General features: G+C 72.2%; 44 protein-coding genes and 1 tRNA gene. 26 read left to right on the top strand and 19 right to left on the bottom strand.

Going from position 1 to position 51,165, the window contains the following annotated elements:
* The first annotated feature begins 444 nt into the window (after positions 1 to 444).
* The gene (locus tag ACZ7H1_RS34895; RefSeq protein WP_470792254.1) at positions 445 to 783 is read left to right on the top strand and encodes a hypothetical protein; all 339 of its coding nucleotides are present in this window, start codon (positions 445 to 447) and stop codon (positions 781 to 783) included.
* A 149-nt stretch (positions 784 to 932) separates the two neighbouring features.
* Here ACZ7H1_RS34895 and ACZ7H1_RS34890 read toward each other — a convergent pair whose 3' ends face one another.
* Both ACZ7H1_RS34890 and ACZ7H1_RS34885 read right to left on the bottom strand, forming a co-directional pair.
* Positions 933 to 1,172 (bottom strand): chaplin, encoded by a 240-nt coding sequence (locus ACZ7H1_RS34890; RefSeq protein WP_470792253.1) that lies wholly within the window; start codon positions 1,170 to 1,172, stop codon positions 933 to 935.
* 161 nt (positions 1,173 to 1,333) lie between these two features.
* Complete coding sequence (locus ACZ7H1_RS34885) at positions 1,334 to 1,825, bottom strand: hypothetical protein (RefSeq protein ID WP_470792252.1); 492 nt, start codon at positions 1,823 to 1,825, stop codon at positions 1,334 to 1,336.
* A gap of 295 nt (positions 1,826 to 2,120) precedes the next feature.
* On the opposite strand from ACZ7H1_RS34885, the gene ACZ7H1_RS34880 reads away from it, so the two are divergent.
* Positions 2,121 to 2,534 carry a rodlin gene (locus ACZ7H1_RS34880; protein WP_470792250.1) on the top strand — a complete coding sequence of 138 codons (414 nt, stop codon included), beginning with the start codon at positions 2,121 to 2,123 and terminating at the stop codon, positions 2,532 to 2,534.
* A 111-nt stretch (positions 2,535 to 2,645) separates the two neighbouring features.
* Here the strand turns inward: ACZ7H1_RS34880 and ACZ7H1_RS34875 are convergent, their stop codons facing one another.
* Entirely contained in the window at positions 2,646 to 3,293 is a 648-nt protein-coding gene (locus ACZ7H1_RS34875; RefSeq protein ID WP_470792248.1) for a vitamin K epoxide reductase family protein, read from the bottom strand.
* Positions 3,294 to 3,382: 89 nt separating this feature from the next.
* Here ACZ7H1_RS34875 and ACZ7H1_RS34870 point away from each other — a divergent pair, with 89 nt between their 5' ends.
* Both ACZ7H1_RS34870 and ACZ7H1_RS34865 read left to right on the top strand, forming a co-directional pair.
* Entirely contained in the window at positions 3,383 to 4,465 is a 1,083-nt protein-coding gene (locus ACZ7H1_RS34870) for a P1 family peptidase (protein ID WP_470792246.1), read from the top strand.
* Between the two features lie 173 nt (positions 4,466 to 4,638).
* On the top strand, positions 4,639 to 5,421 hold the full coding sequence (locus ACZ7H1_RS34865) for a DUF6227 family protein (RefSeq protein ID WP_470792245.1): 783 nt from the start codon (positions 4,639 to 4,641) through the stop codon (positions 5,419 to 5,421).
* 15 nt (positions 5,422 to 5,436) lie between these two features.
* Here ACZ7H1_RS34865 and pfkB read toward each other — a convergent pair whose 3' ends face one another.
* The 3 genes from pfkB to ACZ7H1_RS34850 all read right to left on the bottom strand — a co-directional run bounded on the left by pfkB (position 5,437) and on the right by ACZ7H1_RS34850 (position 8,852).
* A complete protein-coding gene (gene pfkB, locus ACZ7H1_RS34860; RefSeq protein ID WP_470792243.1) occupies positions 5,437 to 6,387 on the bottom strand; it encodes a 1-phosphofructokinase in 951 nt (316 codons plus the stop codon).
* Positions 6,384 to 7,145 (bottom strand): DeoR/GlpR family DNA-binding transcription regulator, encoded by a 762-nt coding sequence (locus tag ACZ7H1_RS34855; RefSeq protein ID WP_470792241.1) that lies wholly within the window; start codon positions 7,143 to 7,145, stop codon positions 6,384 to 6,386. The genes pfkB and ACZ7H1_RS34855 overlap by 4 nt, the downstream gene beginning before the upstream one ends.
* A gap of 141 nt (positions 7,146 to 7,286) precedes the next feature.
* The gene (locus ACZ7H1_RS34850) at positions 7,287 to 8,852 is read right to left on the bottom strand and encodes an MFS transporter (protein ID WP_470792239.1); all 1,566 of its coding nucleotides are present in this window, start codon (positions 8,850 to 8,852) and stop codon (positions 7,287 to 7,289) included.
* A gap of 63 nt (positions 8,853 to 8,915) precedes the next feature.
* Between ACZ7H1_RS34850 and ACZ7H1_RS34845 the strand changes: the two genes are divergently transcribed.
* Positions 8,916 to 9,872 carry a helix-turn-helix transcriptional regulator gene (locus ACZ7H1_RS34845; protein ID WP_470792237.1) on the top strand — a complete coding sequence of 319 codons (957 nt, stop codon included), beginning with the start codon at positions 8,916 to 8,918 and terminating at the stop codon, positions 9,870 to 9,872.
* A 99-nt stretch (positions 9,873 to 9,971) separates the two neighbouring features.
* On the opposite strand, the gene ACZ7H1_RS34840 is transcribed toward ACZ7H1_RS34845, so the two are convergent.
* From ACZ7H1_RS34840 to ACZ7H1_RS34830, 3 genes are all read right to left on the bottom strand, one after another.
* Complete coding sequence (locus tag ACZ7H1_RS34840; RefSeq protein WP_470792235.1) at positions 9,972 to 10,958, bottom strand: sigma-70 family RNA polymerase sigma factor; 987 nt, start codon at positions 10,956 to 10,958, stop codon at positions 9,972 to 9,974.
* A 402-nt stretch (positions 10,959 to 11,360) separates the two neighbouring features.
* Positions 11,361 to 12,896, bottom strand: coding sequence for an MFS transporter (locus tag ACZ7H1_RS34835; protein WP_470792233.1), 1,536 nt, complete (start codon positions 12,894 to 12,896; stop codon positions 11,361 to 11,363).
* 136 nt (positions 12,897 to 13,032) lie between these two features.
* Positions 13,033 to 13,695 (bottom strand): TetR/AcrR family transcriptional regulator, encoded by a 663-nt coding sequence (locus tag ACZ7H1_RS34830; RefSeq protein WP_470792261.1) that lies wholly within the window; start codon positions 13,693 to 13,695, stop codon positions 13,033 to 13,035.
* 297 nt (positions 13,696 to 13,992) lie between these two features.
* On the opposite strand from ACZ7H1_RS34830, the gene ACZ7H1_RS34825 reads away from it, so the two are divergent.
* Together ACZ7H1_RS34825 and ACZ7H1_RS34820 are read left to right on the top strand one after the other, a co-directional pair.
* Positions 13,993 to 15,267, top strand: a complete 1,275-nt coding sequence (locus tag ACZ7H1_RS34825; RefSeq protein WP_470792232.1) for a M6 family metalloprotease domain-containing protein — start codon at positions 13,993 to 13,995, stop codon at positions 15,265 to 15,267.
* A 181-nt stretch (positions 15,268 to 15,448) separates the two neighbouring features.
* Positions 15,449 to 16,210, top strand: coding sequence for a thioesterase II family protein (locus ACZ7H1_RS34820; protein WP_470792230.1), 762 nt, complete (start codon positions 15,449 to 15,451; stop codon positions 16,208 to 16,210).
* 29 nt (positions 16,211 to 16,239) lie between these two features.
* On the opposite strand, the gene ACZ7H1_RS34815 is transcribed toward ACZ7H1_RS34820, so the two are convergent.
* Complete coding sequence (locus ACZ7H1_RS34815; RefSeq protein WP_470792228.1) at positions 16,240 to 16,992, bottom strand: tyrosine-protein phosphatase; 753 nt, start codon at positions 16,990 to 16,992, stop codon at positions 16,240 to 16,242.
* A gap of 194 nt (positions 16,993 to 17,186) precedes the next feature.
* Between ACZ7H1_RS34815 and ACZ7H1_RS34810 the strand changes: the two genes are divergently transcribed.
* Positions 17,187 to 17,259, top strand: a tRNA-Arg gene (locus ACZ7H1_RS34810).
* A 103-nt stretch (positions 17,260 to 17,362) separates the two neighbouring features.
* Here ACZ7H1_RS34810 and ACZ7H1_RS34805 read toward each other — a convergent pair.
* The 3 genes from ACZ7H1_RS34805 to ACZ7H1_RS34795 all read right to left on the bottom strand — a co-directional run bounded on the left by ACZ7H1_RS34805 (position 17,363) and on the right by ACZ7H1_RS34795 (position 23,020).
* Positions 17,363 to 18,055, bottom strand: coding sequence for a sortase domain-containing protein (locus ACZ7H1_RS34805; RefSeq protein WP_470792227.1), 693 nt, complete (start codon positions 18,053 to 18,055; stop codon positions 17,363 to 17,365).
* A gap of 528 nt (positions 18,056 to 18,583) precedes the next feature.
* Complete coding sequence (locus tag ACZ7H1_RS34800) at positions 18,584 to 20,434, bottom strand: MFS transporter (protein ID WP_470792259.1); 1,851 nt, start codon at positions 20,432 to 20,434, stop codon at positions 18,584 to 18,586.
* A gap of 153 nt (positions 20,435 to 20,587) precedes the next feature.
* Entirely contained in the window at positions 20,588 to 23,020 is a 2,433-nt protein-coding gene (locus ACZ7H1_RS34795; protein ID WP_470792225.1) for a D-alanyl-D-alanine carboxypeptidase family protein, read from the bottom strand.
* Positions 23,021 to 23,030: 10 nt separating this feature from the next.
* Here ACZ7H1_RS34795 and ACZ7H1_RS34790 point away from each other — a divergent pair, with 10 nt between their 5' ends.
* From ACZ7H1_RS34790 to ACZ7H1_RS34775, 4 genes are all read left to right on the top strand, one after another.
* Positions 23,031 to 23,243 carry a hypothetical protein gene (locus ACZ7H1_RS34790; RefSeq protein ID WP_470792224.1) on the top strand — a complete coding sequence of 71 codons (213 nt, stop codon included), beginning with the start codon at positions 23,031 to 23,033 and terminating at the stop codon, positions 23,241 to 23,243.
* 768 nt (positions 23,244 to 24,011) lie between these two features.
* Complete coding sequence (locus tag ACZ7H1_RS34785; RefSeq protein ID WP_470792222.1) at positions 24,012 to 24,764, top strand: GOLPH3/VPS74 family protein; 753 nt, start codon at positions 24,012 to 24,014, stop codon at positions 24,762 to 24,764.
* A gap of 337 nt (positions 24,765 to 25,101) precedes the next feature.
* Complete coding sequence (locus tag ACZ7H1_RS34780; protein ID WP_470792221.1) at positions 25,102 to 25,983, top strand: helix-turn-helix domain-containing protein; 882 nt, start codon at positions 25,102 to 25,104, stop codon at positions 25,981 to 25,983.
* Positions 25,984 to 26,204: 221 nt separating this feature from the next.
* On the top strand, positions 26,205 to 26,417 hold the full coding sequence (locus ACZ7H1_RS34775; RefSeq protein ID WP_470792219.1) for a DUF397 domain-containing protein: 213 nt from the start codon (positions 26,205 to 26,207) through the stop codon (positions 26,415 to 26,417).
* A 132-nt stretch (positions 26,418 to 26,549) separates the two neighbouring features.
* Here ACZ7H1_RS34775 and ACZ7H1_RS34770 read toward each other — a convergent pair whose 3' ends face one another.
* Positions 26,550 to 27,398 carry a hypothetical protein gene (locus ACZ7H1_RS34770; protein WP_470792218.1) on the bottom strand — a complete coding sequence of 283 codons (849 nt, stop codon included), beginning with the start codon at positions 27,396 to 27,398 and terminating at the stop codon, positions 26,550 to 26,552.
* 109 nt (positions 27,399 to 27,507) lie between these two features.
* On the opposite strand from ACZ7H1_RS34770, the gene ACZ7H1_RS34765 reads away from it, so the two are divergent.
* The 5 genes from ACZ7H1_RS34765 to ACZ7H1_RS34745 all read left to right on the top strand — a co-directional run bounded on the left by ACZ7H1_RS34765 (position 27,508) and on the right by ACZ7H1_RS34745 (position 33,046).
* Positions 27,508 to 28,725 carry an FG-GAP-like repeat-containing protein gene (locus tag ACZ7H1_RS34765; RefSeq protein WP_470792217.1) on the top strand — a complete coding sequence of 406 codons (1,218 nt, stop codon included), beginning with the start codon at positions 27,508 to 27,510 and terminating at the stop codon, positions 28,723 to 28,725.
* A 129-nt stretch (positions 28,726 to 28,854) separates the two neighbouring features.
* Entirely contained in the window at positions 28,855 to 30,060 is a 1,206-nt protein-coding gene (locus ACZ7H1_RS34760) for an FG-GAP-like repeat-containing protein (RefSeq protein WP_470792216.1), read from the top strand.
* 96 nt (positions 30,061 to 30,156) lie between these two features.
* The gene (locus ACZ7H1_RS34755; RefSeq protein ID WP_470792214.1) at positions 30,157 to 31,338 is read left to right on the top strand and encodes an aminotransferase-like domain-containing protein; all 1,182 of its coding nucleotides are present in this window, start codon (positions 30,157 to 30,159) and stop codon (positions 31,336 to 31,338) included.
* A 146-nt stretch (positions 31,339 to 31,484) separates the two neighbouring features.
* Positions 31,485 to 32,561 (top strand): NAD(P)H-dependent amine dehydrogenase family protein, encoded by a 1,077-nt coding sequence (locus ACZ7H1_RS34750; protein WP_470792213.1) that lies wholly within the window; start codon positions 31,485 to 31,487, stop codon positions 32,559 to 32,561.
* 5 nt (positions 32,562 to 32,566) lie between these two features.
* Complete coding sequence (locus ACZ7H1_RS34745; protein WP_470792257.1) at positions 32,567 to 33,046, top strand: carboxymuconolactone decarboxylase family protein; 480 nt, start codon at positions 32,567 to 32,569, stop codon at positions 33,044 to 33,046.
* 13 nt (positions 33,047 to 33,059) lie between these two features.
* Here the strand turns inward: ACZ7H1_RS34745 and ACZ7H1_RS34740 are convergent, their stop codons facing one another.
* Positions 33,060 to 34,703 (bottom strand): GMC oxidoreductase, encoded by a 1,644-nt coding sequence (locus ACZ7H1_RS34740; protein WP_470792211.1) that lies wholly within the window; start codon positions 34,701 to 34,703, stop codon positions 33,060 to 33,062.
* A 147-nt stretch (positions 34,704 to 34,850) separates the two neighbouring features.
* Between ACZ7H1_RS34740 and ACZ7H1_RS34735 the strand changes: the two genes are divergently transcribed.
* Positions 34,851 to 35,819: a helix-turn-helix domain-containing protein gene (locus tag ACZ7H1_RS34735; RefSeq protein ID WP_470792210.1), complete on the top strand. Its 969-nt coding sequence runs from the start codon at positions 34,851 to 34,853 to the stop codon at positions 35,817 to 35,819.
* 129 nt (positions 35,820 to 35,948) lie between these two features.
* Entirely contained in the window at positions 35,949 to 36,473 is a 525-nt protein-coding gene (locus ACZ7H1_RS34730) for a GNAT family N-acetyltransferase (RefSeq protein WP_470792208.1), read from the top strand.
* Between the two features lie 62 nt (positions 36,474 to 36,535).
* Here ACZ7H1_RS34730 and ACZ7H1_RS34725 read toward each other — a convergent pair whose 3' ends face one another.
* Both ACZ7H1_RS34725 and ACZ7H1_RS34720 read right to left on the bottom strand, forming a co-directional pair.
* Positions 36,536 to 37,300 (bottom strand): helix-turn-helix domain-containing protein, encoded by a 765-nt coding sequence (locus tag ACZ7H1_RS34725; protein ID WP_470792207.1) that lies wholly within the window; start codon positions 37,298 to 37,300, stop codon positions 36,536 to 36,538.
* Positions 37,301 to 37,602: 302 nt separating this feature from the next.
* Positions 37,603 to 38,049, bottom strand: a complete 447-nt coding sequence (locus ACZ7H1_RS34720; RefSeq protein ID WP_470792206.1) for an ATP-binding protein — start codon at positions 38,047 to 38,049, stop codon at positions 37,603 to 37,605.
* A gap of 140 nt (positions 38,050 to 38,189) precedes the next feature.
* Between ACZ7H1_RS34720 and ACZ7H1_RS34715 the strand changes: the two genes are divergently transcribed.
* The 7 genes from ACZ7H1_RS34715 (at position 38,190) to ACZ7H1_RS34685 (ending at position 46,507) form a co-directional block, all read left to right on the top strand.
* Positions 38,190 to 39,053, top strand: coding sequence for a helix-turn-helix domain-containing protein (locus ACZ7H1_RS34715; RefSeq protein ID WP_470792204.1), 864 nt, complete (start codon positions 38,190 to 38,192; stop codon positions 39,051 to 39,053).
* A complete protein-coding gene (locus tag ACZ7H1_RS34710) occupies positions 39,050 to 39,301 on the top strand; it encodes a DUF397 domain-containing protein (RefSeq protein WP_470792203.1) in 252 nt (83 codons plus the stop codon). The genes ACZ7H1_RS34715 and ACZ7H1_RS34710 overlap by 4 nt, the downstream gene beginning before the upstream one ends.
* A gap of 10 nt (positions 39,302 to 39,311) precedes the next feature.
* Positions 39,312 to 40,031: a DUF4253 domain-containing protein gene (locus tag ACZ7H1_RS34705; protein ID WP_470792202.1), complete on the top strand. Its 720-nt coding sequence runs from the start codon at positions 39,312 to 39,314 to the stop codon at positions 40,029 to 40,031.
* Between the two features lie 62 nt (positions 40,032 to 40,093).
* Positions 40,094 to 41,545, top strand: coding sequence for a DUF308 domain-containing protein (locus ACZ7H1_RS34700; protein ID WP_470792201.1), 1,452 nt, complete (start codon positions 40,094 to 40,096; stop codon positions 41,543 to 41,545).
* Positions 41,546 to 41,655: 110 nt separating this feature from the next.
* Positions 41,656 to 42,975 (top strand): FG-GAP-like repeat-containing protein, encoded by a 1,320-nt coding sequence (locus ACZ7H1_RS34695; RefSeq protein WP_470792200.1) that lies wholly within the window; start codon positions 41,656 to 41,658, stop codon positions 42,973 to 42,975.
* A 111-nt stretch (positions 42,976 to 43,086) separates the two neighbouring features.
* Positions 43,087 to 43,869 (top strand): SDR family oxidoreductase, encoded by a 783-nt coding sequence (locus ACZ7H1_RS34690; RefSeq protein WP_470792199.1) that lies wholly within the window; start codon positions 43,087 to 43,089, stop codon positions 43,867 to 43,869.
* Positions 43,870 to 43,918: 49 nt separating this feature from the next.
* Positions 43,919 to 46,507 (top strand): bifunctional FO biosynthesis protein CofGH, encoded by a 2,589-nt coding sequence (locus ACZ7H1_RS34685; RefSeq protein ID WP_470792197.1) that lies wholly within the window; start codon positions 43,919 to 43,921, stop codon positions 46,505 to 46,507.
* A 56-nt stretch (positions 46,508 to 46,563) separates the two neighbouring features.
* On the opposite strand, the gene ACZ7H1_RS34680 is transcribed toward ACZ7H1_RS34685, so the two are convergent.
* Together ACZ7H1_RS34680 and ACZ7H1_RS34675 are read right to left on the bottom strand one after the other, a co-directional pair.
* Positions 46,564 to 46,881 carry a hypothetical protein gene (locus tag ACZ7H1_RS34680; protein WP_470792195.1) on the bottom strand — a complete coding sequence of 106 codons (318 nt, stop codon included), beginning with the start codon at positions 46,879 to 46,881 and terminating at the stop codon, positions 46,564 to 46,566.
* A 21-nt stretch (positions 46,882 to 46,902) separates the two neighbouring features.
* Positions 46,903 to 51,165 (bottom strand): RHS repeat-associated core domain-containing protein (locus tag ACZ7H1_RS34675; RefSeq protein ID WP_470792194.1); only part of this gene is annotated, 4,263 nt, incomplete at its 5' end.

Here is a 51,165-nt window from a genome sequence, read left to right as displayed (position 1 = left end):
GCCCCCCCCCCCACCCCCCCCCTCCCCCCCCCCCTCTCCCCCCCCCCCCCCCCCCCCCCCCCCCCCCCCCCCCCCCCCCCCTGCCCCCGTCCCGGCACCCGCCGTCACTCCGCTTCCCGCCCCTCCCGCCCCGGCGCCCCTGCCGGCCGCGGCGGTCCCCGTACTCGCCGAGACCGGAGCGGGCTCGCCCGTCACCGCGGCGGTGTTCGGAGCGGGTCTGCTGCTCGGTGGCGCAATTCTCTATCGGCGTTCCCGTATCTCCTGAAGTTGACGCTGGACGTTTCATCGGAAAAGCGGCCGGAGAAGCCCGAACGGGGTTTCTCCGGCCGTTCGTCATTCCGCGTACGGGAAGAATGCCCGGGGGGTGGAGTTTCCGCAGCGGACAGGAATCGTTACCCAGGTCGCGAGCGGTGCGACGGGCGCCGCCGGAGAAAGGGATTCGCAATGAAGTTCTCGAAGGTCGCCGTCGTCGTCGCAGGGTCGGTGGCCGCGTTCGGCGCCGCCTCCCCCGCCTTTGCCGCCGACCCGGCCGGGCTGCCCATGAGCCTGAACGGCGGGGCCACCGAGATCGTCGACGCCCAGGCCCCGACGACCGCGAACCTGACCTCGCACTTCGCCAACGCCCTGGAGGAGCAGGGCGCCGCGGTGGGGACGGCGCTGGGCGCGGTCGGCCAGGTGAACCAGGCCAAGAACAACCTGCCGGGCGAGGCGCTCAAGACCGGCAACGCGCTCACCCAGACCACCCCGCTGCTCGGTGGCGTGAAGCTCAACGGCGGTCGCTGAAGCGCCTGTTGCCTACGACACCAGCCGTCCGCGCCCCGGCCACCGGGGCGCGGACGGCTTTTCCGTGCGGTCTCCGGCACACCCCGGAAACGGCTGTGGCGCCACCGGCGGTGTGCCGGTGGCGCCACAGGAATGCGCAGCGACCGAGATCAGTCGTTGATGCAGACGTTGCCGAACGCCGGGTTCAGCGCGCCGATCACGTTGACCGTGTTGCCGCAGAGGTTGATCGGGATGTGGACCGGAACCTGCACGAGGTTGCCGGAGAGGACACCGGGCGAGCCCACGGCAGCGCCCTCGGCCTTGGAGTCGGCGACGGCGGTGCCGGCGGCCGCGCCCGCGGCGAGACCGGCGGTGGCCAGGACCAGGGCGGCCTTCTTGGCAGAGTTCATGGGAAGTGCACCTTCTGTTCGATGTTCTGCCCCGATCCGGGGCTCACACCGAGCGAAACGTCCCAGTCTGCACGACGACACGGGCCGGGCCACAGTCTGACCTGTTCGGCCCAATAGTCGTAACCTCCGACCCGCCCGCCCCGCCCGGCCCGCCCGGCCCGCTACGGCAACGCAGGGATCTCCGGAATCTCAGGGATCTCGGGGATCCCCGGCACATCGGGGATCTCGGGGATCTCGGGCACCAGGCCGTCGACGGGCGGTACGGCCGGCGGCACGGCCGGCGGTACGACCGGCAGCGTGATCCCGGGGATCTCGGGGAGCTTGATCTCAGGGAGCTTGATCTCGGGAAGCTTGATCTCCGGGAGCTTGGGGAGCTCGATCGGCGGCAGCGTCACACCCGGAGGCAGCAAGCCCTTGAGCGAGTCCAGGATGGCCTGGAGCGAGGTGCCGAGGCCCGCCAGCAGGTCGTCGATGGGGCCGGCAGCCGCCCGGTCTCCGCTCTGCTGCCGGGCTGCCGCGGCAGGTGTAGCGCGGTCGAGCGCGGCACCGCGGTCGTCCGCGAGGGCGCTCGCGGGACCGGCCGCGCCGAAGAGTATGGCGGCACAGAGGGCCGACGGGACGAGGACGCGGGACGACGCCTTCTTCCGGTGCATGGGTGTTCCTTCGCATGGTCGTGCGGGACCGGGCGGCCCCGTACCACGGTGTGAACAGATCGCTACGCACCGCAACCCGAACCCGGGTGCGGGCCGACGCCCCGCACCCCTGCACGACGCCCGCACTGACTGGCCCGCCCCCCGGCGCCAGGGCAGCCGGGGGCGCCCCCCTGCACGCACAAAGAGCTCCGCGTGCGCGGGCCGTTTGAGTGAAGCAGCGGAACCAACCCCGGGAACGCCCAGTTGATCAGGGCGCTCCACTTGCGGGCACTCGTGCGACAAAAGGATCATTCAGATGCTCAAGAAGATCATGGCCACCGCCGCGGTCACCGCTTCCGTGCTCGGCGCGGGCGCTGCCATGGCCTCCCCGGCGATGGCGATCGGCAACGACGACGGCATCAAGACCGTCAACGGCAACGGCGCCCAGCAGATCTACGGCAACCAGAAGACTCACGGCGACATGAGCCCGCAGATGAGCCTGGTCCAGGGCACCCTCAACAAGCCCTGCATCGGCCTCCCGGCGAAGCTCAACGCCCAGGGCCTCCTCGGCCTCGCCGCGGTCGGCGTCCTGCAGGACGTCCCGATCCTGTCCGCGCCGCAGAACCAGCAGTGCACCGAGAACTCCACCCAGGCCAAGGGCGACGAGCCGCTCTCGCACATCCTCAGCAACATCCCGGTCCTGTCCGGCAACGGCTCCTTCGGCAGCTGATCTCCGCACCTCCTTCCGGTCCGGGCGGCTGACGCCCGTGGAGCGATGCACACAGCCCCGGCAGCCTCCAGCTGCCGGGGCTGTGCCGTGCCCGCGCCACGGGCCCCGGCGTCAGGAGGTCCAGAAGTCCCACCAGCGGGTGAGGATCAGCATCCCGATCACGCCGAGGTGCACCACGGGCAGCACCCAGGCGAATTCACCGAGGAACGACCGGAGCCACTGCGGGGCCGGCAGCACACCGGCGCGGACGTTGCGCGCGAGGGTGTACCAGAACATCAGGATCGTCGCCGTCCAGGCCAGGCAGCACCACAGGCACAGGGCGTTGATCTCGTAGAGGGACTGCTGCATCAGCCAGGTGCAGAACCCGACGCCGAACGCCTGACCCACGGTCAGGCCCAGCCAGAACCAGCCGCGGTAGCGGGCGCCGGCCAGCAGGCCCGCGCCGATGCAGACCACCATCGCGTACGTCACCAGCCCGAGCATCGGGTTGGGGAAGCCGAAAGCCTCCGCCTGCTCGCTCTTCATGACGCTGCCGCAGGACACCACGGGGTTGAGACTGCAGGCCGGCTTGAAGTCCGGGTCCTCCAGCAGGAGGAACTTGTCCAGGGTGATCACCCAGGAGGAGAGCAGCCCCGCCGCGCCGGTGATGACCAGCAGCCAGGCGAACCCCCTGGTGGCTCCGGCCGGTTCGCTCTCTTGTCGACTGCGGGGGCGGCCCTGCTGCTGGGGGATCGCCTCTCCCGCTGTTTTGGTTGCCATGGGCGCACCATACCCCCGCATACCACCTCAGATACGCTCCAATCCCCGCCCCTCATACGCAAGTTGTCCAGAAGTGGTACGGATGTGGCATGGATCGAGTAGACGCTCTGACCGATGTGGCGGGCCTGCGGGTGGGCCACGCACGGCTGTCCGGCGACGGTGCGCTCAGCGGGACCACGGTGGTGCTGGCTCCCGAGGGCGGGGCGGTCGCGGCCGTCGACGTGCGGGGCGGCGGGCCCGGTACCCGGGAGACCGACGCCCTGGACCCGCGCAGCCTCGTCCAGCGGGTCGACGCCGTGGTGCTGACGGGCGGGAGTGCGTACGGACTGGACGCGGCGACCGGAGTGGCGGCCTGGCTCGAGGAGCGGGGCCGGGGGGTGCGGGTGGGGCCGGACCCGTCCCAGGTCGTCCCGGTGGTGCCGGCGGCCTGCCTGTTCGACCTCGGGCGCGGCGGGGACTGGCGGGCCCGGCCGGACGCGGCGCTGGGACGGGCGGCCGCGCAGGCCGCCGCGGACTCGGTGCCGGGCGGTCCGGTGGCCGAGGGGTGCGTGGGCGCCGGCACCGGTGCGGTGGCCGGAGGGCTCAAGGGCGGGGTCGGCTCGGCGAGCGTACGGCTGGAGTCGGGGGTGACCGTCGGGGCGCTGGTCGTGGTCAACGCCGTGGGTTCGGCGGTGGATCCGCTGACCGGGGCGCTGTACGGCAGCTCTTTCGAAGGGCGGGTCGCCTATCCGGAGCCCGCGGCGCACGAGGCGGCCGTACGGCGCCTGGAGCGGGCGCGGACCCTGACCGGGCAGCGCGCCGCCGGGGTCGTGCGCCCGCCGCTCAACACCACGCTCGCGGTGGTCGGTACGGACGCCCTGCTGACCCGCGCGCAGGCGCAGAAGCTCGCGGGGACGGCGCACGACGGGCTGGCGCGTGCCGTGCGTCCGGTGCACCTGATGAACGACGGGGACACGGTGTTCGCGCTGTCGGCGGGCGAGCGGCCGGTGCCGGACCTGGAGGCGCTCAACGCCGTCCTGGCGGCGGGCGCGGACGCGCTGACCCGGGCGGTGGTGCGGGCCGTGCTGGCGGCCGAGGGGGTGGACGGCCCGGGCGGGGTGTTCCCGTCGTACGGGGATCTCTACGCGCCGCGGGACACGGCCCCGGACGCGGCCCCGCCCGGATCGGCGTAGGGGCGTAGGGGCGTACGGGGCGGCGTGTGCCCGGAGTTGGGGCAGGGGCGGCCGGCGCGCGGGAACCCCGGCGAGTGACCGCTCGTTTTCCCCAACCCGGGACCGGATGCCGGACCGAGGCGTTACGTTGAGCTTCCGTGAAGTGACAAGCTGCGACGGCCTGGAGACCCACCTTGAGCGATCCGTACGAGACAACCGAGGCGCACCTCGATCGACTCCTCGGCCGCGCGCTGAACTCCTTCGACCTGCCCGACCGGCTGGTCGAGCGCCTCGGTTCGGCGCTCGCCCACAGTTCCTCGCTGTGCGCCTCGCACCAGAGCTCGATCACCGGGGTGCAGCGGGAGACGTACCGGCACACCTACCTGCTGGCCGACGGGGACGCGGTCTCGCTGTGGGAGCTGGCCCACCGCGCGTCCGGTGCGGACGTCCTGCGGCACGAGGTCTTCCCGACCCGGACGGAGCTGCGCCTGGCGATGGGCCGGCTGTTCGGCGAGGAGTTCGACGCGGCGCCGGACGGGCTGGGGTACTGCGGCGAGCTGCCCGGCACCGACGACCCCGACAGTGACGTCGCGGTGCTGGGTGCGCTGTTCGCGCGGGGTGCCGGGGTGCCGGAGCAGCGCCGGGTGTACGCCGTGGACGAGTCGGCGGACCACGCCCGCCGGGTGCTGCGGCGCGCGGAGAACACCGACCGGCCGGGCCCGGCGGTGGCCCGGCTGCTGCGCTCGGCGTACGCCCACACGATCACCCAGGCGTTCGGCGGACGGCAGTGCCTGGCGGACGGGCGGGACGCCGGATTCACGCTGTACGAGCACGCGTTCGTGCTGATGGACGGGCAGGAGGTCAGCCTGTGGGAGGTCGAGCACACGGCCACGCCCGACGGCCGGCACATGTGCGAGGTGTACACGAGCGAGGCGGCCGCGCGCGGGGCGATGGAGCTGCGCGCGCGGGTGCGGTGACCGGTCCCGGGTGCGTCAGACGCCGGCGGGTGCGGACAGCGGGAGGTCCAGCGGGAGGTCGCCGGTGATGTGGACCGCGTCCGGGCGGAGGTCGGCGGGCGTCGGCATCGCGCTGCCGGGGAGCTGGACCGCGGCGGCGCCGTGGGCCAGGGCGGAGGCGAGGGCGGCGGGGCCTGTCCCGCCCGCGATGAGGAAGCCCGCGAGCGAGGCGTCACCCGCGCCGACGTCACTGCGGACGGCTGGGGCGCCGGCGGTGCCGTAGAGGGTGCCGGAGGGCTCGGCGAGCAGCTGGCCGTCGGCGCCAAGGCCGGCGAGGACGGCCCGGGCGCCCGCCTCGCGGAGTTCTTCGGCGGCCTTGACGACGTCGCCGAGGGTGTAGAGGGGGCGGCCGACCGCGGCGGCGAGCTCTTCGGCGTTGGGCTTGATCACGTCGGGGCGGGCCTCGAGGGCGGCGAGCAGGGCCGGGCCGGAGGTGTCGAGGGCTATCCGCGCGCCGGCCTCGTGGACCCCGCCGACGAGTACGGCGTACCACTCGGGGGCGAGGCCGCGCGGGAGGCTGCCGCAGCAGGCGATCCAGTCGGCCGCGGCGGACTGGCTGCGGACCGTGGAGAGCAGGAGGCCGGATTCGGCGGCGGTCAGTTCGGGGCCGGGCGCGTTGATCTTCGTCAGGGTGCCGTCGGGTTCGGCGACGGAGATGTCGGCGCGGGTCTGGCCCGCGATCGACACGGCGGTGACGTCGATGCCGAGCCCGCCGAGCAGTTCGGCCAGCAGGACTCCGGCGGTGCCGCCGAGCGGGACGACCGCGGTGGCGCGGTGGCCGGCTGCGGCCACGGCACGGGAGACGTTGACGCCCTTGCCGCCGGGATCCATCCGGTCGGTGGTGGCGCGGAGCACCTCGCCGCGGTCCAGCGCGGGGACCTCGTAGGTCCGGTCCAGGGACGGGTTGGGCGTGACGGTGAGGATCATACGAGCACGACTTCCGTACCGGCGGCCTCGATCGCCGCCTGCTGGGCGGGGTCGAGCCCCGCGTCGGTGATGAGCAGGTCGATGTCGGCGAAGGCGGCGAAGCGGGCGAAGTGCTCCTCGCCGGCCTTCGCGGAGTCGGCGAGGAGGACCACGCGGCGGGCGGCGGCGATCGCGGCGCGTTTGACGGCGGCCTCGGCGAGGTCGGGGGTGGTCAGGCCGCCTTCGGCCGAGAAGCCGTTGGTGGCGAGGAAGAGGACGTCCGCGCGGATCTCGGCGTAGGCGCGCAGGGCCCAGGCGTCGACGGCGGCGCGGGTGCGGTGGCGGACCCGGCCGCCGACGAGGTGCAGGTCGATGCCGGTGTGGTCGGCGAGCCGGGCGGCGACGGGGAGGGCGTGGGTCAGCACGGTGAGCACGGTGTCCACGGGCAGCCGGGCGGCCAGGCGGGCGACGGTGGTGCCGGCGTCGAGGATGACGCTGCCGCCGTCGGGGAGTTCGGCGAGCGCCGCGGCCGCGATGAGGTCCTTCTCGTCGGCCGCCGTGGCTTCGCGCTCGGTGAGGTCCGGTTCGAAGTCGAGGCGGCCGGCCGGGATGGCGCCGCCGTGCACCCGGCGGACGAGTCCGGCCCGGTCCAGGGCCTTCAGGTCGCGGCGGACGGTCTCCGCGGTGACCTGGAATGCCCCGGCGAGGGAGAGGACGTCGACCCTGCCCGCCTCGCGGGCGAGGCGGAGGATCTCTTGTTGGCGCTCCGGTGCGTACATGTGGCTTCGCGTCCGTTTCGATGCCCGAATCTGTGGCTTAACGGAAGCTTATGCCCGAATTGGGGGAAAGTAAATGCAAACGGACATGCCCGCCGACTGGGGCGGGCATGTCCGCGGAGGCGTTTCCGCTCCGGCGCAGCGTCAGACGCCGACCTTCTGCGGGGTGCCGTCGGCTTCGTCCCAGGCGCCCGCCTCGGCCTCGTGGCCGACTCCCTGCTTCTGCCGGGCCGGGAGCGCGAACATCACCGCGAAGATGACGACCAGCACGACCGCGACCCACCACAGGGCCTGCTGGAAGCCCTCGACGAACGCCAGGCCCGGCCCGGACCCGGGCAGCTTCTCGTCGACGACGGTGAAGAAGACGACGGAGACCAGGCCGAGGCCCAGCGCGTTGCCCATCTGACCGGTGGTGTTGATCAGGCCGGACGCGGAACCCGCGTGCTCGCGGGGCACCTCGGAGAGCACGGCGTCGGTCAGCGGGGCGATGATCAGGCCCATGCCGGCGCCCATGACGATCAGCGGGGCGGCCATCTGGAGGGGCGTGATGTCCAGGCCGTAGCGGCTGGACTCCCAGATGTAGAGGAACACGCCCACGCCCATGACCAGGGCGCCCGCCTGGAGCACCTTGCGGCCGAAGCGCGGCACCAGCTTCTGCACGGACATGCCGGCCGCGACCGAGACGGCGATGGAGAACGGCACGCCGGTGCCGCCGGCCTTCAGCGGGCTCCAGCCCAGGCCCATCTGCATGTACAGCGTCCAGACCAGGAAGAAGATGCCGGTCGCGATGCCGAACGTGAGCTGGACCGCGATGCCGGCCGCGAAGCTCTTGACCTTGAAGAGGGAGAGCTCGACCAGCGCGGAGCCGTCCTTGCGGGTCTTGTGCTTCTCGTACGCGAGGAAGCCCGCGAAGACGAACGGCACCGCGCCCATGCAGACGAAGCCCCACAGCGGCCAGTCGTTCTCCCGGCCCTGGGTGAGGGGGTAGATCAGCATGACCAGGCCGAGGGTGGCCAGGACGACGCCGATCAGGTCGAGCTTGAGCGCCTTGGGGGCCTTGGACTCGGTGATGAACCGGCTGCCGAGGATCAGGCCGGCGATGCCGACGGGCAGGTTGATCAGGAAGATCGGGCGCCATTCGAGGCCGAAGAGGTTCCACTCGGTGAGCAGCGCGCCGAGGATCGGGCCGGAGACGGCGCCGAGGCCGACGATGGCACCGAACATGCCGAACACCTTGCCTCGCTCGTGCGGCGGGAAGGTCACGTGGATGATCGCGAGGACCTGCGGGACCATCATCGCGGCCATGGAGCCCTGGAGCAGCCGCGAGAAGACCAGCATCTCCTGGTTGGCGGCCAGACCGCAGAGCGCGGAGGCGAGGGTGAAACCGGCGATGCCGATCAGGAACAGGCGCTTGCGCCCGTAGATGTCACCGAGGCGGCCGCCGGTGATCAGACCGGCGGCGAACGCGAGCGCGTATCCGGCGGTGATCCACTGGATGGCGCTCGTGGACGTGTTCAGGTCTTGCTGCATGCTCGGGATCGCGATGTTGACGATCGTGACGTCGACCAGGTCCATGAAGGCGGCGGTCATGACGATCGCGAGGGCCAGCCAGCGGCGGCGGTCGGCTTGGGGCTCGGCGGCGGCAGCCGTACCGGCCTCGGATATCTCGTGCCCGTCCGGTTCGGGCTTCTTGGACAGCTCGGTGCTCATGGAGAGAAACGTAGACGGGATCTAGGACAGAGGGTGGCCTATTTCGCTGGCAATCTGGGTCTCATGACGGACACACCGGCACGGCTGCTGACCCTGCTGTCCCTGCTCCAGACGCCCCGGGAATGGCCCGGCAGCGAACTGGCGGACCGGCTCGGGGTGAGTGCGCGCACCATTCGGCGGGACATCGACCGGCTCCGTGAGCTGGGGTACCCGGTAGAGGCGTCGATGGGCGCCGAGGGCGGATACCGGCTGGTCGCGGGAGCGGCGCTGCCTCCGCTCGTCCTGGACGACGAGGAGGCGGTGGCGATCGCCGTCGGGCTGCGGGCCGGCGCCGGGCACGCCATCGAGGGGGTCGAGGAGGCGTCCGTACGGGCTCTGGCGAAGCTGGAGCAGGTGCTGCCGTCGCGGCTGCGGCACCGGGTCAGCACCCTGCAGTCCGCGACCCTCGCGCTGACCCGCGGGGACGGGGCGAGCATCGATCCGCGGACGCTGACGGTGATCGCTGCGGCGGCCACCGGGCACGAGCGGCTGCGGTTCTCGTACCGGGCGCGGGACGGTGCCGGGTCGCGGCGGCTGGTGGAGCCGTACCGGCTGGTGTCGACCGGGTGGCGCTGGTACCTGCTCGCCTACGACCTGGACCGCGGGGACTGGCGGACCTTCCGGGTGGACCGGGTGAGCGAGCCGTTCGCCACCGGGGCCCGCTTCGGGGCGCGGGAGCTGCCGATGGGCGGGGACGCGGCGGCGTTCGTCGAGCGCGGGCTGCGCGGGCGCCAGGCGGAATACCGGGTCGAGGTGGCCTTCGCCGCCCCGGCGGAGCAGCTGCCGCCGTGGCTGGGGACCGCGGAGCCGGAGGCCGGCGGCGGCTGCCGGGTGCGCTTCGAGTCCGCGGACCCGGAGGACTGGCTCGCGATGCGGCTGGCGATGACGGGGCTGTCGTTCGTCGTGCGCGAGCCGCAGGCGCTGGCGCAGAGCGCGGCGGCCCTGGGGACGCGGCTGCTGGCCGCGGCCCAGCCGGCGTAGCGCGTCGGGCCCGGAAGGGGCGCGGGCGGGGCAGGGGAGAGCCCCGGCACCTGGGGGGATAGGTGCCGGGGCGGTCTTGGGGTTCGGGCTCCCGGCCGGTCAGGCCGCGGCGTCGAAGCCCGTGTCGCGGGCCATCCGCTTCAGCTCGAGCAGGGCGTGCTTCTCGATCTGGCGGATCCGCTCGCGGGTGAGGCCGTGCTGCTTGCCGACCTCGGTCAGCGTGCGCTCGCGCCCGTCGTCGATGCCGTACCGCATCTTGATGATCGAGGCGGTGCGCTGGTCGAGCCGGCCGATCAGGTCGTCCAGCTCCTCGCTGCGCAGCAGCGAGAGCACGGACTGCTCGGGCGAGATGGCGGAGGTGTCCTCGAGGAGGTCGCCGAACTGCGTCTCGCCCTCGTCGTCCACGGACATGTTCAGGCTGACCGGGTCGCGGGCCCAGTCCAGTACGTCGCCCACGCGCTGCGCGGTCGAGTCGAGCTCGGCGGCGATCTCGGCGTGCTCCGGGTCGCGGCCGTGCTCGCGGTTGAACTCGCGCTGCACCCGGCGGATCCGGCCGAGCTCCTCGACCAGGTGGACGGGGAGGCGGATGGTGCGGGACTGGTCGGCTATGGAGCGGGTGATGGCCTGACGGATCCACCAGGTGGCGTACGTGGAGAACTTGAAGCCCTTGGCGTAGTCGAACTTCTCGACGGCGCGGACCAGGCCGGCGTTCCCCTCCTGGACGAGGTCGAGGAGGGGGAGTCCGCTGCGCGGGTAGCGGCGGGCGACCGCCACGACCAGGCGGAGGTTGGACCGGATGAAGACTTCCTTGGCCTTCTCGCCCTCGGCGGACAGCTCCTCGAGCTCCTCGCGCGTGGCACCGCCCCCCTTGGCGGCGTCGACCTCGCCGTCGAGGATCTGGCGCGCGAACACGCCGGCCTCGATGATCTGGGACAGTTCGACTTCCTTGGCGGCGTCGAGCAGAGGCGTACGCGCGATCTCGTCGAGGTACATGCCGACCAGGTCGCGGTCGGCGATCTCCGCGCTGACGGCGCGAGCGCTGCTGGCCGTGTCGGACTTACGGCGGGCGACGGCGCGGGTTGCCATGCGTGCTCCCTTGCAAAGAGTTCGGTAGCGGTGCGGCTGGTGCGGCCTCCGGAACACTCTCCCGAGTGTCCGCATCCGTAGGAAACAACGACTGGAATCGGGACAGAATTCCCATGTCGCGTCTCCATTTTCGAGATCTTGCAGTATCCTGCCCCGCCACCGCACGGACGGATCCTGCCGGATCTCCGGAAAGCGCGGAGAACCGCAGGTCAGGGCAGTCGCGGTAGCCGATCCGGGGCTCTCGCGCACCGCTGCCGCCGGCCGCTCTCCCCCCTCAAAGACGGCTCGGACGGCGGCGCGGTTGCCTGCCGCCGTGCACCTTTTGCCGGAAAACGCCCGCGAGGCCGGGCCACCCCCCTGGGGCGGCCCGGCCTCGCGGGCACCGGTACGAGCCGGCAGCGGTCAGTGTGCGATGACCGGGATCCGCTCGGCGGCATCGGCGTCGGCGGTGCCGCCGGAGGCCGCCACGGCGCCCGTGTCCGGGCGGCCGGTGTTGATGAGGGCGAAGGCGATCGCCGCGGAGGCGACCAGGATGCCCACGGCCCACCAGATGGCGGACGCGTAGCCGTGCACCATGGCCTGCGCCTGGAGTGCCTGCTGCGCCGCCGCACCGTCGGCGCCGTCGGCCGCGTGCCCGATCAGGTACGAGGTCGTGGCGGAGGCCGCGATGGTGTTGAGCAGGGCGGTGCCGATCGCGCCGCCGACCTGCTGCGAGGTGTTGACCATCGCCGAGGCCACACCGGCGTCCGCCGGGTTCACCCCGTGGGTGGCCAGCGACATCGCCGGCATGAAGGCCGTACCCATGCCGAGGCCCAGCAGCAGCTGCGCCGGGAGGATCAGCGCCGGGTACGACGACCCGACCTCCAGCTGGGTGAGCAGCAGCATGCCCAGGGCGGCGACCAGGAAGCCGGGGCCCATCAGCAGCCGCGGCGGGACCCGGGTCATCAGGCGGGCGCCGATCTGCGTCGAGCCCACGATCATGCCCGCGATCATCGGCATGAAGGCGAAGCCGGTCTTGACGGGCGAGTACCCCTCGACGATCTGGAGGTAGTACGTGAGGAAGAGGAACAGGCCGAACATGGAGATCACGGCCAGGCCCAGCGACAGGTAGACGCCGCCGCGGTTGCGCTCGGTCAGGACGCGCAGCGGGAGCAGCGGGGACTTCACCTTCGCCTCGGTCAGCACGAAGGCGCCGAGCAGCACGGCGGAGCCGACGAACAGGCCCACGGTGACGGAGTCGCCCCAGCCGTTCGACTCGGCGCGGGTGAAGCCGTAGACGAGCGCGACCAGGCCGAGGGTGGAGAGGACCACGCCGGGGATGTCCAGCGGGGAGCGGTTGCGGGCGCCCTTGGGTTCGCGGATCACCAGGAAGGCGCCGACGGCCGCGACGATCGCGAAGGGGATGTTGACGAAGAAGGTCCAGCGCCAGTTCAGGTACTCGGTGAGGAAGCCGCCGAGGATCAGGCCCACGGCGCCGCCACCGCCGGCGATCGCACCGTAGATGCCGAAGGCCTTCGCGCGCTCCTTGGCGTCGGTGAACATGACGGCCAGCAGCGACAGGGCCGCCGGGGCGAGCAGGGCTCCGAAGGCACCCTGGAGGGCGCGGGCGCCGAGCATCATCGCCTCGTCGGTGGCCGCGCCGCCGAGCGCGGAGGCCGCGGCGAAGCCGAGGAGGCCGACGACGAAGGCGTTCTTGCGGCCCCACAGGTCGGCGATCCGGCCGCCGAAGAGCAGCAGTCCGCCGAAGGCGAGGGCGTACGCCGTGATGACCCACTGGCGGTTGCCGTCGGAGATCCCGAGGTCCTGCTGGGCCGAGGGCAGGGCGATGTTCACGATGGTCGCGTCGAGCACGACCATCAGCTGGGCGAGGGCGATGAAGACCAGCGCTTTCCAGCGGCTGGGGTCGGCTTGCGACAGGGCTGCGGCCGTTTTGGACATGGTGGTACCCACCTCGTGATGCGGATCAACCGAAAAAGACATGAACAGGCTGAAAAGGACTGAAACAGGGTGTTCTTAGGAAGCAATGGGGTGCGCCCGGACACGGGCCCGCGCGCGGATCGTCACCGGCGCACGGTCACTGCTCGCGCCGGAAGTCGTCGAACGTGGCAGCGCTGCCCGGCAGCTCCGAGCGGGCCGGGGCCCGCAGTCCGTCCAGGAACAGCTGCAGGTGACGGTGGACGAAGCGGTCGATGTCGAGGCAACCGGTGCCGGGCAGCGGCCGGCTGAGCTGGGAGAGGGCCATCAGCAGGTCGCCCACGGCGACGTCCGGGCGCAGCAGTCCGGCCTCCCGGGCCCGCTGCATCAGGTCGTCGACCGCCTTCTCCAACTCCGCCCGAGCGGCGAGCAGTTCCGGGTGCTCGCGGTCGAAGTCGCCGGAGAGCATCGGGCACAGGGCGCCGATCCGCTCGTCGGCGGCCGCGTGCACGAAGCGGCTCAGCGCCTCGAAGCCGTCGGCCTCCTCGGCGAGCGCGCTCTCGGCCTGGGCGCAGACCCGGTCCATCACGTAGAGCACCACGTGGTGGACGAGGTCGGCACGGTCGGGGAAGTGCCGGTAGAGCGTGGCGTTCCCGATCCCGGCGCGGCGGGCGATCTCGTCGAGCGCGGCCTGCGGCCCGTGCTCGACGAACATCTCCCGCGCGGCGACGAGGATGCGCTCGCGGTTGCGCAGTGCGTCGGCGCGCGGGCGCGGCACCGGGGCACCGCGCTCCGCGGCCGGACCCGCGGCGCCCGTACGGATGTCGAGCGCGGCCGCGGAGCGCGGTGCGCCGGGCGACGGGGTGGCGGACTGGTCCACGACGGCGCTCCCTGGTTCGTTCGCTCGGCACCCCCCAAGCGGGGAGCGCGTCCCCGTTTTCGAGGACACTGGCGTAAACGGGGATCGTGTCCCCGCTTATTTCACCCCTGCGTGTGACCTGAGTCACAGGCCACCCCACGTTCGGACGCTCCCGGCGCGCGGGCGCGCGGGACCGGGCGGAGGGTGATCGCACGAGCGCAGTCCGGGCCGGCCGGCTGCCGCAGACCCGAAGGCGACCGCATGCAGCCCCGCCACCGGATATGCAGACATCGCCGGACCAGCGCGTACATCGGTCTCACCGCGCTGGCTCTCGGAGTGACGGCCACGGCCAGCACCGGGATCAGCGACCGCACCAGCGCCAACGCCGGCCCGGTCGCCGCCTCCCACGAATCGACCCTCGCGCCGTGCCGGATCTCCGGTGCCATGGGCGTCCAGATGTCCGAGGGCCTGCCGACCCCGCCCGGGTACTCCCGGTCGACCGGGGAGGTCCGCGCCCTCAACCTGATGATCGACTTTCCCGACGCCAAGGGCGAGGGCACGGCGATGGACCGGCTGGCGGAGTTCTTCCCGCAGACCTCGGACTGGTTCCGCACCAGCTCGTACGGGCGGCTCACCTACCGGCCCGAGTCGCCGGTGCGCAGCTGGCTGCGGATGCCGATGCCGTTCGCCGCGTACGGCATCGAGCGCGGCTCGCCGTACGAGCCGGGCTACCGGCAGCTGGTCGAGCACATCGTGGCCGCGGCCGACGGCGAGGTGGACTTCAGCGCCTACGACCTGGTCAACATCCTGGTCACCCCGAACGCCGGGCCCTCCGCGCTGGACACCGTGCTCTCGGTGACCTTCTCCGGGAACGGCGAGGCACCGGTCGCGGACGGGGTCCCGCTGGCCAACACGTCGTTCGTCTACAGCCGCCAGGACGACGGCTCCGGCTCCTACCGGGAGACCGGCTACCGCGTCCTGCCGCACGAGAACGGGCACGTCTTCGGGCTGCCCGACCTCTACACCGCGGACGGCGGCGGCGCGGTCGGGCACTGGGACATCATGAGCGAGGACTGGGGCGCCAACAACGACCTGCTCGGCTGGCACAAGTGGAAGCTCGGCTGGCTGGACGGCAACCAGATCAGCTGCGCGGCCAAGTCCGGCACCAGCGACCACCTGCTCTCCCCGCTGGCGGTCGAGGGCGGCACCAAGCTGGCGTTCGCCCCCACGTCCGGATCGGCGGGCTTCGCGGTCGAGGTGCGCACCCGGGCCGGGAACGACGAGGCCGTCTGCAAGCCCGGCGTCCTCATCTACAAGGTGGACTCGGACATAGACACGGGCCGCGGTCCGGTCAGCATCTCCGACAGCGCGGGCGCCAGCGGCGGCTGCACCCGGCGCCCCAACGTGCACGCGGAACTCTCCGACGCACCCTTCGGACCCGGCGAGACCTTCACGGACGAGGAGAGCGGGATCAGCGTCACGGTCGTCGGGGCGCTGCGCAACGGCAGCTACCAGGTACGGATCACCCGGCCCTGACCGGGCGGCCTCCTCGACGGGCCTCTCGACCGGCCTCCTCGACGGGCCTCTCGACGGGCCTCCTCTACCGGCACCGGAGGCCCGCTCGGCGGGGGCCGGAAATCCGCTCGGCGGGCCTGCCGCTACCGGCCCGTCGCCCCTAGGGTCGTACCACCCGGACGAAACACCCCAGGGAGACCCGATGACGGCCCTCGTGCACCTGCGCCCCCACTCGACCGCATCCCTGCGCCTGGTCTGCTTCCCGCACGCGGGCGGGAACGCGAGCTTCTACCGGGACTGGGCCGACCACGTGCCGCTCTCCACGGAGCTGCTGGCCGTCCAGTACCCCGGCCGCGAAGGGCGCTTCGCCGAGCCCCTGGTGCCCTCGATGGACGAGCTCGCGAACGAGGTCGTCCAGGCGCTGCTCGCCGAACCGGAGCGCCGTACCGTCCTGTTCGGGCACAGCATGGGCGCGGCCCTGGCCTACGAGACCATGCTGCGCCTGGAGGCCGCGGGGGCCTCGCACTTCACCCGGCTGTGCGTCTCCGGACGGGCGGCGAGCGGCTTTGCCGAGGAGATGCCGCAGCGGCCGCTGACCGACGGTGAACTGGCCGCCCGGCTGCGGATGCTGGGCGGCACCGACCCGCAGGTGCTCGCCAACCGCGACCTGCGCGAGCTGCTCTTCCCGATCATCCGGAACGATTTCTTCCTGATCGACCGGTACCGCCCCGACCCGGCCGCGCCCCGGCTGCGCGCCGAGCTGATCGCGGTGACCGGGGACGCCGACCCGAGGCTGACCCCGGACCGGGCCCGTACGTGGGAGGCCGTGACGACCGGCAGCACCTCCGTGCACGTCTTCCCCGGCGACCACTTCTACCTCACCCCGCTCGCCAAGACGCTGGCCCGCCTGGCCACCTCGGACGTCCCCGCACCCGTCCCGGCGGCGCCGGCGGCGGCTCGCTGAGCGCTCGGGTCAGCCGCGCTGCGCTCGGGTCAGTCGCACTGGGGCCGGTCGTCCGCGCCGGTCAGCAGCCGCTCGCGCAGCCGTTCCGCCGTCTCCGGCGACAGCTTCACCCGGTCCGTGAGGTAGCCCTGCACGGACCCGTACCGGGCCTCCAGATCGGCGAAGACCAGCTCCATGATCACCGCCGGTGCGCGGCCGTAGCCGGGCCACTTCAGCTCCCGGCCCGGGTTGAGCGCGTGCCAGTCCCCGATCAGGCGCTCCGTGGCCAGCTCGGTGAGGGCGAAGTCGGCGAGGACCGTCTCGCGGTCCACGCCGAGCAGCGTGAGTACGAGCGCGCCGATCAGCCCGGTGCGGTCCTTGCCCGACGTGCAGTGGAAGACCACCGGACCGCTCGCCCCGGCGATCCGCTCCAGCACCTGCCGGATCTCGTCGGCCCCGTCGTCGGCGACCTCCGCGAACCGGTCGGCGAGGTAGCGCCACGGGTCCAGGGCGGGGTCGATCGCGGCCTGGTCGTACGGCCGGTGCTCGATGCTCAGGTTGACGTAGTGGAACCGCTCCGCCTCGGGCACCCGGCCCTTGGCCTCGATCTCCCACGGGTAGCGCAGGTCGATCACGGTGCCGACGCCCAGCTCCAGGAACCTGTCCCAGTCGGCGCCCCGGAGCTTGCCGAGCGAGTCGGCGCGGTACAGCGTCCGCCACGCGACGGTGCGGCCGTCGGCGGACCGGTAGCCGCCCAGGTCGCGGAAGTTGTGCAGTCTGTCGAACTCGACGTGCCGGTTCATCGGCTCTCCCCCTCGTCTTCGGGCACCGCGCGTGGCGGCGCCCCGGGCCCGTCCCCCGAGCTGTCGGACCCATCGTCGTCGATCAAGGTCGCCCGCGGACCCGGATTCACTGCGCAGCGGCCCCGGCCTCCCGCCCGGCCCGCCCGATACCCCCAGCACGGGCGTCCCGACATCGGCTAACCTGTCCTCGACCCGCCTTCGTAGCTCAGGGGATAGAGCACGGCTCTCCTAAAGCCGGTGTCGCAGGTTCGAATCCTGCCGGGGGCACAGAACGCGCCGGAGGCCCGGCCGCCAGATGGCGGCCGGGCCTCCGGCGTCTGCGTTCCGCCCCGGTTTACGTCCTGCGTTCCGTCCTGCGTTCCGTGCTGCGTCACGTCTGGGCGCCCTTGGGGACCAGATCGGCGTAGAAGATGACGTTGTTCGTGCGGTGGCCGTCCTTCAGCGGGCCGCCGCAGGTGAGCAGGCGCAGCTCGGGGCGCCCGCTCTCGCCGTAGACCTTCTGCGTCGGGAACGCCTTCTTGTCGACGTCCTCGATCTCGCGGATCTTGAACCGGGCCGTCGAGCCGTCCGCCCGCGGGACCTCGATCACATCCCCCAGCCCGATCTTCGCGACGTCCTTCATGAGCGCGGGCCCGTGCCGGGTGTCGTAGTGGGCGACGAGTACGGAGACCCCCTTCTCGCCCGGGGTCACGCCGCCCGTCCACCAGCCCGGCACGTCTGCCTCGCGGTCGGCGTCCGGGACGCCCAGCTCGCCGTTCGCGTCCGTCGTCAGGTCGACCATCTTCGCCGCGGCGACACCCGCCGACGCGATCTTCAGCCCGGTCGGCCGGGACTTCGGCATGCCCTCGACCGTCTCGGCCGCCCCTTTGGAGGGCGCGGCGGCGGTGCTGCCGACCTTCGGGTCCGGGGCCATGCCGCTGCCGCTGCCGCAGGCGGACAGGCCGGCGGCGAGGGAGGCGGCCAGCGCGGCCGAGGCAGCGAGCCGGACGCCCCGGACGACCTGGGGCCGACGGCGGGCGGGGGCACGGGCGGCGGCACGGGCCGGGGCGTCGGTGCAGGTCATCGGGGGTACTCCGTCTCGTGGCGCTCTGGTTCTGCCAGGCGTACGCCGTGGCGACGCGCACGACGCTACGAGACCCGTGTTCTGGCCATCCGTCGGCAATGTAACGAATGCCCGGACAGGCGGACGCAAAGACGTAAAGCCCGCATCGAGCCGAGCCGCCCCACCCGGCTCCGGACAGCCGAAAGCCCTCCCGGCCGGAGCCGGGAGGGCTGCTCACCTCATCCACCGGACCTAACTGAGACCCCTGCTCCGCTCGCCGATGCGGTCCCCCTGAGGGGTACCGGCGCGCTTCAGTTCCGCCTTCGTGTGCAGGCCGCCCTTCACCTTCGTACGCAGCGGGCCGTCGAAGCCGTGACCCTTCGACCGTGGCGGCTCTGCCGGCGTCTGGGCCTCCAGGGAGGCACGGGGGTCGTTCTTCCGCTCTTTGCCCATCCCGTCGTCACTCCTTCGGGAAACACTCAATCGGACTATTCGGAGCATAGGCACATATCCGCCGCCCTGCACCCGCTCGGTCCGCACGAGGCGCCCCTACGGACGCTCCGGAGTGCCCAGCGTCTCCGTGATCAGCTCCTCGGGGCAGGCCGTGCCCCGCGGCAGCTGGTACGGCGCCGCCAGCCGGTATTCGCCCGGGGCGGGGGCCAGCAGGGTGGTCCACTCGTCGCCCTCCGCGTCCGGCGCGGAGCGGAACAGGCAGCCGGATTCGTTCTCCAGCCCCTCCGGCGCCGCCACGCCCTTGCCCTCGGCGTCGACCAGGCCCAGCCACGGCGAGTACGGCACCCGGATCCGCACCTGGCCCGCCTGCCGCACGTCCACGATCAGCCCGCCGGCGTCCGCGCGCCGCACCGTCGCGGGCGGCTCCACCAGCGGGGTCGGCTCCTGCACCCTGAACAGCTTCCAGTTCGCGTCGCCCCACACCTGCCGGAGGTACGGCAGGCCGCCCTTGATCAGCTCCGCCTCGCGGGTGCCGCCCGAGTCCGGCCGGTCCGCGGGCAGGACGACGTAGTGCACGGCCCAGCGGTCCAGCCACGCGCGGTAGTTCTCCGCGTCGAGCGTGTCGTCGTAGAAGAGGGGGTTCCGCTCCAGGTCGGCCTGGCGGTTCCAGCCGCGCGCGAGGTTCACGTACGGCGACAGGGCCGAGGACTCCCGGTGGCTGCTGACCGGGACGACCTCCACCCGGCCCCGGTCCACGCCGGTCTGCTCGAGGCGGTCGACCAGCGGTGCGAGTTCCCGGGTCCACGCGGCCCGCGGGGTCGTGCGCAGCACGTCGAGCACGCTGTTGGCGGTGATCCAGCCGTTCAGGCCCACGAAGGCCAGCAGGACCACGTAGCCCATGCGGGCCCGGCCGCGCCCCGGGCCGGTCAGCGGGCCGCCCAGCGCGTACGGCAGGGCCGCGAGCAGCACCACGCCCGCGAAGAGCATCGCGAGCCGGGTGACGTTCGAGCCGACCTGGGAGTCGACGAGCCAGGTCAGGAACACGCCGGCCGCGTACACGCCCGCCGCGATCCGTACGGTCTTCCACTCCCGCGGCACCAGGACGAGAACCAGCACCCCGAAGAGGAACGGCAGCGACGCCGACCCCAGCGACATCGGCTGCGTGCCCGAGAACGGGAACAGCCAGGCCGACAGCGCGACCACCGCGACCGGCGCCAGCCCGATCGCGTACGCGCCCGGCCGCCGCCCGCTCAGGAACAGAGCGGCCGCCACCACCCCGAGGAACAGCCCGGCGACCGGCGAGGCGGCCGTGGCCAGCCCGGCCAGGGGCGCCGCGACCGCGGCCTTGCCCCACCGCTTCCGGGCCCACTTCCGGGGCCAGCAGAACACGGCGGCGACGGCGCCGAGCGCGAACAGCACGCCGAGCCCGAAGGTCACGCGCCCCGAGAGCGCGTTGCAGAACAGCGCGAAGACACCGGCCAGCGCGGGCGGCAGGGGGTGGCGCACCGCGCCCTTGCAGCGGCAGAGGATCAGCGCGACCAGGCCCGCCGAGAGCGTGCCCGCGATCATCATCGTGGTGCGCACGCCGAGCACGGACATGAGGTACGGCGAGACGACGCTGTACGAGACCGGGTGCATCCCGCCGTACCAGGCGAGGTTGTACGCGGAGTCCGGGTGCCGGCCGACGAACTCGGCCCAGGCGTCCTGGGCGGCGAGGTCGCCGCCGCTGCTGGCGAAGAAGAGGAACCACACCACGTGCAGGACGGCGGCGACCGCGGTGGTCACGGCGGTGGTGAACGCGACGGGATGCCGCTGCCGGAAGGCTGCCGCGGCGGACCCGGGCTGCCGCGGCGGCGGCGCGAGGTCGCGCTCCCCCGCCGCAGCGCCCGGTATCCCGGGGCTCTCCGGGGTCTTCGGCTCGGCCGTCGTCACTCCGTCGCTCCCCATGTCTTCGCTGCCACGCACCCCACCCTGCCCTGCCGTGCCCTGCACTGCCCTGTGGCCTGTCCCTGGCCTGTCCGCTCGGACGTTAGACGTGCACCGGGACCCCGGGGTTGCCCGGGGTGCCGGAACCGCACGGTACTGCGCCGCCCGGGGCGGTCAGCCGATGCGCGTGAGCTTCGTGCCGAAGCCCGGCTCGGCCAGGTCCGCCTGGAGTGCCACCGGGACCTTGACCTGGCTCGCGCCCGAACCGACGGTCAGCGTGCCGATCTCGGTGCCCGCCTTCGCGGTGTGCGGGAGCGGGGATCCGCCGTCGGCGAGCCGTACGTCGATCTTGAGCGAGGGCCAGCCGACCGCGGCCACGTCGGCGGTGGCGACGACCGGCGTCTTGCCGCCGAGGCCGTCGTCGACGTAGCCGACGACGTCGCCCTTCTTGATCACCTTGGCGCCGGTGAGCAGGTCCTGCGTCTCCAGCATGATCTTCTTGCTGGCGGCGATCGCCGTGTCCAGGATCGGGGTCCCGTGCTGGCCGAGGACGGCACCCACGATGAACTGGTCGGTCTTGCCCACCATCTTGTGCGCGGCGAAGAGCAGGTTGCCGCCGGCGGCCGTGGTGCTGCCGGTCTTGATGCCGAGGGCGTTGTTGAACGGGACGAGCGAGTTCCAGTTGTCCCAGGTCTTGCCCGACGGGTCTTCCCACTTCGGCAGCTTCGTGATGTCACGGAGCACCGGGATCTCGATGAGCTTCAGACCCAGCTTGACCTGGTCCTCGGCGGTGCTGACCGTGGTCGCGTCCAGACCCGAGGGGTCCGTGTACGTGGTGTTGGTCATGCCGAGTTCCTTGGCGGTGTCGTTCATCTTCTTGACGAACGCCTCCTGGGAACCGGAGTCCCAGCGGGCCAGCAGCCGGGCGATGTTGTTCGCGGACGGGATCATGAGCGCGGCGATGGCGTCGTACTCGCTGATCTTGTCGCCCTCCCTGACCGTATTCAGGGTCGACTCGTTGTCCGTCTTGTCCTTCTGCCCCTCGAGCTCCGCGGTCTTGTCGATGTCGATCATCGCGCCCTTCTCGCCCCGCTTGAACGGGTGGTCGCGAAGGATGATGTACGCGGTCATCGACTTGGTGACGGAGGCGATCGGGATGGGCTTCTGCTCGCCGAAGGAGTCGACGGTGCCGAGGCCGGAGGCCGCCATCCACGCCTGGCCCTCGTCGGGCGGCGTGAGGCGCGGCTTGTCGCCGGCGAAGGTGTACGCGCTCTGGGCGGTCATCTTCAGCGTCGGGTCCGGCAGCGGCCGGACCATCTGCACGACGGCGATGATCACGCCGAGCAGGATCACGAGCGGGGTCCAGATCTTGAACCGCCGGACCGTCGTGCGCAGGGCGCTCGGCGGCGGGGGCGGGTTGTTCGTGAGCTCGGCGAGCATGTCGAGCGGCGGCCTGGGCGGCAGCGGCTGCTGCTTGGTCCGCTCGGGCTCACTGAGGGAGGCCGGAACGGCGCCGGCGGGCGACATGGGCGACTTGGGCGCCGCGGGTGCCGTGGATGCCTTGGGCGCGGCCGGCTGCGGTGCCGCCTGCGTCCCCTTGGGGGTCACAGGCTTGGCCGGGGCGGCCGGCTGCGGGGCGTCGTCCCTGCGCAGCGGTACGAAGGTGCTGGTCCGCTCGCTGTCCGACTCCTCGGCGGGCGCCGGCTTGGGCAGGCGGAACACCGCCGTCTGCTGGTCGACCGGCGGCTGCTGGTCGTCGATCTTCGGCGCCTTGAAGACGGCGGTCGGCTGGTCGACGCCGGCGGGGCGGGGCGCGTTCGGCCTGACGGCCTTGAGCACCGTGGTCTCGTCGGACCTCGCGGGGGCCGGGGCGGCCTTGCCGGCCTCGGCGGCCTTGCCGGCCTCGGCGGGCTTGGCGGGCTTGGCGGGCTTGGCGGGCTTGGCGGGCTTGGCGTCGACGGGCCTGAACACGGCCGTCTCGTCGCCCGCACCGGCGTCGGACTTCGCGTTCGCACCGGGCTCGACGTCGCCGTCCTCGGCGGTGGCGACCCAGGCCGCGACGGCGGCCCGCAGGTCATCCCCGTCACCGGCGGAGGTCCCGCGCGGCCCGGCGACCCGCGGATCGGCAGCCTTTGCGTCCGTACCGCCCGAGGAGGCCGAACCGGAACCCTGCGATCCACCGTCCCCGGCGGACCGCTTCCGCGCGGCGAACCAGTCGGTGGCCCCGGCATCGGAGCCACCGGAAGCCGCGGAAGGTGCCTGCGCCGGGGCAGCCTGCCCCGCCCGCGCCCCGTCCGACGCCCGACCGCCGTCGGGCGCTCCGGGCGCCTGCGCGGCCGGCGAAGCGGAAGCCGCCGGACCGGAGGTCCCGGTGGCCCTCTCGGCGCCGGCCTCACCGAAGCCGCCGACCTGCGCCTGGGCGCCTGCGCCCGTCGGCCGGGACGGCGTCCGTGCGGGAGCGTCCTGCCCCGCCCTCGGAGCGGAAGCCGCCCGGCCGCGGTCACCCGTGCCCGACGACGCCTCAGCGCGCCAGGACGGCCCGGACGAAGCCGAGCCCGCCGCCCGACCGGTGGCCGGGGACCCGGCCTCGCCGGAGGGCCGGCCCACCGGAGCGTCGTTGCGCGAAGTCGCCGAAGAGGACTGCCCGCGGTCGCCCGCACCCGAAGGCGCCTGGGCGGAGGCATCCTGCCCGCTCCGCGAAGCGGAATCCGTCTGGCTGCGGTCACCCGCGGCGGCCGGAGTGCCGGACTCGCCGGAGGACCGGCCCGCCGCGGCGTCGGGGCGGGCCGCGCCCGAAGACGCCGACAGCGCCTGGGCGGAGGCGTCCTGACCGGGCCGCGAAGCGGAACGGTCGGCCGTGCCCGACGGCGCCTCAGCGCGCGAGGACGGCCCGGACACAGCGGAGTCCGCCGCCCGACCGGCAGCGGGGCTCCCAGACCCGTCAGAGGACCGGCCAGCCGGAGCGTCGGGGCGCGCGGCGCCCGAAGACGCCGACAGCGCCTGGGCGGAGGCGTCCTGGCCCGCCCGTGAAGCGGAAGCCGTCTGGCTGCGGTCACCCGCGGCAGCCGGGGTGCCGGACTCGACGGAGGGCCGGTCCGTCGGAGCGTCGGGGCGCGCGGGGCTCGAAGTTGGCGACGGCGTCTGCGTGGACGCGTCCCGGGCCGTTCGCGAAGCGGAACGGTCGGCCGCGGCCGCGCCCGACGCCTCGGGGCGCGGAGGGGTGGCGACCGGCTTCGCCGCCGCATCCGCATCCGCGCGCTCGGTCGGGGGCTCGGTCGGGGGGTCGGGCTCAGGTGACGGCTCGGGGGCGCGGAACACCGAGAGGCGGGGATCGCGCTCCGCCGCGGAGTCCGCCGCCGCCGACGAACCTTGCTGTACCGACTTGTCGGGGGACTCGCCCGCCACCAGTTCCTCCTCGCTCGCTGTCCAGCTCTGTCCAGCTGTCCGAACCGTCTAACAGTGTCCCGTCTCGGGGGCATCGCCCCCGTGCTAGACGAGAACGACATAGCTGCCGGTTCCCCCACAAAGCGGCCAGGCACTCTCGACAGATGAATGTGAGAGGGGTCACCCTGTCACTCATCCACGCGGGGAGGCATGGATGGGCAGGAGCCGCAGAACAATTCCGGAGGAGCTTCTGCTGCTCGCCTTGGACCCGGCCACGGGAACCACGGCGCAGCCGCAGTCGCTCGACCTCGGCCTGGCCGGGGCACAGCTAGTAGAGCTGGCTCTGGCAGGACGGATAGCCCCTGACGGGGATCGTATCGCCGTGGTGATGCCACGGCCGACAGGAGATCCGACTTTGGACTCCGCACTGGAACTGCTGCGCAGACGCGGCAGCCCGGTTCGGGCCGTCCACTGGATCGGCGGACCCCGGTTGGGGCTCCGCCAGATTTACCTCTCGCACCTGGAGCGGTGCGGCATGGTGCATGCCGTAGCGGGCCAGATGTGCGGGGTGCTGCCGACGACTCGCTACCAGGCGACGGACACGGCGATCAGCAGGGACATCCGTGCCCGGCTGGACAGTGCGATCCGCACCGGCGTACCGCCGGACCCGCGGACCGCGGCGCTTGCCGCGCTGGCCCACGCGGTCGGACTCGGCAAGCACTTGTACCCGGGTAATGAAGGACGGTCGTCCCGCTCCAGGTTGCGGGACCTCATCCGGCACGACCCCATGGGCGGCCTCGTGGCGCACGCCGTGATGGACGTCCAGAACGGCGTGGCCGCACAGCCGCGCCGCACGCCGCCGCAGAACCCCGGACGCCAGCCCGCTACGGCCGGCGCCAGGGCGACCGCCGGCGGCGTGCCGCTCCAGCCGCACCGCGGTGCGATGGCCCGCGCCGTCGCACACTGATCCACCGCACCACCACGCACGGGCACCACCACGCACAAGCACCACCCCGCACCACCCAGTTCCACCACCGCCGCACCGACGTCCCCACAGACCCGGTCCGGGAGCCGCCAGCGCGCGGGGTGGCAGGGCCGCACAGCCGGTCCCGCCGCCCCGCGCGTCTGCATCCCGCACCCGCCTCCGGGGGGCCTCCGCTGCGGCCTTCCCGGCGCTTTCCTGCGGCTTTCCCAGCGCCGCCGTCCCCTTCGGTGGCAATCTGCACATCAGCAGATACGCAGAGATACAACCAGCGGGCCGTCAGCCAGACTTCCCGCAGCCGGAAAGCGGAGGTGCCGTTCCCGTGGCGTCCAATGTCAATCCCACCGTCCGACGCCGCCGACTGGGCATGGAGCTCCGCAAGCTCCGTGAGGACAAGGGCATGACGGCCGAGCAGGTCGCCGAGCGGCTCCTCGTCTCCCAGTCCAAGATCAGCAGGCTCGAGAACGGCCGCCGTTCCATCAGCCAGCGCGACGTCCGCGACCTGTGCGACGTGTACGAGGTCGAGGACCGCCGCCTCGTCGACTCGCTGATGCAGATGGCCAAGGACTCCCGCCAGCAGGGCTGGTGGCACGCCTTCGGCGACATCCCGTACAGCGTCTACATCGGTCTGGAGACCGACGCCGCCTCGCTGCGCGTGTACGAGCCGCAGATCATCCCCGGGCTGCTCCAGACCCCCGAGTACGCCGCCGCCATCGTCCGCGGCGCCCTGCCCGAGACCGCGCAGGCCGACATCGAGAAGCGCGTCCAGGTGCGGATGCGCCGCCAGGACCGGATCTCCGAGGACGACTCCGGCCCCGACCGCGGTCCGCTGCGGCTGTGGGCGGTCATCGACGAGGCCGCGCTGCTCCGGCGGGTGGGCGACGAGCAGGTGATGGTGCGCCAGCTGGAGCACCTGATAGAGCAGTCGGAACTGCCACACGTGACCGTGCAGGTGATGCCGTTCAGCATGGGCGCGCACCCCGGCGTGAACGGCCAGTACGCGATTCTGGAATTTCCGGATGCTTCCGATTCGACCGTCGTCTACATCGAGGGCGTCACGAGCGACTTGTACCTGGAGAAGGCGAACGACGTTCAGAAGTACAGCGTCATGTACGAGCACCTGCGCGCCCAGGCGCTGAATGTCGACCAGACCCGGGCGTTCATCTCCGGCATCATCGACCACCACGCCGGGAAGCGACCGTAGAGGCACATTCCACGAGAAAAGCGGGCAGGTATGGGCAGGTCACGGCGGCGGGCCGGTACGGTACACCGTGACCACCCGGCCGCGGAAGGGACTACTGGAATATGCCATCCGGTCGAGTGAATGACCTCTTCAGACCTCGGCCCCGGCGAGTAGCGTCGATCACGCCAATCAGCAAAAGGTTGGCGCCACATCAACCCGACTCGCTAGACCGGAGTGCAGCAATGGCTATTCACCAGGGTGCCACGAAGAACTGGACGAAGTCCTCGTATTCCGCCGGAAACGGCGCGTGCGTCGAGGTCAAGTCCCCCGTCGTGACCGAGATCGCGGTGCAGGACTCGAAGGTGCAGGGCGGTCCGGCCCTCACCTTCGCGCCCGGCTCGTGGACCTCGTTCGTCGCCGGAGTGACCCGTGGACCGCTGGGGCACCTCGCCTGAACGTCCTGGAGGTCACCTCATCCGCATCCACCGCACCCGCAGTACTGACATGAGCCCTCTCGACTGGCCCGCCGTCCTGGCCGAGGGGGCTCGGCCATGTCCGCGCCCCCACCGCCGGAACCGCCGCGCGCCCTACCTGAGCAGGTCCACGTACCGGTCCGTCCCCGGCACGGTCGGGATGAACGGCGCGACCAGTTCCACCCGCCCGAGGCCCACCTCCGCGAGCTCCGTGTCCAGCCCGCGGAAGCGGTCCCAGCATTCCCGCGGATCGGCCTCCAGAAACCACAGCAGCGTCAATCTCGTATCCACCCCCTCGACCTGCTTGACGTAGGTCATGCGGTCGCCGGGCAGCGGCGTCGGCCGGAAGGCCGTCACCATCGCCGCCGGCCCGCCCGCCAGCCGGCGCGGCAGGGCCCGCGAGCGCAGCCACTCGAGCAGCTCTTCCCGCTGCTCCGGCCCCTCGGCGTCGACCACCTGGACCACCAGCCCGCGGTACGGGTGGTCGAGGGCGTGGAAGTCCCGGGGGCCGGCGGCGCCGTCGCGGTACACGGTCGCCTCGTGGTCCTGGAAGGACGTGAAGACGTGCGTCCGGTCCTGGTAGACCCGCCCGTCCCGGTTCAGCCGCTTGTTGATCCCGACGGTCCACTTCATGTGCTCGTCGTAGCGGCCCTCGGTCACCCAGTACGTGGAGATGTAGCAGCCCGCGGTGACCGGCTGGGCCACCGCCGACTTCTCCGGGTAGCGCAGCTCCTGGAGGTCCCGGGTGGCGACCCAGCGGCGCCCGGCGTACATCCACGGCATCGCCATCGCCCCGGCGTAGTAGTGGTCGTCCTCGTACCAGCGGTTGTAGGCGTACTCGTGGCCCGGATGCGGCTCGACCATGGTGATCAGCGCATGGCCGGGATGCACCCCGTACGGGCCCACGGCGGCCAGCTCGGCGTAGTCCCCGGCGCGGGTGTCTGCTGCGGATTCTCGCGTCATGCCAAGGGTCTAGCTGATGTCACGTCAGATGGGGAGGGGCGGGGCCCCGCGGAGGGACGGGTGACCGGATATGGTGCCCACGCAGTTCTCAGGGAGGGGACCACCACACATGCGAAATCGTTTCACCAGAGGCGTGGCCACGCTGGCCGGCCTGGTGCTCACGGCGACCGGCCTGGCTGCCGTGAACGCCGCTCCGGCAGCCGCGGACGAGTACGACTGCCCGCGGGGCTACTTCTGCGCCTGGACCGGCGAGAGCGCCACCGGCACCATGTACAAGACGAACAAGAGCGTCGCCGACCTGGGCAGCTGGAGCGACAAGTTCCGCACCCACGTCAACCTGACCGGCTCGATCGCGTGCATCTACGAGGACAAGAACTACAACCCGTGGGGCGGGTACTCCTACGAGACGCCCAACACCCTCGGCGAGTACTCGTCCTACCCGACGGCCACCGCCAGCTCGATCAAGTTCACCCGGACCGAGCGCGAGTGCAGCCAGCCCGGGTACCCGGACTGGCTGGCCGAGCCCATCGTCAAGCACCAGGGCTTCGGCGACCTCAACAACGACCGGCGTGCGGACGTGCTCGCCCGCGACGACGTCGGCCGGCTGTGGTTCTCCTCGGGCGCCGGCGGCGGCCGCATGATCGGCAGCGGCGGCTGGAACGGCATGAACGCCCTCACCCGCCACGGCGACTTCAGCGGCGACGGCCGGGAGGACCTCATCGCCCGCGAGGCCGCCACCGGCAAGCTGTGGCTCTACCCGGGCACCGGCACCGGCGGCTTCGGCACCCGCAAGCTGATCGGCTCGGGCGGCTGGAACGGCATGCGGGGGGTCACCGCCTTCGGAGACCTCACCCGGGACGGGCGCTCCGACCTGATCGCGGTCGAGAAGTCCACCGGCAGGCTGTGGCTGTACCCGGGGACCTCCGCCGGCACCCTGGGCGCGCGCAAGCTGATCGGCTCCGGCGGCTGGAACGGCATGAACGCCCTGGTCGCCGCCGGCGACATGAACGTCGACGGGCTGCCCGACCTGTACGCCCGTGAGGCGTCGACCGGGAAGCTGTGGTTCTACCCGGGACGGAACTCCGCGATCGGCTCGCGCACGCTGATCGGCTCCGGCTGGTACGCCATGGCGAACTTCATCGCCGTCGGCGACATCAACGGCGACGGGCGCAGCGACCTCGCGACCGTCACGAACGACAAGTACAAGATCAACGGCGAGCCGGGGCACCTGGGCTGGCTGGTCACCTACGCCGGCAAGGGCAACGGCCTGCTGGCCCCCGGCCACCTCGCCCACGGCGAGTGGTGGGGCCTGAACGGCTTCTTCTAACCGGCACGTCACGGCGACCGCACCGGGACATTGTGCCGATCGGGCGACATCGGGGGAGGAACAGGAACCGGTCCTCCCCCGATGGGCATCGTCCCTCCGAGAGACCACCACTCGGAGGGAATCGAGCTCATGCGCAAGGGACTTCTGCGCGGCGCGGCCGCGGCCATCGCACTCGTACTCGGCGGGCTCGGGCTGGCCGCCGCCCCGGCCCAGGCGGACGCCTCTGCGTTCGGTGACTGCGCCGCCGGCCGCTTCTGCGCCTGGACGAACGCCACGGCAACCGGCACCCGGCTCCAGACGGACGCCGACACCCCCTGGCTCGGCAGCACCTACGACAACCGGATCCGCTCCTTCACCAACCGCACCTCGGACGTCGCCTGCCTGTACTCGGGCCGCGACTACGAGGTCGAGAGCGGGCCGGCCGGCAGCTGGAAGGCGATCAGACCACACGCCGCCGGTACGGGCTACAGCGGCGCCGAGCACCTGGACAAGAGCTCCCTGAGGTTCGTGCGCACGGCCCGCGAATGCGTTCTGGCGCCCTTCCCCTTCTGGTGGGCCGAGGCGGGCACGAGGCCGGCGGGGTTCGGCGACCTCAACGGCGACCGGCGCTCGGACGTCCTCGTCCGCGACGAGACGGGCGCGCTGTGGTTCGTCTCGGGCGACGGCGACGGGTGGCTGGTGGGCACCAGCGGCTGGAACGGCATGAACGCCCTGACCCGGCACGGGGACTTCTCGGGTGACGGCCGCGAGGACCTGATCGCCCGGGAACGCTCCACGGGCAGGCTGTGGCTGTACCCCGGCACCGGCGACGGCGACTTCTCCCCGCGCCGCCTCATCGGCTCGGTCGGCTGGAACAGCATGTCTCTGATCACCGCCTTCGGCGACCTCACCGGCGACCGCCGGGGCGACCTGATCGCCCGCGAGACCGCGACGGGCAGGCTGTGGCTGTACCCGGGCACGGCCTCCGGCGGCCTCGGTGTCCGCCGGCTGATCGGCGGCAGCGGCTGGGGCGCGATGAACGCGCTGGTCGGTGCCGGCGACCTGAACCGTGACGGCCGCCCCGACCTGGTGGCCCGCGAGGCGGCCACCGGCAAGCTGTGGCTGTACCCCGGCGCAGCCTCCGCCCTCGCGCCCCGCCGCCTGATCGGCTCCGGCGGCTGGAACACCATGTCCTCCCTCATCGCGAACGGCGACGTCACGGGTGACGGTCGCCTCGACCTGACGACGGTGACGACGTCCGGCAACCTGATGCGCTACCCCGGCCGCGGCGACGGCACCCTCGCGGCGGGCTACGTCTCGGACCCGACCTGGTGGGGCCTCAACGGGGTTTTCTAGAGGGGCAGTCCAGAACGCGGACAGGTAGTTGGCGGCTACACGTTGCTGTGGCAGGGTGGCCGCCACCCACCGCCCCGCATGACCCCGGGAGTCCCCATGAGCGTCCAGCCGCCCGCGTTCGCAGCCCGCGCGTCCTCGGTCGGGGCCTCGCCCGTACGGGAGATCCTCGCGCTCACCGAGCGGCCCGGGGTGATCTCCTTCGCCGGCGGGCTGCCGGCGCCGGAGCTCTTCGACACGGAGGGGCTGCGGGCGGCGTACGAGGCTGCGTTCGCGGACAGCGCGGCGCGGGCACTGCAGTACTCGACGACCGAGGGCGCGCCCGAGCTGCGCGCGGCGGTCGCCGCCCGGATATCGGCCCGCGGGCTGGCGACCTCGCCCGGCGACCTGCTCGTCACCACCGGCTCCCAGCAGGCGCTGACGCTCGTGGCGGCCACCCTCGTCGAGCCGGGTGACGTCGTCCTCGTCGAGAACCCGACCTACCTCGCCGCCCTGCAGACCTTCGGCCTCGCGGGCGCGCGGGTGGTCGCCGTCCCCTGCGATGGGGACGGCATCCTCCCCGGGGCGCTGGAGGAGATCGTGCTGCGCGAGCGCCCGAAGCTCCTCTACTCCGTGCCGACCTTCCAGAACCCGACCGGCCGCACCCTCCCGGCCGCCCGCCGCGCCGCCGTGGCCGCCGTCGCCGCGCGCCTCGGGCTGTGGCTGATCGAGGACGACCCGTACGGCGAGCTGCGGTACGAGGGCGAGCACGTGCCCTGGATCGCGGCGCACCCGGGGGCGGAGGACCGCACGGCGCTCCTCGGCAGCTTCTCCAAGATCCTCGCGCCCGGTCTGCGGCTGGGCTGGCTGCGGGCGCCCGCCGCCCTGCGCCGCGCGGCGACCGTGGTCAAGCAGGCGGCCGACCTGCACACCTCGACCGTGGACCAGATCGCCGCGGCCCGCTATCTGGCCGCCGCGGACCTGGATGCGCACGTGGCGACGACCCGCGCGGCCTACCGCGAGCGGCGGGACGCGCTGCTGGCCGGTCTGCCCGAGGCGCTTCCGGCGGGATCGGTCTGGAACCGGCCCGAGGGCGGGATGTTCGTCTGGGCGCGGCTGCCCGAGGGGCACGACGCGACCGCGCTGCTCAAGGCGGCGATCGCGCGTGACGTGGCCTTCGTGCCCGGCGCCCCCTTCTTCACGGGGACGCCCGACCCGCGGACGCTGCGGCTGTCGTTCACCACCCACACGCCCGAGGAGATCGCGGAGGGCCTGCGCCGCCTGGCCTCGGCCGCCGCCTGACCGCCGACCCGCGAGCGCCGCGCCGCGCCGAAGGACCGTCCGGACGACCTTCCGGACGACCTTCCGGAAAGACGTACTTGACGAGCCGTCAGATCGCGGCGCCGGATGCCTAGGAACCTCCAGGGCCCCGCGCTACCCTCCGCCGCATGATTTCCACGGTTGTCTGGGGAACCGGGAACGTCGGCCGCGCGGCCATCCGCGCCGTCGCCGCCCACCCGGCGCTGACACTCACGGACGTACTCGTCCACAACCCCGACAAGGTCGGCCGCGACGCGGCCGACCTGGCCGGACTCCACCACCCGCTCGGCGTCACGGCCACCGACGACGTCGAGGCCGTGCTCACCGCGGGACCCCGTGCCGTCGTGTACGCGGCCTCCGGGGACATCCGTCCCGACGAGGCCCTCGCGGACGTCGTCCGCGCCCTGCGCACCGGGGCGGTGGTCGTCACCCCGGCCCTCTACCCCCTCTACGACCAGCGCAACGCCCCGCCGGAGTTCCGCGACCCCGTCCTCGCGGCCGCCACCGAGGGCGGCGGCGTGCTGTTCGCCTCCGGGGTCGACCCGGGCTGGGGCAACGACGTCCTGCCCCTGCTGATCAGCGGGCTCGGCAGCACCGTCGACGCGATCCGCTGCCAGGAGATCTTCGACTACTCGACGTACGAGCAGGAGGACTCGGTCCGCCACCTGGTCGGCATGGGCCAGCCCATGGACTACGTGCCGCCGATGCTGATCGAGTCCGTCCCGACCATGGTGTGGGGCGGCCAGATACGGCTGATGGCCCGCGCCCTCGGCGTCGAGCTCGACGAGATCCGCGAGACCCTGGAGCGGCGCCCGCTGGAGACGACCGTCGGCACCCGCACGATGGGCGAGTTCGAGGCGGGCACACAGGGCGCGGTCCGCTTCGAGGTGCAGGGCATCGTCGGGGGCGAGCCGCTCCTCGTCATCGAGCACGTCACCCGGATCCACCCGTCCGCCGCCCCGGACTGGCCGACGCCGCCCGACGGCGCCGGCGCCCACCGCGTGATCATCGAGGGCCGCCCGCGCATCGAGGTCACGGTCGAGGCCACCGACGAGGGCGAGAACCGTTCCGCGGGCGGCAACGCCACCGCGGTCGGCCGCCTGGTCGGCGCCATCGACTGGCTGGTGGACGCGAAGCCCGGCCTCTACGACGCCCTCGACGTCCCGCTGCGTCCCGCAGCCGGCCGACTCGGAAGGAACACGTGACCGCCATGAACATCGACGTCCCCGACGGCAAGCACCCCATCGAGTACGTGTGGGGCGAGATCGTCCCCGAGATCGGGACGGCCGCCTCGAACTTCTCCCTCTCCGTCTACGCCCACACGACCCTGGGGCTGCGCGAGTTCGAGGCCGCGCGGCTGCGCATCGCGCAGATCAACGGCTGCATGTTCTGCCTGGACTGGCGGACCGACCGCGACGGCGAGAAGGTCGAGGAGGAGTTCGCCGACGCGGTGGCCGCGTGGCGGACCACCGAGGCCTTCGACGACCGCACGCGGCTGGCCGCGGAGTACGCAGAGCGGTACGCACTGGACCACCACGGCATCGACGAGGAGTTCTGGACCCGGATGGCCGCGCACTACAGCCAGGCCGAGATCGTGGAGCTGACGATGAGCATCGGCTCCTGGCTGGCGTTCGGGCGGCTCAACCGGGTCCTGGGCCTCGACGAGGTGTGCGTCCTGCCCACCCACTGACCCCGCTTGCGGCCTACAGGTCGGTGGCGATGATCTTTTCTATGTTCCGCTCGGCGAGCGCCGTGATGGTGACGAACGGGTTGACGCTGGTGTTCCCGGGGATCAGCGCGCCGTCGATGACGTACAGGCCGGAATATCCGTGCAGGCGGCCGTAGTTGTCGGTGGCCTTGCCCAGCACCGCGCCGCCGAGCGGGTGGTAGGTCAGGTGGTCGCCCCAGATCTTGTAGGCGCCGAAGAGGTCGGTCCGGTAGATCGTCCCCTCCTTCGCGTTGATCTTGTCGAAGATGGTCTTGGCGGCGTCGATGGAGGGCTGCTTCCAGGCCGTCTGCCAGTTCAGGTCGACCTTCCCCGTGCCGGCGTTCCAGGTGAACTCGGCGCGGTGGGGGTTCTTGGTGATCGACAGGTAGAACGAGGCGTACGTCTCGATCCCGGTGGGCAGCGGCGCGACCTCCGCGAACGCACCCCCGGCGTCCCAGTTGTCGATGCCGGCCGTGGGCATGGCGGACTGGAGCTTCCCGGTGGCGTCCCACATGTGGTTGGCGCGCCCGCACATCACGTTGCCGTTGTCGCCCCAGCCCTTGCCGATCTCGTTGTTGAGCAGGGGCAGCGCGCCGGTGGCCTTCAGCCGGACCAGCAGTTTGCTCGTCCCGACGCTGCCGGCCGCGAAGAACACCCGGGCGGCGGTGACGGTCTTGGTGGCCGTGGTGTCGCCGGTGGTGTTCAGCACGTCCATGACGACGGCGTAGCCGCCGCCGGCCGCCGGGCTGACGGAGGTGACCCTGTGGAGCGGGGAGATGGTGACCCTGCCGGTGGCCCGCGCCTGGGCGAGGTAGGTCTTCTGGAGGGACTTCTTGCCGTGGTTGTTGCCGTAGATGACCTCGCCGTCGAGGGCCGACTTGGGGACGGCCCCGGCCGCCTCCTGCTTCATGTAGTCCCAGTCGTAGACGTTGGGCACGAAGACGAACGGGAAGCCCGAGCGCTGGGCGTGCTTCCGGCCGACGCGGGCGTACTGGTAACAGGGCGCCGACTCCCACCAGGACTGGTCGACTTCGGTGACCCCGAGGCCGGCATTGGCGCGGGGGTAGTAGGTCGCGTACATCTCGTCGGCGTTGACGGTCGGCAGGACGGCGCTGAAGCGCTCGCGTTTGGGCGTGACGGCCATGCCGCCGTTGACGAGCGAGCCGCCGCCGACCCCGCGGCCCTGGTAGACGGTGATCCCGGCGAAGTCCTCGGCGTCGAGGATGCCGGTGTAGCGGGGGACGTCCTTGTCGAGGGGGAAGCCGAGGAAATTGCTCAGCGGCTGCTTGGTGCGGGTGCGGAGCCAGAAGGAGCGGTAGTCGGGCTTGGTGGTGTTGGCGAAGATCTTGCCGTCGCTGCCCGCGGTATCCCAGGCCATGCCCATCTCGATCATGTGGACGTCCACACCGGCCTGGGCGAGCCGCAGGGCGGCGACGGAACCGCCGTACCCCGTGCCGATGACCAGGGCGGGGACCTGGGCTCCGGACTCGATGGGGGCGGCCGCGGGGAGGGCCTGGGCATGGGCGGGGGCCACCTGGGCCGAAAGAGTCAGGGCTCCAAGAATAGAACCGGTTCCAATGATGAATCGACGCCGGGATACACCCTGGGGACCCGTTTCACGGGGGGCGTTGTCACGCATGTGACCTTCCTCACTCTTGGCGGAAGAGAAACACGTTCTACTGCCGCATGCATACGAAGTCACTACATACCCATTGGTAACTTTTGTCCGGACCTTACACCTTTGCCCTCGTGCCCGGCCGCCCCGCCGGTACGGTGTGATCATCTGATGGAGGTTCGAATCATGTCCGCGGACGGCACGTGGAGCATCGGCGAACTCGCCGAACTGGCGGGCGTCACCGTCAAGACGGTGCGCTTCTACTCCGACCGCGGGCTCCTGCCCGAGACCGCCCGCAGCAGCGGCGGCCACCGCCGCTACGGCCCCCGGGCCCTCGACCGGCTCCGCCTGATCCGCTCCCTGCGCACGCTCGACCTGCCGGTCCCCGACGTCGGCAAGGTGCTCGACGAGGGCGACGGCAGCGGTGACGGCGACGGCGACGGCCTCACGGGTGCCCTGGAGGACGTCATCGGCGGCCAGTTGCAGGAGCTCGGCTCCCAACTGGCCGCCCTGCGCTGGCGCGAGTCCGCCCTGCGGCTGATCCAGGAGTCCCCTGCCGAGGAGCGCGCCGACCTGCTCCGCCTCGTCGGCGCCGTCGCCGCCCCGCCCGGCACGGACGCGCTCGCCCGCTTCTGGCGCCACGCCCTGCCCGTACGGCTGCCCGCCCGGCTCGTCTCGTCCATCCTCGACGCGGCCGTCCCCCAGCCGCCCGCCGACCCGACCCCCGCCCAGGTGCTGGCCTTCTCCCGGCTGCACGCCCTGGTCACCACCCCCTGCAACGGCCGCCCCCCGGTGGGCCACGGCGACCCCGAGCTGCGCCCGGCCGTGCTCTTCGACGGCCTGGGCGAGGCGTACGCACTGGCCGCGGCGGACCTGGGCGCCGGGCGCCCGCCGCAGGACGGCGGGGCCCTCGACTGCTTCGTCTCCGCCCACGCCCGCTCCCGCGGACTGACGGACACCCCGGCCTTCCGCCGCACACTGGCCGACCGGCTCACCCGTACGACGGACCCGGTCATGACCCGCTACTGGCAGCTCACCGCGGAGCTGGCCGCCGGGTCCCCGGGCCCGGCGGCCCCGACGATGGGCGCCGCGCACGACTGGCTGGTCTCGGCCCTGGCGGCCGGGCAGGCGCTCCGCTAGGTCGTGTCCGGGCGATCACGGCCTCGGCGGAGGGTTGGTCAGACAGCGGGGCACCGAACCGTGCGTGGCTCACTGCCTGTAGGCGCAATTCGCTGGAGGCGCCACACACGCCGTGGTGCAATGCACTCCATGGTTCTCGGAGATCTTGTGCAACTGCGTGCGCTGGCACCGTCCGACGCGGAGTCGTTGTGGCGGTGGAACAACGACCCCGACGTGATGCGCTGGATGGACGCGTATTACGACCAGCACCTGGAGGGGGTGCGCAAACGCCTCGATGGACGGGGACCGAACACGTACGGGGACACGCTGTACGGGATCGAGGTACGTGACGCGGAGACGCTGATCGGATTGGTGCGGCTGCGGGGTGCCGAGCCGGAGACGGGCTGTGCCGAGCTGGACATCTACCTGGGCGAGAAGGATCACTGGGGCCGCGGGTACGCCACCGACGCGCTGCGCACCATGTGCCGGTACGGATTCGACACCATGCGGCTGCACAAGATCTCCCTCACCGTGGTCACGGAGAACCGTGCGGCTCACCACATCTACCAGAAGGTCGGCTTCGTCGAAGAGGGCCGACTGCGGCAGGTGTTCCACCGGGACGGGGTGTGGTACGACCAGTACGCCATGGGAATGCTGAAGGACGAGCTGCGCTAAGGGCTGGCCGGCGATCACGTCCGGAGCCAGATGATCAGGGCTCACGCGACCGGGCGGACAAGCTAGGCGACCTCCGCCGCGTCCGGTTGCGGGTGGCAGTCGCGGCAGGAGCCGGGGGCGGGGGCGCGGAAGGCGCGGTCGCAGCCGGGGCAGGTCTGGAACGGGAGCAGGGGCCGGTCCGGCGGGGCCGCCGGGGCGGGCGCCGCGGGCGGCAGCGGCATCGGCAGCAGGGCCGTGAGCCGGTGGGTGAGCAGGGCCGCCGGGGAGCGCAGATCAGCCGGCAGGTCGTACGTCAGGGCCCGGCGTACGGCGTCGGGCGCGGCCCCGCGCTCCAGCCAGGCCGCGACCCCGGGCGCCAGCCGGTGAACGTCCCGCTCGGCCAGCAGCAGCCGCGGATCGCGGTGCCGGAGGCTGCCGAGCAGCGCCCGCGACTCCCGCACCAGCATGCTGACCGGCGCCGGCTCCGGGTCCGGTTCCGGGGCGGGCTTCGGCGCGGGCGTGGCGGCGGGCTCCGCGGGCGCGGCGGGTGCCGTCTGCCTCGGGGGCCGGTTGTAGGAGACCGTACGGGTCACGACCTGCCCGTTCGCGAGCCGCTCCCGCGTCCTGGCGAGGTACCCGTGGTGCTCCAGCTCGCGCAGGGCGCGCGCGATCCGGTGCTCGCTCTCGGGGAACCGCTCGCTGAGCGACTTGATGCCGATGCGGGACCCGGGCGCCAGCGACTGGATGTGCACGGCGAGCCCGATCGCGGTCAGCGACAACTCGGCGTGCTGGGCCAGGTGGTTGCCCACCACGGTGTAGTGACCGGAGTGCCGGACGTTGACATGCACGACACCGGATCGGGGGGTCCCGGCGGGAACTCGGGCCGCGGCGCGGGAGGGCGCGTTAGAGTGCTCAACAGCCATCGGGAAGTTGCTCTCTTCCTTGTTGGTAGGCCCTCGGTCGGGATGCCAGTCGTGACCGAGGGCCGACCCATGTCTGGGTTGTGCGGCCGAGCATATGCCGGGCAACCACCGCGAAATCCAGCCCAGTTGGCACGGTTCACCCGTGCGAGCGACGGGGAGGCTGGTGGGGATTGGTGGGGTTCCTTTCCCCCGGTACTTGGGTTTCTCAGACGTCTCACGCCACCGGGCTACGGATGCCCGGGTCGCGGCATCCGCGGCCCGGCGCCGAGGTCGATCTCGGCCCAGACCGTCTTGCACGGGGCGGGGCCCGGCGCCACGCCCCACCGGTCGGCGAGCGCCTCCACGATCAGCATCCCGAGGCCGCCTTTCCCCGCCGGAACCGGGACGCGGACCATCGGCATCCGGTCTCCCCGCGCATCGGTGACCTCGATCCGGAGGATGTCGGCGGCCAGGGACATCGCCAGCCGGAAGTCCCGCCCCGGGACCCGGCCGTGGGTGACGGCGTTCGCGGTCAGCTCGGCGACGATCTGCGCCCCGACCGTCAGAGGCAGCCCCCAGGCCCGCAGCTGCTCCACGGCGAGCAACCGCCCGAGCCGGGCCCCGCGCGGGGTGGAGGACAGCTGGAGTGAGAACTGGTGTACGGGCGCCTGGACTTGAAGGAGTTCTTGGTTCACATCACTGAGCGTGGCGGTGCGTGCCTACGCTGAACAGCGACGATGCCGGTGCGTACGGAGACTGTCCGGAGCTTGTCCACTCCTGTCCGGGCTGTCCGAACCGAGCGCCGGGTAGCGGGCGTTGAGGAGGTGGGGCGCGCATGGGCGTGGACATCGGCAACGACAGCACGGAAGAACCCGGCTGGGAGGTGGACCCCGAGGACGAGCAGGGCGCGGCGGTGGTCGCGGCGGTCGGCCGCCAGCTGCGCGTCTGGCGCGAGGGCGCGGGCCTGCGCACCGCGGACCTGGCGGTGGCGATCGGCTACGGCGAGGACCTGGTCTACAAGGTGGAGTCGGGCAAGCGGATCCCGCGCCCGGAGTACCTGGACAAGGTGGACGAGGCGGTGGGGGCGGGCGGGAAGATCAGCGCCATGCGGCGGGACGTGGAGCAGGTCCGCTACCCGAAGCGGGTCCGTGACCTCGCGAAGATGGAGGCGCGGGCGGTGGAGATTGGCGTGTACGACACCCATGGTATCCACGGTCTCCTCCAGACCGAGGATCACGCGCGCGCCCTGTTTCGGATGCGCCAGCCCGCGTACTCGGCTGACGAAGTAGAGCGCTTCGTCGCGGCACGCATGGCTCGGCGCACGATTTTCGACCGGGAACCGGCCCCAGCGCTCTGCTTCGTCCTCGAAGAGGCTGCCCTGCTCCGACCAATCGGAGGCACAATGGTATGGCGTCGGCAGCTCGAATTTCTGCTGGAGGTGGGGCCGTTGCGCAACGTAGCCCTCCAGGTCATGCCGATGCGTCGCGCGGTCCATGCAGGCATGGACGGCGGCATCGACATACTGAAGTTTGAGGACGGTTCGGCCGTAGGGCGCTCCCCAGGCGCGTTCGCAGGCCGCCCTGTGACCGACCCGAGGCAGCTCCGGATCCTTGAATTGCGGTATGGCATGATCCGGGCCCAGGCCCTCCCACCAGGGGAGTCCCTGGACTTCATCGAGCAAGTGCTGGGAGAAGGATGATCCACGAGCCCGAGCTGCTTGAGTGGTTCAAGAGCAGCTACAGCAGTGGCAGCGAAGGCGACTCCTGCGTCGAAGTGGCCTGGCGCAAGAGCAGCTACAGCGACAGCAGCAATGGCAACGACTGCGTCGAGGTGGCGGCCACCCCCGCCACCATCCTCGTCCGCGACTCCAAGAACCTCCCCGGCCCCCGCCTCGCCTTCGGCGCATCCGCATGGGCCGGGTTCCTTGCGTACGCCGCCGGTCGCTGACGCGGAGCAGATGCTCCGGAGTCTGCGGGAGCGCGGCGAGGAGGCGGTCTCACGGTCCGGCGCGCGCGTGTTCGGCGCGCGCGTCTTCCGGGCGCGGCCCGACGAGCTGTGGCGGTGGTGGCTGGGGGTGCGCGAGGAGACCGGGCTGCACCCCTTCCTCTCCGACCTGTCCCCCGCGGACCTGGTCTCCGGGGAGATCGCGGATCCCGACGTCTTCGACCGGCGGGCCGAGACCGCTCCGCGCGAGATCGTGGCGGAGATCGTCGCCGCCACTCTTCAGGAGCACCTCGACGACTGCGAGGCGGGCGAGGCGGAGGAGTGGCGGGCCGACTTCGACCCGGTCCGGCTCGCGCAGCAGCTCTCCGGCACGCCGGTCCACCGCGCGGCCCCGTACCGACGGGCGGAGCCGCGCTGGCTGTGCCTGGCGGAGAGCCGGCACGGCTACGCCGTGCCGGGGCTCCTGCCCGGCCGGCCGGCGGCGTACGGGCGGCTGATGCGCGACTCCGATCACGTGGCGTTCCTGCACACGTGGCACGACCGGTTCGGGGCGGAGCTGTTCCACCTGGGCCGCGACACCGTGCAGCTGGATGTCGTCCGGCCGCCCACCGGCCCGGTGGCCACGGCCGAGGTGGCGATCGAGCAGTACGCCTACGGGCCCGACGGCCGGGACGCCGTGGCGCTCGGCGACGGGCAGGTCCGTACCGGCACGTGGTCCTTCGGCTGGGACTGACGGCGCGCCGGACGGCGCAGTCCCGTTGGCGGGGCCGCGACGCCCCGCCGAGTCTGAGAGTCATGGAGAACAAGCCGAAGGTGGAGGTCCAGCCACCGGACAGCCGCGGCCTCCGACAGATCCGCATCGGCGGCGAGACCGTCGGCAGTGCCTGGTCCCTCCGGGATCTGCGCCGCACCCTCGGCAACCTCGGCTACCCCAAGGACCTGGACCTGGATGACCGTGCGGCCGTGTGCTGGCGCGAGGGCGGCCGTGACACATGGCCCGACCATGCGGGCAGACGGCGCTCGACCATGGCCCTCGTGATCATCGGCCTGCTGGGGTCCATGACCCTCCTCGTCGCCATCGGCTGGCCCGACGCCTTCGGTGCGGCGACCTTCGCGAGCCGCCTCACCGGGGTCCTGTTCATCCTCTCCGGTCTGGCACAGGGCGGTTCCGCCATCGCGGCTCTCGACTACTGGGGGAAGCGGTCGTTCAGGTACTCCGGGGCGCTGGTGCTGCTCGGGGTGCTGATCGCGCTCGCCGCCAACGGGTTGCTCGTCCTGATGTGGTTTCAGGAGAGGGAGTTCACCCGCTGGACGCTGGCCTACTTCCCCCTGTGGTTCTGGTCGCTGTGGGCCCTTTCGGTACTCATCCGCGAGAAGGCGTGGCGGGGCATCCCGCACCCGAAGGGGTTTGCTGTCGGAGTCGTGGGCACGGCTCTCTTCGCCTCAACCAACCTCGGGTACTCCGCCGTGTACCAGCCCCTGTCCACTCCGGTGCTGTTCCACCTGAAGGCCGAGTTCGGGACGCCGAAGATGGACCCGGCACGGCCGATCCTCCACGTACCGCTCACCCTCCAGGTGAAGAACACCGGGAAGGTCCCGGCACACCTGATCAACAGCGACTATTCCGTCTTCGGAGTGCGGGCGCCGTTCTCCAAGGACGCCAAGGAACTGCAGAAGCGGAAGGAGGCGGTGGAGGAGACAGGGGAAGTGCGGCTGCACACCGGGGTACCCGAGTACCGAGCCCTTGCAGCCGGGCCCTTCTACGGTCCGGGCTACTGGCTCGAGCCGGGCGAGGAACTCCGGATGGACAAGGTCATCCAGGTACCGAAGACCGCCACCTACGACATCCTCACGTCCCACTTCGCCGTCACGTACATGCGTATGGACCGGGGGAAGATCGGAACGGCGTTCGCCGTCCCGCACTATTCCTGGGACAAGGACGAGAAGAAGTTCCATTGCCCGGACTGCCTGGAGTCGGTGCTGTACCGCGGACGGCTCCGCCACAACAACAACATCATGAACGTGACACGCCGCCCGGTCTTCGTGACGTCCGCGTGGTGGGTGGGCCCCCGCGGCTCAAATGTCGATACCCGGGTCTCCTCGTCACCGGACTACAAAGGCGCAATCCAGTACGACACCGCGGCGGAGGAGGAGAACGCGCGCGAATCGCAGCGGTACGGCCTAGCCGCCTTCGACACCATGCACGCCGTCCCCTTCGCCTCCCTCCTCGACCCGCCCCGTCCCTGACCAGCCGCCCTCCCCGCGCCCTCCCCGCGCGGACTCGAAACGCGCGGCGGCACAACCGTGGCACCCTGCCGCGCGTCTCCTTCGTGACTGACCACCCACGAGGAGGACCGATGTTCACACGACCGGGACGGCGCGGCCGGCCGGGGGCGATCGCGCTCACCGTCGCGCTGGGGCTCGCCGGGACGATGCTGACAGGCGGGACCGCCGCGTCGGCCGTCTCCGGCTACGACGCATGCCCCAAGGGGTACTTCTGCGCCTGGACGACGGCGCAGCCGGGCGGCTCCGCCCCCGGCACCATGCTGAAGACCAAGACGGACCTCCAGTCCCTGACCGGGGCGAATGCCGTCTTCAACGACTCCATCCGCTCGTACATCAACCGGACCGACCGGTACGCCTGCCTGTACAGCGAGTCCGACTGGAACGAGTGGGGGTCGGGGCACCCGTTCGTCTCGAAGCCCGACAAGGCCGGGCGGGGCCACAGCGACCCCGCCGTGACCAAGACCAGCTCGCTCGAACTGGTCCGTACCCTGCGCGAATGCGAGTACTCGAACGCGCAGGCGTACCCGAGCTGGAGCACCCATCCCGTGACGCCGAAGCCTGGCTTCCGGAACCTGGACGGGGACCACCACGCCGACCTGCTCGGGCGGGACGAACGGGGTGGCCTGTGGTTCGTACCGGGGAACCAGTACGGCGGCGGTGACGGCCAGCCGCCGCCCGGCGAGGTGAAGTTCCTCGGCGAGGGCTGGCAGATCTACGACTCCCTGACCCGGCACGGGGACTTCACCCGGGACGGCAAGGAGGACCTGATCGCCCGCGAGAAGGCCACCGGCAGGCTGTACGTCTTCCCGGGCAAGGGCGACGGCACCCTCGGCGCCCGCCGGGTCCTGGCCGCCGGCAAGTGGAACGCCATGTCGCACATCACCGCCTACGGCGACCTGACCGGCGACAAGCGCGCCGACCTCGTCGCCCGCGAGAGCGCCACCGGCCGGCTGTACGTCTACCCCGGCACCGCCTCCGGCAGCCTGGGCAGGCCGGTCCGGCTCGGCACCGGCTGGGGGGCCATGGACGCCCTCGTGGACGCGGGCGACCTGACCGGCGACAAGCGGCCCGACCTGCTCGCCCGGGAGAAGGCGACCGGGAAGCTCTGGCTCTACCCGGCGACCTCCCGCGGCGGCCTCGGCGCCCGCAAGCTGATGGGCAAGGGCTGGGAGGTGATGGCGGAGTTCGTCTCCGGCGACACGTACGGCTGGGGCAACGGCATCGAGATCCTGGCCATCACCAACGGCAAGTACAAGGCTCCGAAGGGCGAGCGCCGCGACGGCTGGGCCCTGACGTACTCCATGGGCCACGGCGGGATCCTTCGGGGAGCCGAGGACTTCGAGCAGGGTGACAAGCGCGGCGGCTGGTGGGGCTTCACCGGCATGGCCTGACCGACGTACCCCGGGGCACGCACGGGGGTTCCCTCCTTGGTGTCCGGGACCTAATCTGACGCACCATCAGGCCGTCAGGTCAGGGTCCCGGGCGCCAGGAGGCGACTGCGCATGCTGCTGCAAGGGAAGACCGTCATCGTCTCCGGCGTGGGCGCCGGGCTCGGGCACCAGGTGGCGGCCGCCGTGGTCCGCGACGGCGGGAAGGCCGTGCTCGGGGCGCGGACCGAGGCCAACCTCGCCAAGGCCGCCGCCGAGATCGACCCCGACGGCCTGCACACCGCCTACCTGCCCACCGACATCGGCGACGAGGCCCAGTGCCGGGCGCTCGCCGCGCTCGCGCAGGAGCGGTTCGGCGGGATCGACGCCGTCGTGCACGTCGCCGCCTGGGACTCGTACTTCGGCGGCCTCGAGGACGCCGACTTCGGCACCTGGCAGCAGATCCTCGACGTCAACCTCCTCGGGACCCTGCGCATGACCCGCGCCTGCCTGCCCGCCCTCAAGGAGAACGGCGGCGCGGTCGTCATCATCGGCACCCAGTCCGCGATCGCCGCCCCCAACGAGGTCCAGCAGGCCGCGTACGCAGCCTCCAAGGGCGCCCTGACCTCCGCGATGTACTCGATGGCGCGCGAGCTCGGGCCGCACCGCATCCGCGTCAACACCGTCCTGCCCGGCTGGATGTGGGGGCCGCCCGTGCAGGCGTTCGTCACGTTCACCGCCCACAGCGAGGGGATCCCCGAGGCGGAGGTCCTCTCCCGGCTCGCCTCCCGGATGGCGCTGCCGGAGCTCGCCACCGACGGGGACGTCGCCGACGCCGCCGCCTTCCTCGCCTCCGACCGGGCCCGCGCCATCACCGGGCAGCAGCTGCTCGTGAACGCCGGCGAAGTGATGCGTTGAGCACGGCACGACGCCCCGCGACCCGATCGACGGATCGTATGCTCCTGAGATGACCACCACCCCTCCGCAGCCGCCCACCTCGAATGCCATGCGGCGGGCGCTGAAAAGGGCCCGTGACGGGGTCGCACTCGACACGACCGAGGCGGCCGTACTCCTCCAGGCGCGCGGTGAGGACCTGAACGACCTCACCGCCTCCGCCGCCCGCATCCGCGACGCCGGCCTCGCCGCCGCCGGGCGGCCGGGCGTCATCACGTACTCGAAGAGCGTCTTCATACCCCTGACCCGGCTCTGCCGGGACAAGTGCCACTACTGCACCTTCGCCACCGTGCCCGGAAAGCTCCGCAGGGCAGGGCACGGGATGTTCATGTCGCCGGACGCGGTGCTCGACATCGCCCGGCGGGGCGCCGCACTCGGCTGCAAGGAAGCCCTCATCACCCTCGGCGACAAGCCCGAGGACCGCTGGCCCGAGGCCCGCGAGTGGCTGGAGGCCGAGGGCTACGACGACACGCTGTCGTACGTACGGGCCATGTCCATCCGGATCCTCGAGGAGACCGGGCTCCTCCCCCACCTGAACCCGGGCGTCATGTCCTGGTCCGACTTCCAGCGGCTGAAGCCGGTCGCGCCCAGCATGGGGATGATGCTGGAGACCACCGCGACCCGCCTGTGGTCCGAGCCGGGCGGGCCGCACCACGGCTCCCCCGACAAGGAGCCCGCCGTCCGCCTGCGGGTCCTCGAGGACGCGGGCCGGTCGTCCGTACCCTTCACCTCCGGCCTGCTCATCGGCATCGGCGAGACGTACGAGGAGCGGGCCGAGTCCCTCTTCGCGCTGCGCCGGATATCCCGCTCGTACCACGGCATCCAGGAACTGATCATCCAGAACTTCCGCGCCAAGCCGGACACGGCGATGCGCGGGATGCCGGACGCGGAGATCGACGACCTGGTCGCGACCGTGGCCGTGGCCCGGCACATCATGGGCCCGGCCGCCTGCCTCCAGGCGCCGCCGAACCTCGTGGACGGCGAGTACGTCCGCCTCCTCGGCGCCGGCATCGACGACTGGGGCGGGGTGTCTCCGCTGACGCCCGACCACGTCAACCCCGAGCGGCCCTGGCCCCAGATCGACCTGCTCGCCGAGCAGTCGGCGGCCGCCGGCTTCGAGCTGCGCGAGCGGCTGTGCATCTACCCGGAGTTCGTGCAGCGCGGCGAACCGTGGCTGGACCCGCGCGTACTGCCGCACGTACGGGCGCTCGCCGATCCGCAGACCGGCCTCGCCCGGCCCGACGCGGTGGTGCAGGGCCTGCCGTGGCAGGAGCAGGACGAGTCCTTCGCGGGCTTCGCCGCCGCCGGCCGCACCGACCTGCACCGGACCATCGACACCGCCGGCCGCACCGGCGACCGCCGCGAGGACTTCGACGCCGTCTACGGCAACTGGGACGCGCTGCGCGAGCAGGCCGCGCCCGGGATGGTGCCCGAGCGGTTCGACACGGACGTCCGGCAGGCCCTCGCGCAGGCCGCGGACGACCCGGAGAAGCTGACCGACGACGAGGCGCTCGCGCTGCTGCACGCGGACGGGCCCGCGCTCGACGCCCTGTGCCGGATCGCCGACGACCTGCGCAAATCCGTCGTCGGCGACGACGTCACGTACATCGTCACGCGGAACATCAACTTCACCAACGTCTGTTACACCGGCTGCCGCTTCTGCGCCTTCGCGCAGCGGCGCACCGACGCCGACGCCTACACCCTCTCGCTGGAGCAGGTCGCCGACCGGGCGGCGCAGGCGTGGGACGTCGGGGCGGTCGAGGTGTGCATGCAGGGCGGGATCCATCCGGACCTGCCCGGGACGGCGTACTTCGACATCGCGCGGGCGGTCAAGGAGCGGGTGCCGGGCATGCACGTGCACGCCTTCTCGCCCATGGAGATCGTCAACGGCGCGACCCGCACCGGGATGTCCGTACGGGACTGGCTGACCGCGGCGAAGGAGGCCGGGCTCGACTCGATCCCGGGAACGGCGGCGGAGATCCTCGACGACGAGGTCCGCTGGATCCTCACGAAGGGCAAGCTGCCGGCGGCCGACTGGATCGACGTCGTCGGCACCGCGCACGAGCTGGGGATCCGGTCCTCGTCCACGATGATGTACGGGCACGTGGACCAGCCGCGGCACTGGCTGGGGCACCTGCGGACGCTGGCGCGGATGCAGGAACGCACCGGCGGGTTCACGGAGTTCGTGACGCTGCCGTTCATCCACACCAACGCGCCCGTCTATCTGGCCGGGATCGCGCGGCCCGGCCCGACGGCCCGCGACAACCGGGCGGTCACGGCGATGGCCCGGCTGCTGCTGCACCCGCACATCACGAACATCCAGACGAGCTGGGTGAAGCTGGGCGCCGAGGGCGCGGCGGAGATGCTGCGGTCGGGGGCCAACGACCTGGGCGGCACGCTGATGGAGGAGACCATCTCGCGCATGGCCGGGTCGGGTTACGGCTCGTACAAGGCGGTGAAGGACCTCGTCGCGATCGCCGGGGCGGCGGGGCGGCCCGCGCGGGCCCGGACCACCCTCTACGGGGAGGTGCCGGAGGAGCGGCAGCGCGCGGCGGCGGCCTCGGACGGGCACCTGCCGGAGCTGCTGCCGGTCCTGGACTAGGCGCGGGACGTGCGGAGGCCCCGGGCAGTCTTCACTGCCCGGGGCCTCCGGTCTCGCTACTGCTCCCGGCCTTCGCCGTGCTCAGGGTCCCCAGGGCCTTCGAGGATTTCCTCGGGGCCCCAGTTGGTCTCCTCGATCTCCGTGAGGAGTGCGGAGCGCTCCTCGTCGGTCAGGGAGTCCCCGTTGACGCTGTGCATCCCCCACGGAACGGCGCAGGGCCCTTCGTGATCGGGGTCCGGGCAGAGCACGTCTGCCAGGCGGTCCATCAGCTCCTCGTGCTCGGCGGAGGTGGCGATCACGGCGATCTTCACCTGCCAGAGCCTCGGCTCCTCGGATCCGCCGCCGGGGTCGGTGTCAGGGGTGGTCTCGGGCATGTCGGACGTCCTCCAGGCAGATCAGGGGCTGCAGCCACACCAGCTGCCGTAGGTGCCCCGCCACACCTCGCTGCGGAACAGGATGCCCCACGTGTTGTGGTTGGCGCTGCGCATCCAGTTGGGCGGGTTGCGCCGGTGGATGTTGCGCGGGCTGTAGTTGCCGTCCCACCACTGGCGGGCACGGTTCTTGGTGCAGTCGTACGCCTTGCAGTGGCGGGCGTAGCAGCCGCGGGGAGCCTGGTGCACGGTGTCGCGCTTGGCGTCCCGGGCGGCCTCCTCCTGACTGTGGCCCGAGCCAGCGCCCCAGATGTAACCGGTGCAGTGCGAACCGCGTCCGGCCAGCTGGCACTTGGCCTTGCACTTCCACTTGCGGCCGTCGAGGTCGTTCTTGTTGACCGGGTCGCCGGGGTATCCGTAGCGGTTGTCACCGCCGCCGAAGACCGGGTCGACCGACAGGAACCGGCCGGTCGCCGGGTCGTACAGCCGGATGCCCATGAGCATCTGGCCGGTCACCGTCTCCGCGGTCCGCTGCCGGGCGCCCAGCCAGCCGTAGCGGGGCACCGACTGGCCCGCGCGGGCGTTGCCGTACTCGTCCGTGTCCAGGGCCGTCGGCGCGACGGAGGTGTCCAGCGGCAGCTGGAGCGCCACGTCGCCGTGGATGGTGGTGAACTGGAGCACGGTGTCGCCGGTCGCGCCCGTCGTGGCGCTGAGACCGCCGGACAGGGTGGAGACGTTGCGGGTGACCGCTCCGGTGGCGTTGTCCTCGACGATCCACCGCGGGCTGTCCGCGTCGCAGTTGTAGTGGTTCGTCTTGCTGCCGACCTGCGTCCACGTGCTGCCGGTCTTGTTCTCGACCGTCCAGGTACGGAAGCGCAGCGCGGAGTCGAGGTTCCAGGTCTGCCGCTGGGTGGCCGTGGCCTGCTGCCGCGCGATGTCGTTCGCGAAGTAGCCGGTGGTGACGCCGTCCGGCTGGGAGGTGGTCCGGCCGAAGGCGTCGTAGGCGTAGCCGGCGGTCACGGCCCGGTCGGCCGAGTCGTAGGCGGTGGTGACGGTCGTGCCGCCGGAGGCCGGGCAGTCCTCGCCCGGTCCGCCCTTGGCCGTGGTCAGGCCGGTGCGGTTGGTGCGGCCGTCGAACGCGTACGTCCGCCGGGTGCACACCGTGTCCGCGGTGTCCTGCACGCTGGTCAGACGGCCGACGGCGTCGTAGCCGAACTTCTGGGCGGACCAGCCGAAGCCGGCGGTGTTCTGGTCGTGGACGGACTCGGTGACGGAGTTGCCGTAGACGAGGGTGCCGTCGCTGTCCCGGGTGTAGTTGCGCTGTACCGGCGAGCCGGCGGTGTCCATGCGGACCGACAGGGTGTAGCCGCCGGGCAGCTTCTCGCTGACCAGCATGCCGTCGGCGTTGTAGGTGCCGCTGAAGGTTCCGGCGGCGGAGTCGGTGATCGCGGTGGCGAGGCCCCGGGGTTCGGCGCCGTGGTCGTAGGCGTAGACCTGGGTCGAGGGCACGCTGTCGGTGACCTTGGCCGGGCGGTCCAGCCGGTCGTACTCGGTGCTGGTGACGCCGCCGTCGGCGTCGGTGTAGGAGGTCAGACGGCCGAGCTTGTCGTACGCCTTGGTGATGGTGCCGCCGGAGGCGGAGCCCACGGAGACGACCCGGCCCGTGGCGGGGTCGTAAGCCGTGGTCGTCGCCGGGACGGCCTGGCCCAGGCCTCCGGTGACGGTGACGGTGGTGGCGCGGCCCGCACCGTCGTAGGCGGTGGTGGTGGTACGGGTGACGCCGTTGGCGGTGTTGGCGATGACCGCGGTGTTGCCCCACACGTCGTAGCCGTAGGTGCTGGTGGCCAGTTCGGTGGGGTTGGTGCCGCCGCCGGTGATGGCGCCGGCGGGGCCCGTGGAGCAGAGCAGGTCGGCCCATTCGGGGCGGCCCTGGCAGGTGCCGGTGCCGGTCGCGGACCAGTACGCCGTCACGCGGGTGGCGGCGTCCGAGCCGGACGCGCCGGGTGGCGTCTCCTTGATCAGCTGGCCCTTGGCGTCGTACTGGTAGCCGGTGGTCAGGGCCAGACCGCCCGGGTCCTTGACCTTCTTGGTCGGCAGGCCGCGGGACCAGTCGTAGACGGTCTCCTCGGCCCGGGTGTCACCGTGGACGGTGGGGTGCTCGCGCACCTGGATCCCGGTGGTGGACAGGGTGACCTGGTCCTTGACCTTCGCGGTGCCGTCGGTGGGACGGCCGGCGTCGTACTCCTTGACCGTCCAGGCGCGGCCGGTCACGGAGGTGCCCGCCGACACCAGGGTGGTGGCCCCGGACTTGAGGTCGGAGGTCAGGTCGAGCCGACGGAGCGGAGCGAACTCCTCCAGCACCCGGGTCCCGGTGGCGTCGTAGGTCCGGGTGGTGGACAGCAACTGGGCCCGCTCGGCGCTGCCGAGCTGCCCGATGCCCAGGTCGGCCTGGGTGGCGCGGTCCGCGGCGGTGATGCCGAGGGCGATGGCGCGGTTGCCCGGGGTCAGTTCCCGGACCGGGTTGCCGAAACGGTCGGACTCGCTGGTCGTGAGGTGGCCGCCGGGCGTGGCCTCGTTCACGGCCCGGCCGGAGGCGTCGAGGTAGCTCAGGCTCGCGCGGGCGTAGTCCGCGGCGGCGAGATCGCTGCCGGTGGAGGAGGCGGGCACCGCGTCGGCCGGGAAGACGGCCGTGGCGTCCGTGGGAACGCCGGTCTGGCCCCAGGCCTTCACGTCCGCCGCGGCCATCTGGTGCGGGGCCTTGGCGCCGGTCAGCGGGACGTCGTAGACGAGCGTGGTGGCCGAGGTGCCTTCCTCGACGTCCTTGGTGCCCTGCTTGAGGCCGGAGCGGGACGCCTTGAGGAGCATGCCCGGTCCGGCGGTGGCGGCGTTGCCCGCCTGGCCGTAGGTGAAGGACCAGGGCAGCTCGCCCGCGGGGGTCAGGCCGGTGACCCGGCCGACCGCGTCGTAGCCGTAGAACGTCGGCAGCGCGGGGCTGATCTGCGGGTTCCAGGCCTCACGCAGCCGGGCGGAACCGTCGTACAGGTACTTCTGGACCGCCTTGGAGGTGGCTGCGGCGGCGCCGGGGGCGGTGGACCACAGGCGGATCTCCTTCACCTGGCCCGCTACGTCGCCGAAGGCCGGGTCGGTGGCCGTGGTGGAGGTCCCGTAGGCGAACTCCAGGACCCGGCAGCCCTTGGTGGCCGGCGTGGAGAGGCAGGTGGCGTTGTCGACGGCCGAGGTCGGGGCGACGACGCGCACGGGCCGGGCCACGGTCTTGCCGCCCTCCTGCACGGTCTCGGACAGCGTGGTCGTGGTGGTGGTGTCGAGACCTTCGAGGCGCGAGGAGGTCAGCTGCCAGGTGTCCACCCCGGCGGACGTCTTGGCGAAGTCGGTGACCACGCCTTCGCTGTCCTTGAGGGTGAAGGTGGCGCTGACGCTGCCGCCGAGGCTGAGGTCGGCCGCTCCGGGCTCGGGGATCCAGGCCGTACGGGCCGTGTTCGCCGTGAAGCTGACCTTGGTGCCGTCCGTCTTGACGAGCGTGACGGCCGTGTCGGAGATGCGCCTCAGGTGGGAGTAGTCCGATTCCGTCAGCTGCGCGGACACGCCCGACACCCAGGCCGGTCCGAAGATCGCGGCCTGGCCCTGCTGGTCGGCCGCCTCGGTGGGCGTCCGGGAGGAGGCGGTCCGGTTGACGGAGAGGCCGTGGGAGGCCACGTCCGTGGCGGACAGGGTGTAGTCGCCGGTGAGGAGGTTGACCGAGCCCGGTCCGACCTCCTGCGTGGCGGCGTTGTCGGCGGCGCGGTCCACGACCACCGTCAGGGAGTCGCTGCTGCCCGCGGCGGATGCCGGGCCGGTGAACTCGGCCCGGATGCGGATGGCTCCGTCCGGGCTGACCGTACCGGCCGCGTCCCAGGTCAGCGGTGCGTTCTTGCCGTTGACGAGCGGGACGGGCCACGTGGTGAGGGCGGTGCCGCCGGCGGTCACGTCGGCGGCCGGGACCGGCACCCAGGGGTCGGCCTCGGAGCGGCGCCAGGAGAACGACACCTTGTCGTACTTGCTGCCGTCGGCGTCGGCCGCCAGAGTGAGGCGGCGGGCGGTGCGCTCGCCCTCGCTGGGCTGGACGAAGCCGCCGGGGCCTGCGTGGAAGGTGTAGTCGACGGCCTCGGACTTGTTGTCGGCCTTGTCGACCGCGCGGACCTGGAGGGTGTGGGTGCCGTCCTTGGGCGGGGCGATGGAGATCGCCTTGGCGCCGGAGGTGCCACCGGTGGCGACCTTGGTCCAGGTGGT

This window comes from Streptomyces sp. NPDC037401, from assembly GCF_055602345.1.
The sequence above is the reverse complement of the archived record's forward strand: the minus strand, read 5'-3'. Positions and strand labels throughout refer to the sequence as shown.

Bases quoted from the DNA above. Each gene is read 5' to 3' on its own strand.
- ACZ7H1_RS34730 (WP_470792208.1), top strand. From the start codon at position 35,949: ATGGTTCTCGGAGATCTTGTGCAACTGCGTGCGCTGGCACCGTCCGAC.
- pfkB (WP_470792243.1), bottom strand. From the start codon at position 6,387: ATGATCCTCACCGTCACGCCCAACCCGTCCCTGGACCGGACCTACGAG.
- ACZ7H1_RS34815 (WP_470792228.1), bottom strand. From the start codon at position 16,992: ATGAACCGGCACGTCGAGTTCGACAGACTGCACAACTTCCGCGACCTG.
- ACZ7H1_RS34745 (WP_470792257.1), top strand. From the start codon at position 32,567: ATGAACATCGACGTCCCCGACGGCAAGCACCCCATCGAGTACGTGTGG.
- ACZ7H1_RS34855 (WP_470792241.1), bottom strand. From the start codon at position 7,145: ATGTACGCACCGGAGCGCCAACAAGAGATCCTCCGCCTCGCCCGCGAG.
- ACZ7H1_RS34695 (WP_470792200.1), top strand. From the start codon at position 41,656: ATGTTCACACGACCGGGACGGCGCGGCCGGCCGGGGGCGATCGCGCTC.
- ACZ7H1_RS34750 (WP_470792213.1), top strand. From the start codon at position 31,485: ATGATTTCCACGGTTGTCTGGGGAACCGGGAACGTCGGCCGCGCGGCC.
- ACZ7H1_RS34800 (WP_470792259.1), bottom strand. From the start codon at position 20,434: ATGGGGAGCGACGGAGTGACGACGGCCGAGCCGAAGACCCCGGAGAGC.
- ACZ7H1_RS34735 (WP_470792210.1), top strand. From the start codon at position 34,851: ATGGAGGTTCGAATCATGTCCGCGGACGGCACGTGGAGCATCGGCGAA.
- ACZ7H1_RS34680 (WP_470792195.1), bottom strand. From the start codon at position 46,881: ATGCCCGAGACCACCCCTGACACCGACCCCGGCGGCGGATCCGAGGAG.
- ACZ7H1_RS34805 (WP_470792227.1), bottom strand. From the start codon at position 18,055: ATGACCTGCACCGACGCCCCGGCCCGTGCCGCCGCCCGTGCCCCCGCC.
- ACZ7H1_RS34845 (WP_470792237.1), top strand. From the start codon at position 8,916: ATGACGGACACACCGGCACGGCTGCTGACCCTGCTGTCCCTGCTCCAG.
- ACZ7H1_RS34880 (WP_470792250.1), top strand. From the start codon at position 2,121: ATGCTCAAGAAGATCATGGCCACCGCCGCGGTCACCGCTTCCGTGCTC.
- ACZ7H1_RS34775 (WP_470792219.1), top strand. From the start codon at position 26,205: ATGGCTATTCACCAGGGTGCCACGAAGAACTGGACGAAGTCCTCGTAT.
- ACZ7H1_RS34850 (WP_470792239.1), bottom strand. From the start codon at position 8,852: ATGAGCACCGAGCTGTCCAAGAAGCCCGAACCGGACGGGCACGAGATA.
- ACZ7H1_RS34840 (WP_470792235.1), bottom strand. From the start codon at position 10,958: ATGGCAACCCGCGCCGTCGCCCGCCGTAAGTCCGACACGGCCAGCAGC.
- ACZ7H1_RS34890 (WP_470792253.1), bottom strand. From the start codon at position 1,172: ATGAACTCTGCCAAGAAGGCCGCCCTGGTCCTGGCCACCGCCGGTCTC.
- ACZ7H1_RS34700 (WP_470792201.1), top strand. From the start codon at position 40,094: ATGGAGAACAAGCCGAAGGTGGAGGTCCAGCCACCGGACAGCCGCGGC.
- ACZ7H1_RS34825 (WP_470792232.1), top strand. From the start codon at position 13,993: ATGCAGCCCCGCCACCGGATATGCAGACATCGCCGGACCAGCGCGTAC.
- ACZ7H1_RS34770 (WP_470792218.1), bottom strand. From the start codon at position 27,398: ATGACGCGAGAATCCGCAGCAGACACCCGCGCCGGGGACTACGCCGAG.
- ACZ7H1_RS34690 (WP_470792199.1), top strand. From the start codon at position 43,087: ATGCTGCTGCAAGGGAAGACCGTCATCGTCTCCGGCGTGGGCGCCGGG.
- ACZ7H1_RS34705 (WP_470792202.1), top strand. From the start codon at position 39,312: ATGCTCCGGAGTCTGCGGGAGCGCGGCGAGGAGGCGGTCTCACGGTCC.
- ACZ7H1_RS34765 (WP_470792217.1), top strand. From the start codon at position 27,508: ATGCGAAATCGTTTCACCAGAGGCGTGGCCACGCTGGCCGGCCTGGTG.
- ACZ7H1_RS34870 (WP_470792246.1), top strand. From the start codon at position 3,383: ATGGATCGAGTAGACGCTCTGACCGATGTGGCGGGCCTGCGGGTGGGC.
- ACZ7H1_RS34685 (WP_470792197.1), top strand. From the start codon at position 43,919: ATGACCACCACCCCTCCGCAGCCGCCCACCTCGAATGCCATGCGGCGG.
- ACZ7H1_RS34820 (WP_470792230.1), top strand. From the start codon at position 15,449: ATGACGGCCCTCGTGCACCTGCGCCCCCACTCGACCGCATCCCTGCGC.
- ACZ7H1_RS34710 (WP_470792203.1), top strand. From the start codon at position 39,050: ATGATCCACGAGCCCGAGCTGCTTGAGTGGTTCAAGAGCAGCTACAGC.
- ACZ7H1_RS34835 (WP_470792233.1), bottom strand. From the start codon at position 12,896: ATGTCCAAAACGGCCGCAGCCCTGTCGCAAGCCGACCCCAGCCGCTGG.
- ACZ7H1_RS34740 (WP_470792211.1), bottom strand. From the start codon at position 34,703: ATGCGTGACAACGCCCCCCGTGAAACGGGTCCCCAGGGTGTATCCCGG.
- ACZ7H1_RS34895 (WP_470792254.1), top strand. From the start codon at position 445: ATGAAGTTCTCGAAGGTCGCCGTCGTCGTCGCAGGGTCGGTGGCCGCG.
- ACZ7H1_RS34715 (WP_470792204.1), top strand. From the start codon at position 38,190: ATGGGCGTGGACATCGGCAACGACAGCACGGAAGAACCCGGCTGGGAG.
- ACZ7H1_RS34760 (WP_470792216.1), top strand. From the start codon at position 28,855: ATGCGCAAGGGACTTCTGCGCGGCGCGGCCGCGGCCATCGCACTCGTA.
- ACZ7H1_RS34885 (WP_470792252.1), bottom strand. From the start codon at position 1,825: ATGCACCGGAAGAAGGCGTCGTCCCGCGTCCTCGTCCCGTCGGCCCTC.
- ACZ7H1_RS34875 (WP_470792248.1), bottom strand. From the start codon at position 3,293: ATGGCAACCAAAACAGCGGGAGAGGCGATCCCCCAGCAGCAGGGCCGC.
- ACZ7H1_RS34785 (WP_470792222.1), top strand. From the start codon at position 24,012: ATGGGCAGGAGCCGCAGAACAATTCCGGAGGAGCTTCTGCTGCTCGCC.
- ACZ7H1_RS34755 (WP_470792214.1), top strand. From the start codon at position 30,157: ATGAGCGTCCAGCCGCCCGCGTTCGCAGCCCGCGCGTCCTCGGTCGGG.